Origin of the sequence: Microcoleus sp. M2_D5, assembly GCF_036701935.1 — a bacterium.
GTDB lineage: Bacteria > Cyanobacteriota > Cyanobacteriia > Cyanobacteriales > Microcoleaceae > Microcoleus.
Genome location: NZ_JAUBRP010000018.1, coordinates 1 through 57,275 on the forward strand (window position 1 = coordinate 1; position 57,275 = coordinate 57,275).

At 47.6% G+C, this 57,275-nt stretch carries 50 protein-coding genes; 34 read left to right on the top strand and 16 right to left on the bottom strand.

What is annotated here, in order from left to right; all coding sequences use genetic code 11:
* Both QUA50_RS10150 and QUA50_RS10155 read left to right on the top strand, forming a co-directional pair.
* Positions 1-251, top strand: a 251-nt coding sequence (locus QUA50_RS10150; RefSeq protein ID WP_333265651.1) for a hypothetical protein, incomplete at its 5' end; no start/stop codon positions are given.
* 180 nt (positions 252-431) lie between these two features.
* Positions 432-1,070, top strand: coding sequence for a restriction endonuclease subunit R (locus QUA50_RS10155; protein WP_333265650.1), 639 nt, complete (start codon positions 432-434; stop codon positions 1,068-1,070).
* Between the two features lie 80 nt (positions 1,071-1,150).
* On the opposite strand, the gene QUA50_RS10160 is transcribed toward QUA50_RS10155, so the two are convergent.
* From QUA50_RS10160 to QUA50_RS10170, 3 genes are all read right to left on the bottom strand, one after another.
* Positions 1,151-1,486, bottom strand: coding sequence for a ribulose bisphosphate carboxylase small subunit (locus tag QUA50_RS10160; protein WP_333054737.1), 336 nt, complete (start codon positions 1,484-1,486; stop codon positions 1,151-1,153).
* Positions 1,487-1,531: 45 nt separating this feature from the next.
* On the bottom strand, positions 1,532-1,942 hold the full coding sequence (gene rcbX, locus QUA50_RS10165) for a RuBisCO chaperone RbcX (RefSeq protein ID WP_333054738.1): 411 nt from the start codon (positions 1,940-1,942) through the stop codon (positions 1,532-1,534).
* Positions 1,943-2,078: 136 nt separating this feature from the next.
* Positions 2,079-3,509 (bottom strand): form I ribulose bisphosphate carboxylase large subunit, encoded by a 1,431-nt coding sequence (locus QUA50_RS10170; protein ID WP_333045238.1) that lies wholly within the window; start codon positions 3,507-3,509, stop codon positions 2,079-2,081.
* Positions 3,510-4,382: 873 nt separating this feature from the next.
* Here QUA50_RS10170 and QUA50_RS10175 point away from each other — a divergent pair.
* The 6 genes from QUA50_RS10175 (at position 4,383) to panB (ending at position 9,620) form a co-directional block, all read left to right on the top strand.
* A complete protein-coding gene (locus QUA50_RS10175; RefSeq protein ID WP_333265647.1) occupies positions 4,383-6,140 on the top strand; it encodes a serine/threonine-protein kinase in 1,758 nt (585 codons plus the stop codon).
* Positions 6,141-6,159: 19 nt separating this feature from the next.
* Positions 6,160-6,639, top strand: coding sequence for a hypothetical protein (locus QUA50_RS10180; RefSeq protein WP_333298803.1), 480 nt, complete (start codon positions 6,160-6,162; stop codon positions 6,637-6,639).
* A 95-nt stretch (positions 6,640-6,734) separates the two neighbouring features.
* A complete protein-coding gene (locus QUA50_RS10185; RefSeq protein WP_333298805.1) occupies positions 6,735-7,541 on the top strand; it encodes a hypothetical protein in 807 nt (268 codons plus the stop codon).
* A 54-nt stretch (positions 7,542-7,595) separates the two neighbouring features.
* The gene (locus tag QUA50_RS10190) at positions 7,596-8,060 is read left to right on the top strand and encodes a hypothetical protein (protein WP_333265641.1); all 465 of its coding nucleotides are present in this window, start codon (positions 7,596-7,598) and stop codon (positions 8,058-8,060) included.
* Positions 8,061-8,213: 153 nt separating this feature from the next.
* The gene (locus QUA50_RS10195; protein WP_333298807.1) at positions 8,214-8,390 is read left to right on the top strand and encodes a hypothetical protein; all 177 of its coding nucleotides are present in this window, start codon (positions 8,214-8,216) and stop codon (positions 8,388-8,390) included.
* A 453-nt stretch (positions 8,391-8,843) separates the two neighbouring features.
* Positions 8,844-9,620: a 3-methyl-2-oxobutanoate hydroxymethyltransferase gene (panB, locus tag QUA50_RS10200; RefSeq protein ID WP_333265639.1), complete on the top strand. Its 777-nt coding sequence runs from the start codon at positions 8,844-8,846 to the stop codon at positions 9,618-9,620.
* Between the two features lie 61 nt (positions 9,621-9,681).
* Here panB and tatA read toward each other — a convergent pair whose 3' ends face one another.
* On the bottom strand, positions 9,682-9,912 hold the full coding sequence (tatA, locus tag QUA50_RS10205; RefSeq protein WP_333271011.1) for a twin-arginine translocase TatA/TatE family subunit: 231 nt from the start codon (positions 9,910-9,912) through the stop codon (positions 9,682-9,684).
* Positions 9,913-10,002: 90 nt separating this feature from the next.
* On the opposite strand from tatA, the gene QUA50_RS10210 reads away from it, so the two are divergent.
* The 5 genes from QUA50_RS10210 (at position 10,003) to QUA50_RS10230 (ending at position 15,590) form a co-directional block, all read left to right on the top strand.
* Complete coding sequence (locus QUA50_RS10210) at positions 10,003-10,740, top strand: phycocyanobilin:ferredoxin oxidoreductase (protein ID WP_333208240.1); 738 nt, start codon at positions 10,003-10,005, stop codon at positions 10,738-10,740.
* A gap of 71 nt (positions 10,741-10,811) precedes the next feature.
* Entirely contained in the window at positions 10,812-12,455 is a 1,644-nt protein-coding gene (locus tag QUA50_RS10215; RefSeq protein WP_333265637.1) for an HlyD family efflux transporter periplasmic adaptor subunit, read from the top strand.
* Between the two features lie 164 nt (positions 12,456-12,619).
* Positions 12,620-13,780 (top strand): ABC transporter permease DevC, encoded by a 1,161-nt coding sequence (gene devC / locus QUA50_RS10220; protein ID WP_333265635.1) that lies wholly within the window; start codon positions 12,620-12,622, stop codon positions 13,778-13,780.
* A gap of 190 nt (positions 13,781-13,970) precedes the next feature.
* Positions 13,971-14,810, top strand: a complete 840-nt coding sequence (locus QUA50_RS10225) for a Uma2 family endonuclease (RefSeq protein WP_333265633.1) — start codon at positions 13,971-13,973, stop codon at positions 14,808-14,810.
* A gap of 57 nt (positions 14,811-14,867) precedes the next feature.
* On the top strand, positions 14,868-15,590 hold the full coding sequence (locus QUA50_RS10230; protein ID WP_333265631.1) for a DevA family ABC transporter ATP-binding protein: 723 nt from the start codon (positions 14,868-14,870) through the stop codon (positions 15,588-15,590).
* A gap of 17 nt (positions 15,591-15,607) precedes the next feature.
* On the opposite strand, the gene QUA50_RS10235 is transcribed toward QUA50_RS10230, so the two are convergent.
* Entirely contained in the window at positions 15,608-16,519 is a 912-nt protein-coding gene (locus QUA50_RS10235; RefSeq protein ID WP_333265629.1) for a hypothetical protein, read from the bottom strand.
* A 354-nt stretch (positions 16,520-16,873) separates the two neighbouring features.
* The gene (locus QUA50_RS10240) at positions 16,874-17,077 is read right to left on the bottom strand and encodes a hypothetical protein (RefSeq protein ID WP_333265628.1); all 204 of its coding nucleotides are present in this window, start codon (positions 17,075-17,077) and stop codon (positions 16,874-16,876) included.
* Here QUA50_RS10240 and QUA50_RS10245 point away from each other — a divergent pair.
* Positions 17,057-19,138 carry a DNA polymerase III subunit gamma/tau gene (locus QUA50_RS10245; protein ID WP_333265626.1) on the top strand — a complete coding sequence of 694 codons (2,082 nt, stop codon included), beginning with the start codon at positions 17,057-17,059 and terminating at the stop codon, positions 19,136-19,138. The two genes, QUA50_RS10240 and QUA50_RS10245, sit on opposite strands and share 21 nt — an antisense overlap.
* Positions 19,139-19,277: 139 nt before the next feature.
* On the opposite strand, the gene clpX is transcribed toward QUA50_RS10245, so the two are convergent.
* The 3 genes from clpX to tig form a co-directional block, all read right to left on the bottom strand.
* Positions 19,278-20,621: an ATP-dependent protease ATP-binding subunit ClpX gene (clpX, locus tag QUA50_RS10250; protein WP_333265624.1), complete on the bottom strand. Its 1,344-nt coding sequence runs from the start codon at positions 20,619-20,621 to the stop codon at positions 19,278-19,280.
* Between the two features lie 9 nt (positions 20,622-20,630).
* Positions 20,631-21,320, bottom strand: a complete 690-nt coding sequence (clpP, locus tag QUA50_RS10255; protein WP_333045253.1) for an ATP-dependent Clp endopeptidase proteolytic subunit ClpP — start codon at positions 21,318-21,320, stop codon at positions 20,631-20,633.
* A gap of 531 nt (positions 21,321-21,851) precedes the next feature.
* Positions 21,852-23,264: a trigger factor gene (gene tig, locus QUA50_RS10260; RefSeq protein ID WP_333265622.1), complete on the bottom strand. Its 1,413-nt coding sequence runs from the start codon at positions 23,262-23,264 to the stop codon at positions 21,852-21,854.
* Between the two features lie 225 nt (positions 23,265-23,489).
* Here tig and QUA50_RS10265 point away from each other — a divergent pair, with 225 nt between their 5' ends.
* From QUA50_RS10265 to QUA50_RS10280, 4 genes are all read left to right on the top strand, one after another.
* Complete coding sequence (locus QUA50_RS10265; protein WP_333298809.1) at positions 23,490-23,699, top strand: hypothetical protein; 210 nt, start codon at positions 23,490-23,492, stop codon at positions 23,697-23,699.
* 127 nt (positions 23,700-23,826) lie between these two features.
* Entirely contained in the window at positions 23,827-24,870 is a 1,044-nt protein-coding gene (locus tag QUA50_RS10270; RefSeq protein WP_333265620.1) for an aspartate-semialdehyde dehydrogenase, read from the top strand.
* Positions 24,871-24,976: 106 nt separating this feature from the next.
* A complete protein-coding gene (gene dapA, locus QUA50_RS10275; protein ID WP_333265618.1) occupies positions 24,977-25,900 on the top strand; it encodes a 4-hydroxy-tetrahydrodipicolinate synthase in 924 nt (307 codons plus the stop codon).
* Positions 25,901-26,181: 281 nt separating this feature from the next.
* On the top strand, positions 26,182-28,065 hold the full coding sequence (locus tag QUA50_RS10280; RefSeq protein WP_333265617.1) for a ribonuclease J: 1,884 nt from the start codon (positions 26,182-26,184) through the stop codon (positions 28,063-28,065).
* 227 nt (positions 28,066-28,292) lie between these two features.
* Here QUA50_RS10280 and QUA50_RS10285 read toward each other — a convergent pair whose 3' ends face one another.
* The 3 genes from QUA50_RS10285 to QUA50_RS10295 all read right to left on the bottom strand — a co-directional run bounded on the left by QUA50_RS10285 (position 28,293) and on the right by QUA50_RS10295 (position 30,984).
* A complete protein-coding gene (locus tag QUA50_RS10285) occupies positions 28,293-28,568 on the bottom strand; it encodes a MoaD/ThiS family protein (protein WP_006632924.1) in 276 nt (91 codons plus the stop codon).
* A gap of 246 nt (positions 28,569-28,814) precedes the next feature.
* Positions 28,815-30,113 (bottom strand): threonine synthase, encoded by a 1,299-nt coding sequence (gene thrC / locus QUA50_RS10290; protein WP_333265615.1) that lies wholly within the window; start codon positions 30,111-30,113, stop codon positions 28,815-28,817.
* Positions 30,114-30,723: 610 nt separating this feature from the next.
* Positions 30,724-30,984: a MoaD/ThiS family protein gene (locus QUA50_RS10295; RefSeq protein ID WP_333265613.1), complete on the bottom strand. Its 261-nt coding sequence runs from the start codon at positions 30,982-30,984 to the stop codon at positions 30,724-30,726.
* A gap of 493 nt (positions 30,985-31,477) precedes the next feature.
* Between QUA50_RS10295 and QUA50_RS10300 the strand changes: the two genes are divergently transcribed.
* On the top strand, positions 31,478-31,765 hold the full coding sequence (locus QUA50_RS10300) for a hypothetical protein (RefSeq protein WP_006632921.1): 288 nt from the start codon (positions 31,478-31,480) through the stop codon (positions 31,763-31,765).
* 538 nt (positions 31,766-32,303) lie between these two features.
* Here the strand turns inward: QUA50_RS10300 and QUA50_RS10305 are convergent.
* Together QUA50_RS10305 and QUA50_RS10310 are read right to left on the bottom strand one after the other, a co-directional pair.
* Complete coding sequence (locus QUA50_RS10305; protein ID WP_333265611.1) at positions 32,304-33,680, bottom strand: cytochrome P450; 1,377 nt, start codon at positions 33,678-33,680, stop codon at positions 32,304-32,306.
* A 138-nt stretch (positions 33,681-33,818) separates the two neighbouring features.
* On the bottom strand, positions 33,819-34,424 hold the full coding sequence (locus QUA50_RS10310) for a hypothetical protein (protein WP_333265609.1): 606 nt from the start codon (positions 34,422-34,424) through the stop codon (positions 33,819-33,821).
* 694 nt (positions 34,425-35,118) lie between these two features.
* Here QUA50_RS10310 and QUA50_RS10315 point away from each other — a divergent pair.
* From QUA50_RS10315 to QUA50_RS10345, 7 genes are all read left to right on the top strand, one after another.
* Positions 35,119-35,685: a COP23 domain-containing protein gene (locus QUA50_RS10315; protein ID WP_333265607.1), complete on the top strand. Its 567-nt coding sequence runs from the start codon at positions 35,119-35,121 to the stop codon at positions 35,683-35,685.
* 57 nt (positions 35,686-35,742) lie between these two features.
* Positions 35,743-35,949 carry a hypothetical protein gene (locus QUA50_RS10320; protein ID WP_333265606.1) on the top strand — a complete coding sequence of 69 codons (207 nt, stop codon included), beginning with the start codon at positions 35,743-35,745 and terminating at the stop codon, positions 35,947-35,949.
* 11 nt (positions 35,950-35,960) lie between these two features.
* Positions 35,961-36,260: a hypothetical protein gene (locus QUA50_RS10325; RefSeq protein ID WP_333265604.1), complete on the top strand. Its 300-nt coding sequence runs from the start codon at positions 35,961-35,963 to the stop codon at positions 36,258-36,260.
* The gene (locus tag QUA50_RS10330) at positions 36,257-37,480 is read left to right on the top strand and encodes a COP23 domain-containing protein (protein WP_333265602.1); all 1,224 of its coding nucleotides are present in this window, start codon (positions 36,257-36,259) and stop codon (positions 37,478-37,480) included. The genes QUA50_RS10325 and QUA50_RS10330 overlap by 4 nt, the downstream gene beginning before the upstream one ends.
* A gap of 217 nt (positions 37,481-37,697) precedes the next feature.
* Positions 37,698-39,938 (top strand): phosphoketolase, encoded by a 2,241-nt coding sequence (locus QUA50_RS10335; RefSeq protein WP_333265600.1) that lies wholly within the window; start codon positions 37,698-37,700, stop codon positions 39,936-39,938.
* A 79-nt stretch (positions 39,939-40,017) separates the two neighbouring features.
* Positions 40,018-40,617 (top strand): Uma2 family endonuclease, encoded by a 600-nt coding sequence (locus QUA50_RS10340; protein WP_333265599.1) that lies wholly within the window; start codon positions 40,018-40,020, stop codon positions 40,615-40,617.
* A 117-nt stretch (positions 40,618-40,734) separates the two neighbouring features.
* Positions 40,735-41,334: a Uma2 family endonuclease gene (locus QUA50_RS10345; RefSeq protein ID WP_333265597.1), complete on the top strand. Its 600-nt coding sequence runs from the start codon at positions 40,735-40,737 to the stop codon at positions 41,332-41,334.
* Between the two features lie 354 nt (positions 41,335-41,688).
* Here the strand turns inward: QUA50_RS10345 and QUA50_RS10350 are convergent, their stop codons facing one another.
* Positions 41,689-42,507 carry a methyltransferase domain-containing protein gene (locus QUA50_RS10350; RefSeq protein WP_333265595.1) on the bottom strand — a complete coding sequence of 273 codons (819 nt, stop codon included), beginning with the start codon at positions 42,505-42,507 and terminating at the stop codon, positions 41,689-41,691.
* Positions 42,508-42,678: 171 nt separating this feature from the next.
* Between QUA50_RS10350 and QUA50_RS10355 the strand changes: the two genes are divergently transcribed.
* The 7 genes from QUA50_RS10355 to QUA50_RS10385 all read left to right on the top strand — a co-directional run bounded on the left by QUA50_RS10355 (position 42,679) and on the right by QUA50_RS10385 (position 54,785).
* Complete coding sequence (locus QUA50_RS10355) at positions 42,679-42,900, top strand: hypothetical protein (RefSeq protein WP_333298811.1); 222 nt, start codon at positions 42,679-42,681, stop codon at positions 42,898-42,900.
* A gap of 66 nt (positions 42,901-42,966) precedes the next feature.
* The gene (locus tag QUA50_RS10360) at positions 42,967-43,638 is read left to right on the top strand and encodes a response regulator transcription factor (RefSeq protein ID WP_333265593.1); all 672 of its coding nucleotides are present in this window, start codon (positions 42,967-42,969) and stop codon (positions 43,636-43,638) included.
* Positions 43,639-43,716: 78 nt separating this feature from the next.
* Entirely contained in the window at positions 43,717-45,672 is a 1,956-nt protein-coding gene (locus QUA50_RS10365) for a CHASE2 domain-containing protein (protein ID WP_333265591.1), read from the top strand.
* Between the two features lie 304 nt (positions 45,673-45,976).
* Positions 45,977-46,771 (top strand): DUF928 domain-containing protein, encoded by a 795-nt coding sequence (locus QUA50_RS10370; protein ID WP_333298812.1) that lies wholly within the window; start codon positions 45,977-45,979, stop codon positions 46,769-46,771.
* Between the two features lie 6 nt (positions 46,772-46,777).
* Positions 46,778-49,354: a CHAT domain-containing protein gene (locus QUA50_RS10375; RefSeq protein ID WP_333265587.1), complete on the top strand. Its 2,577-nt coding sequence runs from the start codon at positions 46,778-46,780 to the stop codon at positions 49,352-49,354.
* A 570-nt stretch (positions 49,355-49,924) separates the two neighbouring features.
* A complete protein-coding gene (locus tag QUA50_RS10380; protein ID WP_333265585.1) occupies positions 49,925-51,646 on the top strand; it encodes a S8 family serine peptidase in 1,722 nt (573 codons plus the stop codon).
* 412 nt (positions 51,647-52,058) lie between these two features.
* Entirely contained in the window at positions 52,059-54,785 is a 2,727-nt protein-coding gene (locus QUA50_RS10385) for a CHAT domain-containing tetratricopeptide repeat protein (protein WP_333433652.1), read from the top strand.
* A gap of 160 nt (positions 54,786-54,945) precedes the next feature.
* Here QUA50_RS10385 and QUA50_RS10390 read toward each other — a convergent pair whose 3' ends face one another.
* Positions 54,946-56,904, bottom strand: a complete 1,959-nt coding sequence (locus QUA50_RS10390) for a cation:proton antiporter domain-containing protein (RefSeq protein WP_333265580.1) — start codon at positions 56,902-56,904, stop codon at positions 54,946-54,948.
* Here QUA50_RS10390 and QUA50_RS10395 point away from each other — a divergent pair.
* Positions 56,867-57,025, top strand: coding sequence for a hypothetical protein (locus tag QUA50_RS10395; RefSeq protein ID WP_333265653.1), 159 nt, complete (start codon positions 56,867-56,869; stop codon positions 57,023-57,025). The two genes, QUA50_RS10390 and QUA50_RS10395, sit on opposite strands and share 38 nt — an antisense overlap.
* The last annotated feature ends 250 nt before the right edge of the window (positions 57,026-57,275 follow it).

The window sequence follows — 57,275 nt, forward strand, 5'->3', positions numbered from 1 at the left end:
TGGATTTATCGCCAGAAACCGGTTTTATTCAAGAAACCCGGTTTCTCTGTACTTCACTTACCTGGAAAGTGCTGTATGTTGTGGAACAGGCATCTTGCCTGTTCCTAAGAATAAGCTGTGGAGCATTTAAATTGGAAATTCGGGACAGGCTAGAAGCCCGTCCCACAAGAGTTTTATGGATTTTTGACACACAGTTTAAATGTAGAACAGCTTATGGGCCGGCTATGCGGCCTACCCCACAAGAAATTTGATATGTCGTGGAACAGGCATCTTGCCTGTTCCTAAGAATATGGGCCGGCTCTCCGGCATACCCCACAAAAAACTTGATATGTCGTGGAACAGGCATCTTGCCTGTTCCTAAGAATGGTGCAAGCGGACTACCGCAATGTCTATGTTAAAATTATAGCTAAAACTTAAATATATATCAAAACATGACAACAACTATTAATGCCAAAAACCTAACATTATCAGAAGTACACCGTCTGTTCGGCTTTCAAAAGCAGTACAATAACTCATTTACATCTCTGCTATCCCTTGAAGATATCACAGAACACGAACAGCAGGAACTTATACAAATTAGGGATGACTTCGATGACTACATTTCAACGGATCGAGTTTCTGAAGGGTTGGTAAAAGCTCTGACTACCTTTCCCTTAATGCGATTGGCTGGCTTCTACCGTCGCCCGATTAAAATTAGTTTAGAACAAGACATCGCCGAAATTAGCATTGAAGATGAAGATACTATCATTAAAGGACGGTTTGATATCTTAGCTGTCAACAGGATAAAACCCATCAGAAGCGATACATATTTTTGGGTTTGGGTGATTGAAAGTAAAAATTCTGGAATCAACGCATTGATGGGTTTATCCCAATTACTAACCTATGCTTATCAAAATTTAAAATATCAAGACACAATCTGGGGCTTGACAACAAACGGAATGCACTATCAGTTCGTCAATATTCAGGGGGGCAATAACCCAACCTATCACCTAATGCCTTTGCTAAACCTGATGGAGTCCGACTCTTCAATTTTGTTGCTGCAAGTGTTAAAAGCTATTTGTAAGCTATAAAAAAAGAGGCAGAGAAAATTCCCCGCCTCCAATCTGCAATGACTGTTAACCTAAAAGTTAGATTAGCCAGCCAATACTTTTTAGTAGCCTCTGGTGTTCGGCTTGTGGACGATGAAGCTGAGCACTTGGCACTGCTTCACGTTGTCAAAACCCATGACGCGGATGTAGCAGCTAGGATTTTCTTGACGGCAAGCTTGAACTTCTGTCATGATTTCTTGGACGCTGCGAGCACCAAACAAAGGCAACTTCCACATAGTCCAGTAGCGCATTTCAGCGGCAGAGGTTTCGTTGAATTCTACGCCGGGAATGTAGCCTTGATCCAAGATGTATTGGAGTTGCTTGGCAATTTGGGCGTCTGTCAGCGGGGGCAAATAGGACAGAGTTTCGTAACGACGCTCTTTAGGTAAAGTCTTCATTTTTTGTATCTCTAAGGTGTGTGTTCGATCGCACTTGTCGATCGATTAACTCGACAAATTATCCAGATTCGGTTCAGAATCTATTGATGTTTCAGGATTACTGCTAGAAACAGACCAATTAAGTTGCGTAGTTCGCTCTAAATGCTGGCGTCTGTGTTCCATATTCGCCTGTTGAATGCCAGTACAAACCATTTCTGGCAAAAATTCCGTCACATCGTGAGCCAGATACTCTCGCACAGTCATGATCCGAAAGCCTAAATCTTGATTTTCCAAAAGCAACTCTTGAATATAAGCTTCTCCATCTTGGATTTTGCCCTTAGTGGAAAAGTCATTCAACCAGATTGCCAGAGGAGGATTGGTTTCGCTCAACTGAGCGACCACCATCCGCACCGATTGATAGGTTAGGTAACTTGCCAGCACCTTAGCGGTGTCTTTCGCAACTTGTTTGAGATCCATTTTGACCCCAGCTCCCTCAAATTTTAGATTTTGGATTTTAGATTTTCGATGCAAACTTACTTGTAAATCTTCTTCAAAGATAAAGACTTCCCAGCAAGTTTGCGACCTAAAACCTAAAATCTCAAACCAAAAATCCTTAAAGGGTATCCATTGCCTCGAACTCAAACTTGATTTCTTTCCAGAGTTCGCAAGCAACAGCGAGTTCAGGAGACCATTTGCAAGCTTCGCGAATTACGTCGCCGCCTTCGCGCATCAAGTTGCGACCTTCGTTACGAGCTTGGACGCAAGCTTCCAAAGCAACGCGGTTAGCAGTTGCACCAGGTGCGTTACCCCAAGGGTGGCCCAAGGTGCCGCCGCCGAACTGCAAGCAGGAGTCGTCGCCGAAGATTTCAACCAAGGCTGGCATGTGCCAGATGTGGATACCACCGGATGCAACTGGCATGACACCAGGCATGGAGGCCCAATCTTGGGTGAAGTAAATACCGCGGCTGCGGTCTTCTTCGATGTGGTCTTCGCGCATCAAGTCTACGAAGCCCATCGTGATGCCTTTTTCGCCTTCGAGTTTGCCCACAACTGTACCGGAGTGCAGGTGGTCTCCACCGGACATCCGCAAGCACTTGGCAAGCACGCGGAAGTGGATACCGTGGTTTTTCTGACGGTCGATAACTGCGTGCATGGCGCGGTGAATGTGCAGCAAAATACCGTTGCGGCGGCACCATTTAGCCAAGGTGGTGTTTGCAGTGAAACCACCGGTCAGGTAGTCGTGCATGATGATGGGGGTTTTGATTTCCTTAGCGAACTCAGCCCGCTCCATCATTTCTTCGCAGGTAGGGGCAGTTACGTTGAGGTAGTGACCCTTGACTTCGCCGGTTTCTGCTTGGGCTTTTTCAATAGCTTCTTGAACGAACAAGAAACGATCGCGCCAGCGCATGAACGGTTGCGAGTTGATGTTTTCGTCGTCTTTGGTGAAGTCCAAACCGCCGCGCAGAACTTCGTAAACGGCACGGCCGTAGTTCTTAGCAGACAGACCCAATTTGGGCTTAATTGTACAACCCAGCAAAGGACGGCCGTACTTGTTCAATTTGTCCCGCTCAACGGTAATACCGTGAGGAGGGCCTTGGAAGGTTTTCAGGTAAGCGATGGGAATCCGCAAGTCTTCCAAACGCAGAGCCCGCAGAGCTTTGAAACCGAACACGTTACCCACCAAAGAGGTCAGCAAGTTGGTGACGGAACCTTCTTCAAACAAATCCAAAGGATAAGCAATGAAGCAGATGTATTGGTTGTCTTCACCGGGAACTGGTTCGATGTCGTAGCAGCGACCTTTGTAGCGGTCGAGGTCGGTCAGGAGGTCAGTCCAAACAGTCGTCCATGTACCTGTAGAAGATTCAGCAGCCACAGCAGCGCCTGCTTCTTCTGGGGGAACTCCCGGCTGCGGTGTGACGCGGAAGGCAGCCAAAATATCTGTATCTTTCGGCGTGTAGTCCGGCGTGTAATACGTTAGTTTATAGTCTTGAACTCCGGCTTTATACCCAGCCTTTGATTGAGTTTGGGTTTGCGCGTAAGCCATATCTCGCTTCCTAGTATTCGCTTAATTTTTTTGCCCGATCGCAGGCTGTTAAAAATATATCAACAAAGTGTCACTCTCAAATTTTAATATTCTTTTAATCATCATAAGTATTATTTATTTTGCTTTACATTAAGCAAATATTTGTAACATATCTTATGAAATTCCAGGGGCGAAGGATGCAGGAGGAAAGGCTGGGGATCGAAGAGATTTTGGATTTTAGATTTTGGATTTGAGATTGAGGAAACAGGAAAGATTAGTCATAAATACTTAATTTTATGGTGGAGATCGATTAAATTTGAGATGGTAAATTTTAGGTTGGGGGGAGGAAAAGTTAGTTATAAATACTTAATTTTAGGGTAGGAGATCGAGCTCAACTGCAATCGAGTATGCAATTCTTTAATTGAAAATCCCGTGGGGGGCCAAGAAACCGGGTTGATGGGAAAAATTTGGGTGTATTAACGAGAAATATAGCAAGAAACCGGGTTTCTGAGGTTGTAAAGCCCGATCGCGCCAACTCTGGCACAATCCAAAATCCAAAATCGAAAATCGAAAATCCAAAATCCCGTGGGTGGGCGAGAAACCGGGTTTCTACGAAAAATTGGTGCTAAACGAGAAATATAGCAAGAAACCCGGTTTCTGAGGTTGCTGCTGCGATCGCGCCAACTCTCCCAAAATCTACAATCTAAAATCTAAAATCCCGTGAATCGGAGACCGCCAACTCAAAAATCGACAGCATAGCACATAATATGGACAGGACTTGTGCTCTCAAACCAAATCCGTCGTTACAGCCATTTAACCGCGCTGAAAACCGGGTTTCGGTGTTAGCTGCGCGTAAGTCTACTATGGATACTTAGCCCCATTTTTACTCTGGTTGTGCCTCACCCCCCTTCAAAAGCCGTCCACTGCATCAATCCAGATTGCCCAAGGCCCTACCCTCAGACTTGGGGCAACAATTTTTGTCATAGTTGCGGGGCTCCGCTGCAGCTAAAAAATCGCTACGTGCCTCTAGAGAGTCTCGGTTCCGGGGGTTTTGCAGCAATTTTCACAGTTTGGGACAAAGAAACTCAAACCGAGCGCGTCCTGAAAGTGTTGCTCGAAACTTCCGCCAAAGCCCTGAAACTGTTCGAGCAAGAAGCTTGGGTTTTGGCACTTTTGCGGCACCCCGGCGTCCCTAGAGTCGAGCCTGACGGTTATTTTCACGTCCAAACCCAAAATTTTGCAGGCGGCGAGGGAAATCCTGCGGCGAAGCGGCTGCCTTGTTTGGTAATGGAAAAGATTCACGGCAAAACTTTAGAAGAGGTTCTCGACGAGCACCCTCAAGGATGTCCGCAGGAATGGGTGTTTAGTTGGCTGAGTCAAGCTGTGGAAATTTTAGAGGAGTTGCACAGGTGTCAGATTATTCACCGGGACATTAAACCCTCAAATTTGATGCTGCGAGACCCGGAATCGCCCCAAGTATTGCTGAGCAAGGGTTTGGGCGGACTGCAATTGGTGGCGATCGACTTTGGGGGAGTTAAACAAATGGGCGGTGTCGAATCCGTGGGGAAAGATTCTCGGAGTTCGACGCGGTTGATTTCGCCCGGATACAGTCCGCCGGAACAAATTGCGGGAGGCGGTGTGGTGCCGGCGACGGATTTTTATGCGCTGGGGCGGACTTGCATTCATTTGCTGACGGGGAAGTATCCGGCCCAAATTGAAGATCCGATGACGGGGGAGTTGCGGTGGCGCCACATTGTATCTGTGAGTCCGGCTTTTGCGAATTTGTTAGACGATATGGTGCGATCGAACGTGCAGCAGCGTCCGGCGACTGCTGGCGATCTTCGGGCGCGCTTGCAGGAGATTTATGCTAGGAGTAAGGGCAAAATTGCCATCGCCCCAATGGGTCAAGCTATTGTAGAATTCTGCCGGCAAGTAGTGGTGGCGGGGGCGCAAAAAACGGGAAGTTTGACTGTTGCGCTGTTCGGCGCGATCGCCCAAATCGTGGTAGCTTCTCTGGATACGGGCTGGGAAATGGTGCTGGGTGCTGTTGGTGGAAGTGCCGGGGCGATCGGCGGTTTGGTTTTGGGTTATGCTTCGCCTATTGGCCCGGAAATCGCCAGTTTTCTGAATGAAGGTTTGCAGCAATTAATTCCTAATATGACTTTCGCTGTCGGGCCGGAAGTGCTGCTGTTTGGGTTTGCGGGATTGGGAACTGCGATCGGTTTGACGGATGCGGGGAGTTTTCGCCAGCAAAAACAGTATTGGCTGTCTGGATTGATGGGAGCTCAGGGTTATTTGTTGGCGGGTTTGTGCTGGATGGAAGCAACAGCTTCTAGTGGCGTGCAGGGGGTTATTTTGGGAGCTTTTGCGATCGCCTCTATGACTGTGGGAATGGGTTTGCGGAGTCACCAATTGGTGCACGCTTTGGTGGTGGCTGTTTTCTCTACGGGAATGTTTCTGTTTCTGAATGCGTGGAACATTTTTCCGGGGAGTTTCTTTGGGATTTTGTCACTGTCTAACGTTACCTTCGGCTGGCTGCAAGTTTGGGGTTCAATTGTGTTTTTTGGTTTGTTGGGAAGTGCGATCGGGCTTTGCTTGGGAGTCAGTCATTATTTAGTTGTTCCCGTGCTTAGGTGGTTGGGATGGCGGTAGAAATTAACATTAAATCACTATGCTAATCAAGTCGTTATCAATTAAGTCTGTCTCAAGATTTTCAATGGTTGGTGCTGTGGCGATCGCCCTTGTGCTCAGCAGCCCCAATCTAGCCAAAGCCGAATCGCGAGAACAAGCCGTCGATCGATTGACCGATTTCTTGTTCTACAGGGTTAATCCTCAGTTAAACAATCGCAAACTCCATGCGGGCGATCGCGAATACAGCAATCAATGGCGGAGATTGCGCGCAGCGATCGATCCGCGAGTCAAGTCGGTACAAGAAGTCTGTTTTAGGCCAGCCCCAGAAGAGACAGGATGGGAATTCACGACAATTAACGGCGAAACCTACGAGCAAACCTACGATTTACTTGCAGATACAATTTTTTACAGCCGCCATCCTCAACGCACCGGACAGCAAATTCCCAAAAGCGATCGGATCGGCATTAGTGAATGGTCAGCAATTCGACGCGAAATGTATATTTCCAATTGTGGACTCTGAAACTCGATCGCCTTACACCGCAGCATTTATCGAAGATAACTCCTAGAGTAGATGTCGTCTCTACACAACTCTGTAAAAAGAAAGGTTTTAAACCGATGAGTATGAAAAATTGGATATGCGATCGCACTCTTGTTACAACCAGAATTATTGCAGCCTTGATGGGACTAATCTCTATTGGATATACAAGTTTGGCGGATGCTGCCACACAGCAACAAGTTCCCAGCATAAATAGTGCAAACATCGATACAACAAGTAAAAAAAGTTACCTGAATAATCCACCAGAAAATTCAACAATCGAGGCTTTAAATAAAAAAGTTCGAGTCAGCCTTGAAACTTCTGTAAATGCCCCAAAAAAAATCCCTCTTCAACAAGGTATGCCATACAAAGAGGCGCGTCAAATCCTGATTAAACAAGGGTGGCAGCCAAGCTTACAAAGTCAACCCAACCTCAGAGATCGTTCGGTTAAAGAGCTATTTGATTTGGGATATAAAGAGATTAAGGATTGTTCGGGTACAGGAGAGGGGCCTTGTCGTTTTGAGTTTATCAATCAACAAGGAGAACTGCTAGTTATAGTCGCTACAACAAGAGGTTCTGAAAATACAAAACGTTTTGTGAGGAATTGGTGGATTGAGAAAAAGACAGATAGCAATCAACAAAACTCGTCATCAAACATAATTCAAGAAGGTCGTTATTGGTTGGGAGGTTCGGCTCAGGGTTTAGAGGTCAAGGGAAAACAATATCGATATTATGATGAGTCTAATATCGACCGACCGTGGCAACCTCTATCTGAGTTACAATATATCACAAAAGGCGTTGTGTTTGACGGTAAAATTTATTGGTGTTTATCTACTCTCGCACCTAAAACAGGAGGAATTTCTTGTTCTAAAGATGGATGGAAATAAAAGATTTATTACCAGCTATATCTGGGATATTGATAATTTTTATTGGGTTTAATTGTGCTAACTAAATCACTTTCAATTAAGTCAAAATCGAAGTTTTTAGGGGTGTGTGCGTTAGCTATATCCCTTGTACTCGGTGGTTCCAATCTAGACTGTGCTACAGCGCGCGATTATGAATCACGAACTCAAGCTGTGGATAGGCTGACGGATTGGTTTTTTTATAGAGTGAATCCTCAATTGGGAGGTCGAAAATTGCGATCGGACGATTCTTCTGCCTACATCCGCGAATGGAATGCTATTCGTAATACAGTCGATCGAGAAATGATTACTACACAAGGAGATTGCGTCGGTGATGCTTTCTGGGACTTCGATTATCGTTCTCACGGGCGATCGCTCGATCGGATTGCAGATACAATTTGGGATATCCGCGATCCATCGGGTGACAAAACTCGTGCAGATGTTTCTAAACAAGAATGGCAGAAGCTTCGCGACTCAATAATTAGAGAGCATTTTTGCTATTAATTTGCCATATAGGTCAATCCAATTTCAACAATAAATAACAACAGCGCTCTCAGTTACAAATATTGTTAAAATGTACAATAGGCAACCTCGATTGTAGATCATTTAGTCGAAAGACAACGAAAACATTCTCTAGCAAAACAAAAGGATAAAAAAATGGGCAGAGTCACCGCAACAATAACCGTCACCAATCACATCGATGAAATTATAGCAGAAAGAGGGTTCATCCCCGCAAAGCAAATACGCTCTATTACCCTCGATAACGTCTTAGTCGATACAGGCGCAACTCGACTCTGCAAACCCAGCAAGATATTATCAGTCAGTTGGGTTTGAGTCGAGTTGGTGAAATCCAAGGAAATACTGCAATAGGATCTAGAAAATTTCGTCTGTTCAAAAATGTTGGTCTTGCCGTAGCTGGACGATAAGGCAGGTATGATTGTGTAGAAATTCCCGCAGGAGAAGAACCTTTACTCGGCTTAATTACCCTAGAAGATTTGGGTTGAGAACAGGACTTGAAAAATCAGCGGTTGATTGTTTTGCCAGCAGAGGGAAGCCCAAGTTATATTCGGGTAGAAAATTCCTAGGGTTTTTGCCATAAATACACTGTCCATTGTCTTTCAGCATGAGGGGGGCGGGTTTACTATATACTTAGTTTTAAGCATAGATGGTTGGTAAAACCCGTCCCTACGTCGCGCAAATTGTACAGCGCAAATTATACAAGGACGAATCAACCGGATTTGATATCATTAGTAATACCCAGAAATAATATTATATTTTTGCACTAAAATGTCAGTCACTACTCATCAATTAATTCAGTGGAAACAACAACAGCGACCAATTGTCGCGCTGACAGCTTATGATTATGCGATCGCCCAACTCATCGATCGAGCAGGCGTAGATATCATCCTAGTCGGCGATTCTCTGGCAATGCCCATATTGGGCTACGAGACAACACTGCCACTAACCCTCGATGAAATGCTGCACCACGCTAAAGCAGTGCGTCGCGGTGTTAAACAAGCATTAATTGTTGTCGATTTGCCGTTTTTAACCTATCAAGAAAGTCCCCAGCAAGCCATGCAATCGGCGGGGAGAGTTTTGAAAGAAACCGGCGCTCAAGCTGTAAAATTAGAAGGTGGATATCCAGCAATGGCCGCCACAGTTTCGCAGCTAACATCCGCCGGAATTCCAGTGATGGGACACGTCGGTTTAACTCCGCAGTCGGTACACCAACTCGGCTACAAAAAACAAGGAAAAACTGTTGAAGCTGCCGATCGCATCATAGCAGAGTCGATCGCGCTTCAAGAAGCCGGTGCCTTTGCGATCGTCTTAGAACACATTCCCGCAGACTTAGCCGCTCAAATTACCCAAAAATTAACTATTCCCACCATTGGTATCGGCGCAGGGCCGCACTGCGACGGTCAAGTTTTAGTTACTTCCGATTTGCTGGGACTTTCTGAAAAACAGCCGCCTTTTGCGAAAGCTTACGCGAATTTGCGAGAAACAATTACCCAAGCTGTGAAAGATTATTCCCTTGAAGTTAGAGAAGGCAAATTTCCCGAATAGGTTCGTAGTGAGCGCTTGAACCCTTAAAAATGAGGACTAAAATCCTCACTACAAACCTAATTTACACTTTCGGCTGACCCTCTTCCTCTTTATCCTTCTCAACAGCTTCATCCTCAGATTGACCAACCCCTTCCTTAAAACTCCGCAGCGTTTTACCCAAAGCATTTCCTAACTCAGGAATCTTCTTGGGGCCGAAAATTAGAATAGCGACTACCGCAATAATGCCCATTTCGGGCAATCCCAGACCAAACATACACTCATCTCCTGTAAAACTTGCTCGATCGTAAGTCAATCTACTGATATTGTTAAAGTATCTACGTTTTTTCCTGCATCCTGCAAGAGTAGAATCAAGTTTTATTAAGCTATCCCCCGATAAATAGGAATGTTAGAAATATCCCAGCCTTCTCTGCGCGAACAACAGCACCATCTCATCCGCGATTTAGCAGACCGGATGGAAGCAGTATGGCACCGCTATCTCGACCTCGAACCCTACCACCTGCCCGCTGAGTTGGGATACGTAGAAGGGCGCTTGGAAGGAGAAAAACTGATCATTGAAAACCGCTGCTATCAAACGCCCCAGTTCCGCAAAATACACCTCGAACTCGCTAAAGTCGGGCCGGTACTTGACATACTGCACTGCGTGATGTTTCCCAGACCGAATTATGCTTTGCCGATGTTCGGTACGGATATAGTAGCAGGCAAAGGCCAAGTTAGCGCCGCGATCGCAGACCTTTCTCCCCTCAATCCCGATCGAACTTTGTCGGAAACCTACCGAACCCAACTGGAAAGTTTGCAGATAGACCAATTTTCTTGTCCCCGCCAAATTCCCGAATGGGGGGATATTTTCTCAGAATTTTGTCTGTTTGTGCGGCCAGAGTCTCTCGAAGAAGAAACTCGGTTTCTGGATATTGTTCAATCCTACGTTGAAATTCACTGCCAACAGGCAGTCGCTTGCGAACCAGTCTCTGCCGCAGAAGGATCGAAAATTCTAGACGCTCAAATTTACTACTGCACCCAGCAGCAGCAAAACGACAAAACCCGCCGCGTACTCGAAAAAGCTTTCGGTCAAGATTGGGCAGAACATTACATGACCGAGGTGCTTTTTGATATCCCTAAATAGCTGAAATTGGTTTACAATACTTCATAGTGGGTGGAAAAAACTTAATCAGGAAATCACCTACTTTATAAGTAATGGTAAAGGAATCACGGGTTAAGGATAAATCATTTTTAAAACCCCCAGGGCGAGGAGTCATCGGTTTAGCGATCGCCGCCACTGTCATTACCACAGGAGTCGGTTTTTGGCAAGTATCTCAAATTAGAAAAGCCGAAGAGTTAAAGGCGGCGGCTGCAACGGCGGCTGCAACTCCCGCCTCCACCCGCACCAGCATTACCGCTTTGGGTAGGTTGACCCCGCAGGGGGAAGTTATCAAATTGTCGGCCCCTTCGGCGTCGGAGGGAGCAAGAATTGAACAGTTGCAGGTGGAAGAGGGCGATCGAGTCAGTCAAGGACAAATCATAGCAGTTCTCGATACGCGCGATCGGCTCCAAGCAATCCTCCAACAAGCCGACAAAGAAGTCAAAGTCAAACAAGCAGAATTAGCCAAAATTCAAGCAGGCGCAAAAACCGGCGTTGTCGGCGCCGGGAAAGCAGAAGTTGCCAAGTTTGAAGCACAAGTGCAAAGGGAAACCGAAGGCGAAGCAGCCAATGTTGCCCGATTAGAAGCTCAACTGCGAAGAGAAACCGAAGCCGAACAAGCTAACGTCGCCAAATTCGAGGCCGCGCTGCAAAGAGAAACCGAAGCCGAACAAGCTAATTTTGCCAAATTAGAGGCACAACTAGAAAGAGAAACAGAGGTGCAGCAAGCCAAATTGGCTAGGTTAGAAGCTCAATTGCGGGGCGAAATTGCCTCTCAAAATGCTACAGTCGATCGGCTAAAAGCCGAATTAACCAACGCCGAAGCCGAGGAACAACGCAACAAAGAACTCTCCGAAACAGGCGCAATTTCTGCTTCTGCATACGACACCAAACGCTTAGCAGTAGAGACGGCTCGCCAGAGTGTCAAAGAAGCTCAAGCTGTATTAGAAAAAACTGTGCAAACCCTGCAAGAGCAAATAGTCGAAACAAAAGCAACCATCAAACAAACAGTAGAAACAGGCCAGCAGGAAATCAATCAATCGCGAGCCAATCTCAAACGCAAGTTAGAAACAGGTAGGCAGGAAATTAACCAAGCCAGAGCCACCTTAAATCAAAAGATAGAAACAGGACGAGAACAAATCAATCAAGCCGAAGCAATACTCAAACAAAAAGCAGAAACTGGCCAAGAAGAAATAAATCAAGCCAAAGCAAATCTCGACCAAATTGCCGAAGTCCGTCCCGAAGACGTGCAAGCAGCCGAAGCCGCCGTAGAAAGTGCGATCGCCGCCAAACAAAAAGCTCAAGTAGACTTAAACTTAAGTTACATCAAAGCACCCGTATCCGGCTACATTCTCAAAGTTCACAGCCGACAAGGAGAACGTGTCAACACTCAAGACGGCATCGTAGAACTAGGCGGCACCGATCAAATGTACGCCGTAGCAGAAGTTTATGAAACCGACATCGCCAAAGTGCGAAACGGCCAGCGCGCAGCAGTCACCAGCCCCGTTTTTGCAGGCACTTTAGAAGGGACAGTCGCTCGCATCGGCAAACAAATCGGTAAAAAAGATGTCCTCAATACGGACCCCGCCGCCGACACCGACGCAAGAGTTATCGAAGTTAGAATTCGCCTCGATCCGGAATCGAGCAAAAAAGTTGCAACCCTAACAAACTTACAGGTTGAAGTCAAAATAGATATCTAAATTTTACCTTGACAAAACTTACGCAGGGGGACTCAAGAAACCGGGTTTTTTACTGAGATTAAGGGGTTGAATCAAATATAATGGCAAAAAACCCGGTTTCTCTACAGCCGTGCTTAAGTCCTAAAATTATTCACTCCCAAATCCCAAATCTAAAATTGACTATTATGGCCAAAATACCGCTAGCTTGGGCACAGTTAACTCGCGAAAAAATGCGCTTAGTCATCGCGCTAGCCGGCATTGGATTTGCCGACTTGCTGATGTTTATCCAGTTTGGATTTAGAGATGCGCTGTTTGAAAGTTCCATCAGCTTTCACTCGCAATTAAAAGGGGATATTTTTATCACCAGCACCCAGTCAACGGCTTTAATAGCCATGAAAAGCTTTCCCCAACGGCGTTTGTATCAAGCTTTAAGTTTTAATGGCGTTACCGGAATCAGCCCGGTATATCTAGGCTTTGGTTTGTGGAAAAATCCCGCACCAGACAAAAACAATACCCGCCAACTGATGATAATCGGTTTTGACCCCAATCGTCCCATCTTTGAGCTGCCGGAAGTTAGGGATAATTTGGACAAAATCAAAATTTCAGATGTCGTTTTATTCGATCGAGCTTCCCGCCCGGAGTTTGGGCCAGTAGCAGACTATTTCAACCAGGGAAAGCCTGTGGAAACTGAAATAGACAACCGCCGCGTTACTGTAGAGGGGTTATTTACTCTAGGAGCATCTTTCGGTGCTGATGGCAATATTATTACCAGCGATTTGAACTTTCTGCGGATTTTTCACAGTAGAAGAACTAGAGGCTTAATTGATGTCGGAATTGTTCACTTGCAGCCGGGAACTGATGTCAAGGCGGTTATTGAAAAAATGAGGGCAACTTTACCACAAGACGTGACTATTGCTTCTAAAGAAGAGTTTGTAGCTTTTGAGAGAAAATATTGGGAGGAAAGCACGGCTATCGGATTTATTTTCACTCTCGGCGCGGCTATGGGGTTTATTGTCGGCATCGTGATTGTATATCAAATTCTCTATACTGATGTTACCGACCATTTGCCAGAGTACGCTACTTTGAAGGCGATGGGATATAAAGACAGTTACTTTTTGAGTGTGGTTTTTCAAGAGGCTTTAATTTTGGCAATCCTGGGCTATTTGCCCGGACTTGGGATTTCTGTGGTGCTGTACAATTTAGCGAGAACTGCTACGAGTTTGCCGATGTACATGACTTTGGGGAAAGTTGTAACTGTGTTTGTCATGACAACGATTATGTGTTTTGTATCGGGGGCGATCGCAGTTAGGAAGTTGCAGGCGGCTGACCCGGCAGATATTTTTTAATCGAGCAAAAAGGAAGTTTGGTCCCGGATGCAAGTAACGGATATAACGGATGGATGGAAGAAGAAAATAAATCTAAAATCTCAAACTCAAGTTTAATCGGAAGTTATAAACAATTGGATAGCTGTGCCGATCGAACGCTATGCTGTAGGAGAGTATTCGTCTCGATCCCGCTCTCCCTCGGTTCTACGCTATGACCAAAAGCTTCAACCCCACAGCGTTGCCTCCCGCCTTTCCCGACCACACGCAACTACCAGAATCTGACGGCACGTTTGTGAAAAACTTTCAAGAACATCCCCAGAGTATCCTGCTCACAGACTCCCTGGAAATTACACTGCAAACCCTTCATCCTGACGGACAATATGCCATCGGGCAAGATTGCGGTATCTACTGGCGCGAAACCGAACCTCCCGAACGCGGCGCCGAAGCCCCTGACTGGTTCTACGTCCCCAATGTCCCGCCCCAATTGGACGGACAATACCGCCGTTCCTACGTGCTGTGGCGCGAATATATTGCGCCAACAATTGCGATCGAATTTGCTAGCGGTGATGGTTCTGAAGAACTCGACAGCACTCCCTTATCTGCTTTACCATCTGGCGGAAACCAGAAACCGGGAAAATTTTGGGTATACGAGCGGATTATCAGGATTCCCTACTACGCAATCTACAAGATCCAAACCAGTGAATTAGAAGTCTACAACTGTGTGAATACTCGGTATCGGCGCTTGGAACCGAACGATCGCGGACATTATCCGATCGACCTGATGGGAGTAGAGTTGGGTGTATGGTCGGGTAGCTATCAAAATCAGACACAGCAGTGGTTGCGCTGGTGGGATAACCAGGGGAATTTGTTGTTGACAGGGAGCGAGCGAGCTAGGCTGGAGCGCCTGCGCGCCGAACAGGAAGGCCAACGGGCCGACGCTGAACGCCAACGGGCCGACGCTGAACGAGAACTGGCCGACGCTGAACGAGAACAAAAAGAGCGATTGGCGACTTATTTGCGATCGCAGGGAATCGATCCCGATCGCATATGAGCCTGGGCTGTTGCTATATATGGCATTAGTTCGATCTTGTTAAATCTAGCCATTACCATGAACAATGTACCAGTTGTCTCAATTAAAAATCTCAATCATTCCTTCGGGGAAGGACAACTTCGCAAACAGACCTTATTTGACATCAACCTCGAAATTTATCCGGGCGAAATCGTGCTAATGACGGGGCCTTCGGGGTCGGGTAAAACAACATTGTTAACCTTGATTGGAGCTTTGCGATCTATCCAAGAAGGTAGTCTGAAAATTCTCGACCAAGAATTGCGGGGAACGCCGAAAAATAAATTAGTACAAGTCCGTCGCGACATCGGTTATATTTTCCAAGCTCATAATTTGCTGAAATGCTTGAGTGCTAGGCAAAATGTGCAAATGTCCCTCGACCTACACAACCATCTTTCTAACAAAGAAACTAATGATAAAATAGAAGGGATTCTGGAAGCTGTGGGGTTGGGAGACAGAATAGATTATTACCCAAGCAGTCTTTCGGGCGGCCAAAAACAAAGAGTTGCGATCGCCCGCGCATTAGTCAGCCAGCCGAAATTAGTATTAGCAGACGAACCCACAGCAGCCCTAGACAGTAAATCAGGTCGAGATGTTGTAGAAATCATGCGAGGTTTGGCCAAAGAACAGCACAGCACCATCTTGCTTGTTACCCATGACAACCGCATTTTAGACATAGCCGATCGCATTATTCACATGGAAGACGGCTACCTCGCACAAGACACATCCACAACGGCAGCAGTCGGCGTTATTCCGGGAAAATAATATTAATCAATCTCAACTTATTTCCTAGAACCGGGACGCTTTCCTCCTACCTTGGCAGGACTTTTTGTTGCACCTTTGGCTGGAGTTTTAGAACTACTTTTGCCACTCTTTTGACCCTTAGCTCCTACTAATTGGCTCTCATTGGCATTTGTAGGTCTGCCTGCAGGTGTTCTCGTAGTCCTAAAGGTAACATTCACCCCTTCATTCGACTGTTCCAGCACCAACATCGGCGTCGGCTTGGCTTTTTGATCCCACTCAATATGAACGATGCGACCTTGAATTGTCGGCTGCCAACTGTCGTGGTCGTCTGAAGGACTCAGATAAGTTTCCAAACAGTCAATAATTTGATTAATTGTCGCTGATGTAGCCTGAGTCGGCAGTTTCATCAGCTTAATTTGAATCCGAAACAGCACTCGTTTTTCTATTTTTACCGCCGGATCGCCAGTTTCGTATTCGATATCAAACATCGAATCCACTTGCCTGCCGCTGCCGGCATTCCCGTTTTTATCTCCCACTGCAGCCTGAGTCGGACGCAGGGCAATACTAATTTTCTCTTTGACTTTTACCTTAATCTGATTCACAATGGCAAAGTGAAAGACTTCTTCCGCCATTCGCATTCTCAGGTAGTCTAAATTAAAGTCTCGCGAGTGGATAAGGTCGGGATTCTTTTCCATCTTTGACATGGTTTCCAGAGCCATTTTGTATTTTTTCTGGAGTTCTCTATTTCTAAACTCCTCAAACTTGAGCTTTTTGCTCAAATCGTCGAGTTTTAGCTTGGTAAACACCGCTAAACCGATCAGCAATAACAACAGTAATCCCGACGCTCCCATGAAGAGTTGGTCTGAGGACGGATCTCCGGGTTTAGCCTGTTTAGGTTTGGGAGAGGCTACTGCCAACCTTGGTTCTACAAGGATTATTTGGGTTGACATGGGCTTTTAAAGGGTAAAATTTGACGCTATATTTATACAGGACTCCAGAGTAGAGCTGGTAGTGTAACTGGATCGACCAACATTGACATCATTCCACCATCATCTTGGTACAACTGGATTTCTGCAACTGGAACACGCACCCTCTAATTAATACTTTATCTTTAACTGCAAGCAGGTTTCCAAAATATCGGAAAATCGTGCGCTGGTACTGGCCAATAGAAATGGTGAATTGTCTGTAATATATTATACCAATACAGCTAAAAAAAATGTTTGTTGCGCGGTCTCCGTTTCGAGAAAAATAAAAAGAAATACACATAAATTAATAGTAACTCTGGGAGCGAGCAGCGGAAAACATCACGGAGAACAGCCGATCGCCCGGACGATCGAGGCGCAGACGTTGGGAGGGTGCTCGTGGCTGCTGTTCGATGGCTGCCGCCGTGCCAGCCCACCAAGTGGCTTCCTGTGAAAGTCGAGCTGTGTGCGATCGAACAACGTCTCCTTAGCTAAGATTACAGCTAATACCACCAATATTCGATCGTGACCTACGAACCCCTGCATCACAAATATCGCCCTCAGACATTTGCCGAATTAGTCGGTCAAGAGGCGATCGCCCAAACCCTCACCAGCGCCATCCTACAAGAGCGCATAGCACCAGCATATCTATTCACCGGCCCCAGAGGCACCGGTAAAACCTCTAGTGCCAGAATTTTCGCCAAATCCCTCAACTGTATTTCTACGGTTGCCCCCACCCCCACACCCTGCGGCAAATGCAACGTTTGCCGAGAAATTGCCCGAGGTTCCACACTAGATGTCATCGAAATCGACGCCGCCAGCAACACCGGAGTAGATAACATTCGGGATTTGATCGAACGAGCTCAATTTTCGCCCGTACAGTGCCGCTATAAAGTATATGTAATCGACGAAGTTCATATGCTCAGTACCCAGGCATTTAATGCCTTATTAAAAACCTTAGAAGAACCGCCAGATCGCGTTGTATTCGTCCTCGCAACAACCGACCCGCAAAGAGTATTGCCAACTATTATTTCTCGCTGCCAAAAGTTCGACTTCCGCCGCATACCCCTGGAAGCAATGATTGCTCACTTGCACAAAATTGCCCAATTAGAAAATATCAATATTGCCAGCGATGCAGTACAAATGGTTGCTCAAATCGCCCAAGGAGGTCTGCGGGATGCCGAAAGTTTGCTAGACCAACTGAGCTTATTCCCCGGTCAAGTAACAGTTGAAAAAGTTTGGGATTTAGTCGGCGCAGTTCCCGAAAATGACTTAATGGATTTGCTGCAAGCTATTGATAAAGATAATGCTACAGCACTAATAGACATGACCCGCCATCTCATGGATCGCGGTCGGGAACCCCTAATCGTGCTGCAGAGCCTCGCCAGCTTTTACCGAGATTTGCTAATAGCTAAAGCTGCACCGAAACGGTCAGATTTAGTAGCTTTAACATCTGCAACTTGGGAAAAATTGGGGAATTTTGCCAGGAATTGGGATGCCGAATTGATTTTGGCAGGTCAGAAACATTTGCAAACCCACGAAGTGCAAATTAAAAACACCACTCAGCCGCGTTTGTGGCTGGAAGTAACGCTGTTGGGATTGTTGCCCTCAGCAATTAGAACTCAGCCACAACCAACAGCCGAACCAACTAAAAATGTTGCTCAACCACCACAAAATCACCCCCCCCAGCCAAGGGCGGGCACGGGGGCACCGCCCCTACAATCGGGAGGAAGTCAGACATCTAATATTGAACAACCTTCGGCTGCCAAACCTCAAAATCCTCCGCCGCAGTCGCCACCTGTGGCTAATCGAATAGAAAGCACACCTCCTGCTGCAATTCCCGCACCTGTACCAACTGCTGAAACGAATCAAACAAATTATTCACCGACTAATTCAGGCGATGAAATCGATTTAAATCGAGTGTGGGAACAGGTACTTGACCGCGTGCGGCCGCATGGAACTCAATCGCTGCTTCGCCAACACGGACAGCTAGTAATTTTTAGCAATGATACTGCTTATGTTAAGATTAGTTCGCAGCCGTTGCTCAATATGGTTAAAGACAAAGTAGCTAATATTGCAGAAGCTTTTTTGCAAATTTTTAACCGTCGAGTAACAGTAAAGGTGGGCTTGACAAATCCCGCTGAAACTAATAGTTTCCGCGCCAAGGATTTGCCTACTTCTAACGGACGTGGTGGCGAAAATCCCAGGAATTCTCATCCTGCGGATGGTGCGGGCCAACAGGTGCAGAACTCGGCGGGTTCTGAGATTGCAGATGATTTTTTGGGGAAGGGTAGAGAAGAACAAAAACACCCGCCTGCGACTGAAAATACCGCCGTTAATGTGCCGGCTATTTCCGAATCGCGATCGCCCACAAACGGTTCTACAGACTCTCAAACAGACTTTAACGCTCAGGCTGTAGCGGTGCGTGATGACGCGCGAGATGTCGCGAATATGGCTAGGCAATGGGCTGATATGTTTGACGGGCAAGAAGTGGATTTGTCGGATGACTTGGAGATTTGGGAGTCGGAAACTTTTAGATTGGAATCTGAACCGGATTTTTCCGAGTTATCTTCTGAGTTAGGTGAGGATGATTTTATAGATTGGTAAGTCGATCGCTAAAAAACAACGGAGAAACCCGGTTTTTGTAGTAGGGGCGCTGCTAAGAGCGGCCGCCCTTCCAGGTTTCTTAATACCCTAAAAGTTTTAGGTTGAATTAGAGTCACCTAGTGATTGTGAATATCTAATTTTAAGCTGACTCTGGCTTGGGTAAAGAAGACGGAAGTACCAACAACTCAGCCGTCGATCGCTTCTCGACCATTTCCTTAGTAATCGTACATCGGGCAACATCCTTGCGCGACGGCAACTCGTACATCACATCCAACATCAACTCTTCGACAATTCCCCGCAGCGCCCGCGCTCCAGTTTTGCGGCGGTATGCTTCCTGGGCGATCGCCCGAATCGCCTCCGGCTTAAAGTCCAACTGCACATTATCCATCTTCAGCAGCTTTTGATACTGCTTAACCAAAGCATTGCGAGGCTCAGTCAAAATCGCCATCAGCGTTTCCTCATCCAGCGGCTCTAACACCGCCGCCACCGGCACCCGCCCGATAAACTCAGGAATCATCCCAAACTTCACCAAATCATCCGGTTCCAGTTGCTTGAGTACGTCAGCAGCCCGCTTTTCTTTCGGCACAGCTTCTCCGGGCTGAATAAAACCCATTGACTTTTTACCCGTTCTCTGCTCTATCACTTTTTCCAGACCGACAAAAGCACCGCCGCAGATAAACATGATATTGCTAGTGTCAATTTGGATGCAGTCTTGGTAGGGATGCTTGCGGCCGCCTTGGGGAGGTACATTGGCGATCGTCCCCTCCAGCATTTTCAGCAGCGCCTGCTGCACCCCTTCACCCGACACATCCCGCGTAATCGAAGGATTTTCGCTCTTGCGGGCTATTTTGTCAATTTCATCAATATAAATAATTCCGCGCTGCGCCTCTTCCACATCCATATCTGCCACTTGCAGCAGCCGCAGCAAAATATTTTCCACATCTTCCCCGACATAGCCCGCTTCCGTCAGCGTCGTCGCGTCAGCCACCGCAAACGGCACGTCTAGCATATCCGCCAAAGTCTGAGCCAGCAGAGTTTTTCCGCAGCCCGTCGGCCCGATTAACAAAATATTCGATTTTTGCAGTTCTACTTCTTCCGGCGGGTGCTTGCCGCTATTTTTGGCATGGATAAAGCTCAAGCGCTTGTAGTGGTTGTAAACTGCCACCGAGAGCACCTTTTTCGCGTCATTTTGCCCGATCGCATTTTCGTCGAGATAATTTTTAATTTCCCTCGGCTTGGGAATTTGGCTCAGCGACATACTTTTGCCCGATGTAGCGCGGCGCTTTTGCGTCGTTTCCTGCTTCGGAGGCACCGCCGCTGGGGGTACTGCACTCGAATCAAACAACTCCTCATCTAAAATTTCATTGCACAAGTCAACGCATTCGTCGCAGATATACACCCCTGGGCCTGCGATCAACTTGCGTACTTGCTCTTGAGACTTGCCACAAAACGAACATTTTAGATGGGAGTCGTACTTAGACATAACAGCCTCTTAATTCAGTGCAGTGACATTCTCTCCCGCCGTCGGAAGGTTTTCCTTTTCGATAACTCGATCGACCAAACCGTAATTTTTGGCTTCCTCGGCTGACATAAAAAAGTCGCGCTCTGTATCCGCCTCTAATTTGTCGATCGGTTGACCTGTGTGGTGCGCTAGCAGTTGATTCAGCTTACGCTTATGATAAAGGATTTCTTTGGCTTGAATCTCAATATCAACTGCTTGACCTTGAGCGCCTCCAAGCGGCTGGTGAATCATAATCCGGGAACTCGGAAGAGACATCCGCTTACCGTGAGCTCCTGCTGTCAACAGAAATGCGCCCATACTCGCTGCCAAACCGTAACAAATCGTCACCACATCCGGGCGGATTTGCTGCATTGTGTCATAAATTGCCATGCCGGCCGTCACCGAGCCGCCGGGGGAATTTATGTACATTTGGACATCTTTTTCTGGGTCTTCGGCATCTAGATACAATAGCTGAGCCACTATTGAGTCAGCAACTTCGTCGGTTACGGGAGTTCCTAAAAACACAATTCGCTCCCGCAGCAAGCGCGAGTAAATGTCAAAAGCCCGCTCGCCCATCCCCGACTGTTCTAGTACCATCGGCACTACATTGCTGGGGCTGGAACTGACATCAAAATCGTTATAGCTTGTAATTAGGTAATTGGAAGATTGAGATACAACCATAAGACACCAGTCAAGGATTCTAGACAATTTGCTGCTGCTGATGAAAGCTTTAAATTAAGCCGCCAGCTTTTAACTATTATGCCTCTTCTGAACGGATATCGGGGGAATGGGGAATGGGGAATGGGGAATGGGGCATTGGGCATTGGGTATAGTCGAGCAAAAATCTTGTGACTATTTAACCCAAATTCAACACTAGCTCGACATTAAACGTAAAATTCGATCGCACTTCAGATACCCCCGATCCCCGCCCTAGGGACATTCCAAGACCCCATTAGTGTCAACAACCAGGCTAAAACCCTTGATAAATCTCGGTTTTACGCTAAGTCTAGATCCCCCTAAATCCCCCTTAAGAAGGGGAGTAGGGGTTGACTTAAAGAGGCTTCTTGTCCCCCCTTCTTAAGGGGGAGTAGGGGGCAAGCTAAGGGGGGATCTGGCTTTAACAATCAAATAGCCGTCTCTGACTGGGTTTGACGTTAAGTTGACACGAAGAAGGGCTGGCGTGCGGTGTCCCTACTACTTTGATTCTGCGCCCTATTCTTCGCCTACGACTTCCACTTCAACGCTCGTGGCTGCTTCTGCTGAATCTTCAGCGTCCGATTCTTCCGATTCTGCTGCCGGAGTCAGTGAGCCTTCAGGTACGAGTTCGATTGTTCCTTTTTCTTCCAACCATTTCAGGGTTTTTTGTTTGAGCAAGTCTTCTGCTACAAATTCCTGCAACCTTTGGGGGTCAAAATCTCCTTTGGGAAACTGCTTTCTGATTTTTGCTACTTCTGCTTTTACTTCTGCTGGTTCAACAGATAAGGATTCCAGCTTGGCTACTTCTGCCAGAGCTAAATTCTGCTTGAGGCGCTCGATTGCTTCCGGGCGCGAGCGTTCCCGCATCGGCCCCATATTTTCTTCGGTAAACAGTTGGTTGATATCTATGCCGTAATTTTTCAATTGGAGGGCTTGTTGATTCAACAAATAATCGATTTCGCGATCGAGCATTGTTTCGGGAATTTCCACTTCTATTAGCTGCGCGAGGGCTGCTGATATAGCTTTTTCCTTATTAGCTGATGTCTTGTTTTCTTGGTCTGCTTTAAACCGAGTTTCGAGCGATTCGCGCAGTTCTGCTAAAGTTTCAAACTCGCTGACTTCTTGGGCGAAGTCGTCGTCCAACTCCGGCAATTCTTTTTCCTTAAGTTCTTTGAGGGTAATCGTAAAGACTGCCGGTTTTCCTGCTAGTTCTTCACTGCTATACTCATCTGGGAACTGCACGGAAACTTCTCGAGTTTCTCCCGGATTCATCCCGATCATGCCTTGGATAAAGCCCGGTACAAACTGATTTTCCGACAATTCTACTTGGAAGTCTTCTGCTTGACCGCCGGGAATTTCTGCGGGAGTTTCGCCTTCAGGGGCTTCGGCAAATCTACCGGAGAAATCAACCAAAGCCGTGTCTCCCAACTGAGCCGGCCGGCCTTCTACGGGGATTAAAGCAGCTTTGTCCGATCGATATTTTGCCAGTACCTCATCTACCTGAGCCTCATCATACTTAGCTTCTTCTGCTTGAAGCTGCAAACCTGTGTACTGACCCATTTTCACTTCGGGTTGTACGTCAACCTTCGCCGAAAAAATCAGAGGCTGTTCTGGATCGAACTTCTCTAGTAATTCTTCAAACTCGGTGCGAAGTTCAAAACTGCCAATTGCGGCAATTTTTTCTTGTTCGAGGGCTTTTTGCAGGGAATCATTAATCAAATTTTCCAAAGCCGTCGCCTTCAAACGACCCTGGCCTAGGCGCTGCAGCAAAACTTGACGGGGAACTTTGCCTTTGCGGAACCCAGGAATATTCACCTCGCGAGCAAATTGTTTAATTACTTGCTCGTAAGCTTGTTTTGACTTTTCTGACGGTACTTCGATTTCCAGACCAATTTGGCTAGCTGGAAGTTTTTCCTGGGTTACTTTCATCGGCTTTTTTGATATTTAACAATAGTAATAAAACACATACAAATCTGACTTTGCCTGCATTTTAATTTTGTACGCTTTGACTCGTAACGGCACAACTACAACACCTTTACCGGATGAGACTGTCAGTCGTTGCCGGCTACTTTTTTGGCTCTTGCCAAATAGTTTTGGTTTGAGGATACTAGCTTTTGCTGCTAGGAATGTGGAGGTTAAGTCCACTAATTGCCGATGCACCATAGCACATATCGCCCTGTGATGTCAATATTGCCGGACTCACAGGCCAGTCAAAGTCAATGGATGCGCCTGCGAAAATGCAGATATATCGCAAAACTTAACCGGATGCGGATTGGGCGTGGGCGATTGGCAAAAGATGCTAAACTGACATTGGGTACGATCGCATGCCATCGATCGGGAAGTTCGATCGCCCTTTTAGGTTAACTGCACCGTGGCCATCCTCTCATGCTCCTGATATCGCATAACATTAATTAAGTTTGATATTGAGAATTGCAGTTATTTAAATTTTTGATTTCGATCGTTTAGACTCTAATTTGTGGAGGAAACTAATTTGTCTCAATCCTATCGAGTTGCCATTTTAGGAGCCACCGGCGCAGTCGGGGCCGAGTTGCTAGAACTCTTGCACAGCCGGAGTTTTCCGATTTCTCACTTGAAGCTGCTGGCTTCGGAACGTTCAGCAGGCACTTCCTTGCCTTTTGGGGGCGAGATGCTGCAGGTGGAAGCAGTGTCGGCGCGATCGTTTGATAATGTAGATTTGGTGCTCGCCTCAGCAGGTGGCTCAACTTCTAAATTATGGGCTCCGCAAGCTGTGGCAGCCGGGGCAGTGGTAATTGACAATTCTAGCGCTTTTCGCATGGATGCGACGGTACCGCTAGTGGTTCCCGAAGTCAATCCCCAAGCGGCAGCAGCTCACCGAGGTATAATTGCAAATCCCAACTGCACGACGATTTTGATGGCAGTTGCCGTTTGGCCGCTTCACAAAGTTAAGCCGGTACAGCGCATCGTTGTAGCAACTTACCAGTCTGCCAGCGGGGCGGGGGCAAGGGCAATGGAGGAAATGAAAGCTCAAGCAAGAGCAATATTGCAGGGGGAAACGCCCAAAACCGATATATTTCCCTACCCTCTAGCATTTAATTTGTTTCCGCACAACACCCCGATTAACGATTTGGGGTATTGTGAAGAAGAGATGAAAATGGTAAACGAAACTCGGAAGATATTTGGTACGGACGAGATTAAAATTACGGCAACTTGTGTGCGGGTTCCCGTACTCCGGGCTCATTCGGAAGCGATTAATCTAGAGTTTGCAGAGCCTTTGAGCGCGATCGAGGCCAGGGAAATCTTAAAGCAGGCAAGCGGGGTTAAGCTGGTAGAAGACTGGCAAGCTAATTATTTCCCGATGCCCGCAGAAGCCAGCGGTAAGGATGAGGTGTTAGTTGGCAGGATTCGCCAAGACATTTCTCACCCCTGCGGGTTGGAGATGTGGCTGTCGGGCGATCAAATTCGCAAAGGGGCGGCTTTAAATGCGGTGCAGATAGCTGAGTTGCTGGTAGAAAAAAATTTGTTGCGAACCCAAGTGGCGGCGGCTTCTAATTAGGGGAACCCTCGCAACTTGAAAATTGAAATAGGGGATTTTAGATAAACCTTTCATCTGAAATCAAAAATTTAAAATCAAACATCAACAGTCTAAAATCGGAGAAAGTGTGGTAAAGTTTGGACGGGTTCTGACTGCAATGATTACGCCGTTTAAGGAAGACGGCAGCGTTAACTATGCGGTAGCAGAACAATTGGCAGTTCATTTAGCCGATCGCGGTACAGATAGCTTGGTAGTGTGCGGCACAACGGGCGAGTCTCCCACTATGACCTGGGATGAAGAGTACGAATTATTTCAGGTAGTACAAAAGGCGGTAGCCGGTAAGGCGTTGGTAATCGCAGGAGCCGGATCTAATTCTACTTCTGAAGCAGTCGCAGCTACGAAAAAAGCAGCTAAACTCGGGTTAGATGGTTGTTTGCAGGTGGTTCCTTATTACAACAAACCCCCGCAAGAAGGTTTGTACAATCATTTTCGGGCGATCGCGCAATCTGCTCCTGAATTGCCTATAATGTTATATAACATCCCCGGTCGAACTGGTCAAAATATGCTGCCGGAGACGGTGGCTCGATTGGCCGAAATCCCCAACATTGTGGCCGTAAAAGAAGCAAGTGGCAACCTGGATCAAGCAAGTCAAATTCGGTGCTTGACATCCCCTGAATTTGCCATCTATTCTGGAGATGATTCCCTAACTTTGCCAATGTTGGCGGTAGGAGGATCTGGTGTAGTTAGCGTAGCCAGCCATCTGGTAGGAGAACAACTGCAACAGATGATCCAAGCTTTCGAGGCCGGTCAAGTTCAAGTCGCTACCCAGATTCACTTGCAACTTTTTGACCTGTTTAAAGCTCTTTTTCTCACCACAAATCCCATTCCCGTCAAGACAGCTCTCAAGCTTCAAGGCTGGGATGTAGGCTCCACCCGTCCGCCCCTGTGCGATCCGCCCGTTGAGGTAACTCAAAAGTTAAAGGACGTACTGAGTCAGCTAGCAGCAGTATCAGCTAGCAAGACGAGCGAGAACGAGTTTTCAGACAACTGAATATTGGTTGTTATCAGTCATTAGTTCTGAGTCATCAGTCATTAGTAATTAAGTGTTAGTAAGTAGCTAACAGTCAAGAATTAAAGACTGAAGATAGAAGAATGAAGGCCAAAGACAACTGACTGTACGGGAGAGTAAAACCCGCCAGGGATTTTTCCATAAATATTTGGAAAAATATCGCCCTACCAACGAACAGTAGACGAAAGACGAAAGACGAAAGACCACAGACCACAGACCACAGACCACAGACCAATAACAAAAATAACTAACAAAGGATACGCATGATCAAAAATACAACTGCATCTGCTCTAAAAGTTATTCCCCTCGGCGGGCTGCACGAAATCGGTAAAAACACTTGCGTGTTCGAGTACGGCGACGAAATCATTCTTTTAGATGCCGGTTTAGCGTTCCCGACAGATGGAATGCACGGGGTAAATATTGTCCTTCCCGACATGACTTACCTGCGGGAAAACAGCCACAAAATTAAAGGTATGATCGTGACTCACGGTCACGAAGACCACATCGGGGGAATTCCTTACCACCTCAAACAATTTGAAATTCCGGTCATTTACGGCCCGCGTTTGGCGATGGCTTTGCTAGCCGGAAAATTGGAAGAAGCCGGAGTGTCTCACCGCACTGAATTGAGAACGGTTAGACCCAGGGATACTGTCAGAATTGGCAAGAATTTCTTAGTCGAATACATCCGCAACACTCACTCGATGGCCGACAGTTTTACGGTGGCAATTCACACTCCCGTCGGAATTGTGATCCACACCGGAGACTTTAAAATTGACCACACTCCTGTAGACGGCGAGCATTTTGATTTGCAAAAGCTGGCGGAGTACGGCGAGAGAGGCGTGCTGTGCTTGATCAGCGATTCTACTAACTCGGAAGTTCCCGGTTTTACCGCTTCGGAAAGTTCTGTGGCGCCGAATTTAGACAGAATTATCGCTCAAGCACCGGGACGGGTGATGGTGACGACTTTTGCTTCGTCGGTACACCGATTGCAAATTGTTTTGGACTTGGCTAAGAAAAACAATCGGTATGTCGGAGTGGTTGGCCGGTCGATGCTGAACGTCATCGCTCACTGCCGCAATCTCGGCTACATCAAATGCGAAGATAGTATTTTCAAACCGCTCAAAGAAATCCGCAATTTGGCTGAAGACAAGGTACTGATTTTAACTACAGGTTCCCAAGGCGAACCGATGGCGGCGATGACTCGCATTGCTAACGGCGAACATCACGAACTGAAAATCAGAAAGGGCGATACAGTCATTTTCTCAGCTAATCCGATTCCGGGAAATACGATCGCAGTGGTAAACACGATCGATAAACTGATGATGCTAGGAGCACACGTGGTTTACGGCCGCGACAAAGGCATTCACGTTTCCGGCCACGGCTGTCAAGAAGACCAAAAGTTAATGATTAACATGACTCGTCCCAAGTTCTTCTTGCCGGTTCACGGGGAACACCGGATGCTGATCCAGCACTCCAAGACGGCTCAAAGCATGGGCATTCCCGCTGGCAATATGGTGGTTATTGATAACGGCGATGTCGTAGAATTGACCGAAAATTCGATACGAGTTGCTGGCCAAGTGCCGTCAGGAATTGAATTAGTAGATGCTTCTCGATCGGGCGTTGTCAAAGCCAGCGTCCTCAAGGAACGCCAGCAGTTGGCGGGAGATGGCGTTGTAACTGTAGCGGCGGCTTTGAATTGGGAAGGCAAATTAGTTGCCAAACCAGAAGTCCACTTGAAAGGTGTAGTGACATCAGCCGATCGCGCGGAAGTGATCAAATTAATCACTCAAACCATTGAAACAGTTTTGAGCGATCGTTGGTCAGAATTTGTCAAACCCGCCACCGCTGACTCGCAAGTTGACATTGACTGGGTAGGAGTGCAAACCCAAATAGAAAAAGCAATTGGGCGAGTGATGCGCCGGGAACTGCAAAGCAATCCGCTGCTGGTATTCCTGATGCAGATTCCTGAAGAAGCAGTGCGATCGGAAAAAGCTGCAGTGTCTCCCGGTTCCCTGGAAGCACCTAAGCTATTATCATCGCAATCATCGCCATCATCGCAATCATCGCCATCGCCATCATTGCCATCTCCTGCCAATCAGGTGACGGGCAGGCGCCGTCCCCGGACTGCAGCAAGGGCAGCTTCCTAGTAGGATAATTCTCGGACGCACTGCGAACAAAGAAAGGAGTTTTAGGTTTGGTAGTTGCGCTTGGGTACCCAAGCGCAACTACAAGCCTAGATTTGATTTCATAACTAGATTTCCTGACTAAGTAAGGGAATAGTGTTTAACCGCAGATAAACGCAAATGAACGCAGATAGTAATTAATTCTATCTGCGTTCATCTGTGTTTATCTGCCACCATCTGCGGTTGCAAAATCAGCCACCAGCAACTGCTGGAACAATGCTAACTTCATCGCCATCTTGGAGGGCTGTTTTTGAGCCATCCAAAAAGCGGATGTCTTCGCTGTTGACGTAGAAGTTGAGGAATCTGCGGGGTTCTCCCTTTTCGTCGCACAGGCTTTTTTTGATGCCGGGACAATTGGTTTCCAGCGATTCAATTAGTTCGGAAATGTTGTCGCCCGCGCATTCGATGGTGGCTTGATTGTTGGTAAATTTTTGCAGGGGGGTTGGAATTAAAACTTTGACGGTCATTTTTTTAGTCCTCAGTCAGTAGTCCTTAGTCAGTAGTCATATCATGTCCGATCGAGCGACCGCGATTTTTGTAGGGGAGGCTTCGCCAACAATACCTGCCAATAATTGACAATCTCAAAAACCCGCCCCGACCGGGATATTATGGTTAATCGATCGGACAAGATATCATTAGTCAACAGTCAGTAATCATCAGTCAATAGCTTAAGAACCAATGACTAATGACTACCGACTATTAACTAATAGCTATTAAACCGAAACTTGTTGCCATTCTAAGCGTTCGAGCGTGCGGGCGCGTTCTAGGGCGCGCTCGAACGCTTCTAGTTTCGGTTCGAGGGTGATGGGTTCGCCGATGTAGCCTTGAACTGCTTCTTGCGTTTTCAAACCGTTGCCGGTGATGTAAGCGACGGTGGTTTCATCGGGATTGATTTTACCTGCTTCTACGAGTTTCTTCAAGACTGCGATGGTCGTGCCGCCAGCGGTTTCTGTGAAGATACCTTCGGTTTCGGCTAGCAGTTTCATGCCTTCGATGATTTCGGTGTCGCTGACGGATTCAATGTTGCCGTTGGTTTTGCGGGCGATTTCCAAGGCGTACATACCGTCGGCTGGATTGCCGATCGCGATCGACTTAGCAATTGTATTCGGTTTCACCGGTTTGACGAAATCGCGGTCTTCGCGGAATGCTTGGGCGATTGGGGAACAGCCGTCAGCTTGGGCGCCGCTGAACCGGACTTTCTTGTCGTCCACTAAACCGACTTCGATGAATTCATTAAAGCCTTTATAAATCTTTGTGAACAAAGATCCGGAGGCGAGGGGGGCGACGACGTGATCTGGCAATTGCCAGCCTAGCTGTTCGGCCACTTCGTAGCCGAGGGTTTTTGAGCCTTCGGAATAGTAGGGACGCAAGTTGATATTGACAAATCCCCAGCCATGTGTATTTGCGACTTCGCAACAGAGGCGGTTAACTTGGTCGTAGTTACCGTGAACTGCCATGACTGTTGGATTGTAAATCAGAGTGCCGAGGACTTTGCCTGCTTCTAAGTCGGAGGGGATGAAGACTACGCAGTCGAGTCCGGCGTGGGCGGCGATCGCAGCCGTAGAGTTAGCTAGATTGCCGGTGCTGGCGCAGGATACTGTTGTGAAACCCAATTCTCTCGCTCTGCTGAGGGCGACTGAGACCACTCTGTCTTTAAAACTGAGAGTGGGCATATTGACGGCATCGTTTTTAATATAAAGATTTTTTAGACCGAGGCGGCGAGCCAAGCGGTGGGATTTTAATAGAGGAGTCATCCCCGTGCCGACATCGATGACGTTATCTGTAGCGACTGGTAAAAATGCGCGGTAGCGCCAGATCGAGTTGGGGCCGGCTTGGATGGTTTGGCGAGTGACGGTGCGGCGGATGGCGTCGTAGTCGTACTTGACTTCAAGCGGGCCAAAACAGCAATCGCAGACGTGCTTGGCTTGGAGTTCGTACTCTTCGCCGCATTCTTTACATTTGAGGGCTGTGAAGGTTGCTGCTGTGGATTGGGTTCTGGTCGCCTGGGTCATAGCTCAACTCTCTAGTTTTGCAATGTTTTCTTAGTCTTGTGCAAGATTAGCACGGTCAATTTACCCCGTCAACCATACCCGATTTTTTTAGTCGGGATTGATTTTTCAGTTAAACAGCGGTGTATTTAACTTGGATATTTGGGCGGGCGGGACGCCCACACCACAAGGATTTGAGTTGTTTTCAGGATCGGGATCTCAATCCAGATTTTCAGATCCGCACGCGAGCCCGATCGATCTCGATGATGATTTGCCGACAAAATTGTTACAAAACTTAATAAATCTTTTTTGGGCTAAGAATTTGGACAGTAGTGCGATCGAACACAACTACAAAACCTCGAATTTTTGATTAACTGATATCTTGCACCATTCTCGCTTAACAGGCTGGACGGCCTGTTCCACAACAAAATTCACTCTTTGTGGAACAGGCCGTCCAGCCTGTTCATAAATAGCTTATTGAGAATGGTGCAACATTTCGATGTTGCACCATCCTCGCTTAACAGGCTGGACGGCCTGTTCCACAACAAAATTCATCTCTTGTGGAACAGGCAAGATGCCTGTTCCTAAAAAGCTTATTGAGAATGGTGCAACATTTCAGATTAACCAACTCAGCCTACCCGCCGCTGACGGGAGGGATGAGGACAACTTCGTCGCCGTCTTGGAGGATGGTGTCGGGGGAAACGAATTCCATGTTGACGCCGAAGCGGGTGCGATCGCGCCATTGTTCTAATTGAGGATATTGGGCGATCGAGCTTTCGAGCACTTGAGACACTGGGGTTTCGGGAGGAAGTTCTAATGTAAGTTCCGAAACGCCGTAGGCTTCACCGAAGGCGGCGAACAGTTTAACGGTGACGGTAATCGAAGAGTTAGACACGGCTGTTGAGTGCGATCGACGGTTTGGCAATTATCAACTACACCATACAATTAATTAGGAATTAGGCGCGCCGAGGCTTAGAATTGAAAGCGGCAACCTCTAGTTAAGTTTTACCCCACCGGGTAAAGATGATAGTTGATTGCAGCAAAAACTCTTAACAGGATTGTATGCCGATCGCTCTCACCAACCAGGCGTTAGAAGCAGTTAGCATCCACTTAGATGCAGCTAGCTAAGGTCTAGTTGGCTGCTGTTGAGGCTAAGGCGAGAATAATTTTGAGGATGCGGTATAGATACTTTACGGTAATTGTGGGAGAGTACAAAAAGCTCGCACTACATTTAGCAGGCAACAACGCAGACAATCCCCTGCCAACCCGCTTCTCCTGACAAAAAATCAGGTTATCTAGTGCGGCTTGTGATGGTCAAACCTTTGCCCTGCTTAGCAAGCTAGGCGTTCAATCTAAGAATAATACTGAAGTTAACGCGATAGAAATATATGGCCAATAACGATTTTAAAGTGCTTCAAATTATTGAAGCTAAAGGCTGGTATGCCTTTGGGAGTACCAAGCAAAGCCAGCACGTTGAGAGATGGGTAAGACCTGTCGTGTGTTGGGTTTTAATAGAAGATAAAAAAAAGCGGCGGGTTGTGACAGCTACCGCTAGCTATCAAATCCAGATTGACGACAAAGAAGTCGAGTTTTTTGCCCACGAAAGCGAAATTCAAGATTTGGAGAGTCTCCCGAAGTCTGTCTCGGTATCGGAATTTCTGAAAACAGAAGATTGAGAGAAGGGCAGAAGGAGATAATTTAATAAGTTATTAATTATTCCTTAGTGATTCCTTAAACTTGCTGTCGGATTCTATTGGAATTAGAGGCATAAGCTCTAGATTGGGAGAGGGGGAGATGAGGACAGGGGGAGAATTTATACTTTTGCTTTGCCTTCTGCATCTTGTCTCCAATGCCTCAAGTAGCCCAAAAAATAAAGAGGCCGGAAGATTGGTGGCAATGCCAACACGCTTCCGACCTTGCTGAATAACAGGGTATGCATATGTTTTTAAAGTATGGCAGGCAGGCTTTTGAGATATCAAGAGGACTATTGCAATCACCCACTTTTGCTTTCAGGCTGTGTTTGCAAGGCTCCTATTATTTTAGACTGAGAATTTGAAAATTGAGAGAGGGGAGGCTTACAGGTTAAGGATTCTAGCTATTTATCTGTAGCGGGTGCTACAAAAAATGGTGGCATTGGCGGACGATCGCACTTTCTCGCTAAATTGTTTGCACTCAAAGCTGAAAGTTCGATCGTCCCCTGCAACGGCTGCGACTTCAAACCCCACTAACAACAGGTTCACGCTTCTGCTGCGGCATCCGCCGCCCCAGCAGGGCCATCCTCACGCCCCCGGCCGGCCCTAAAGTCACCCCTCGGCGTTTGGCCTGTACGGGCTTTTTCTGGGCCAATACTAGGTCGAAATCCCGCAAAATGGTTGCCAGCACCAGTTTCATCTCCAACTGCGCCAGCGCCAACCCGATACAGCGGCGGCTGCCGCCTCCAAAGGGCAAATACTCGTAAGGCGAGAATTGCCTCTCCAAAAACCGTTCCGGTTTAAATTGCAGCGGTTCTGGATATAAATCCTCCCGTCTGTGGGTCAAATAAATTGAGGCGAAAACAACCGTGCCCGGTTCGAGTTGATGTCCCATCAGTTCCACGGGCGATCGTACCACTCGCGGAAACGTCAGCATTCCCACCGGGTAAATTCGCAGCGTTTCCTGACAAACTGCACTCAGATAAGGCAAGCGGGAAATCTCCATCGGATCGGGATTTTCCCCCAAACTGTCCAATTCTTGCAGCAACTTCTGGCGCACCGAGGGCAAACTGTGAATCCAGTAAAATGCCCAAGCTAGGGCAGTTGCTGTGGTTTCGTGGCCTGCAAACAGCAGCGTCATCAACTCGTCGCGCAATTCTTCATCGGTCATTGGTTGCCCGTTTTCGTCGCGCGCGGCCATCATTAAGCTGAGAATGTCGGTGCGGTTGGCATCAGGTTGCAGTCTGCGTTCTGCAATTTCGCCGTCCATCAGTTCGTTAATTTTCCGCTGCTGCTGTTTCATCCGCCCCCAAGGACTCCAGGGCCCCCAATCTTGCTGCATCCAGCCTAGAAACAGCATACTCGATCGCAAAGGAGAGCCGATCGTATCGATAATCGCAGCCAGCAGCGGGGACAGTTGCTGCAACCGCGGCCCGTCATCCAGACCGAAGACAGCCTGCAAGATTACCCGCATGGTGACTTCCTGCATCGCGCTGCGGGCCACAAAAGGTCGATCGACCGACCATTTGCTGGCAACATCTCGAGCGATATCGCAAATTAGTTGGCCGTAATTCCGCATCCGTTCCCCGTGAAAAGGCGGCATCAATAATTGGCGATCGCGTTTGTGCTTTTCTCCAGAGATCACAATCATGGATTGTTCTCCCAGCAAGGGTTTAAGAATACCGTTGATCTCGCCTGGAGCGTCAAAAGCTTTGCTGTTGAGCATTTCCTGGATCCCTTGCGGGTTGTGGATCATCACGAACGGTTTGAGCTTGCCCCATCGAGTCGTGAAAATCTCCCCGTACTTTTTGGCAGATAGATCCAGGTATGTCAGCGGATCGCCAATCCATTGAATTAGCTGCACGAAGCGGGGGCTTTTGGGGCCGTCAGGTAGTGTCATAGGAATTACCGGGGTTTGGGTCACAGGACTTAGCAGTATCAAAAAACTTCAAAGGGTTTGAAGGTTTATTCAATCCCTGCCAACCCTTGTTTTTAAGGGGAGAATTGTGTAATTCCCATCTCCAATAATTTTAATAGCTTATTCTCGAACCGTACTCAAAATATCCTCTCCAAGCTCTGTAAAACGAACAGTTTTGATTTGCCAAGGAGCATAACTGGTTAAAGTTTGGCGCACGCCCCCGAACAAACCTAACATTTGACAACTGGACAGATTTTGCAATTTCTGCCGTGAACTTCCAGAGGCTCGCAAATCCACGGTAGCTATTCCGAGGTCGCGATCGATCTTGAGGCGATAGCCAGCCAAACTAAGACTATCGAAAATCTGCTGCTTTAACACTTCATTAACTGCCGATGACATTAACTGGTTCTCTGGGCCTGTAACTGTTTCCGGCTTCAGAGTTTGACACAAATTATCTACCTTATAAACCGTAACGGTGGCAGTATTTTCTGAGAAGGTAGCACTACCTAAAACTGAGGTAACAGAGTTAGAAGGCTGCGTTAATTGACTCGATCGAGCCTCAATTTGATTTCCCGTTAGCTGTAGGTGTTGGAACGGAGGGGCGCTTCGGGAGAGTTGGGTCTGGTTTTCGGTTGAGGTAACTGCATCTGAGCCAGAACAACCGCTACCGCCTATCAAAATTAACCAAACGCCTAAATATCCTAACTGTTTGCAGATACGGTTCATAGTTTTTAATACTCAACTAAACTTCAGTGTACGGAGGGTGAACTTTGGTAGTAGAAAGCAGTTAGTCCCTGATTACACTCACTTAGAAGTATTTCTAGGTATCCGTAATACGGAGATGAAAACAAGTTAAGAGTTCTGGTCAATACCTTCATTTTCATGTTCGATCGATCTGGCACAGGAAGTATTAGTCCTCATTTGTGCAACCCTGCCGTCTCGGTATCGCAGCAGATCGAGCTAGGGACTTCGATCGCAAAGTGATATCAAATACCGTGTCAGTAGGTGTGATGTACCGTTGCAATTCGAGCAATTCCAATATCTGAGGTAAAGAGCCTCTTTCCGGTTTGCGACAGCCAGAGCTGGATTAGTAGTAATGAGGACAGAATTCAGACTGGCGCGCGCATTTTAAGCTCGGTTTCGGAGCGCTTTTTTAACAGCGCCGATAATCGCGGTTAGAGGGAATGTCCAAGTCGCGAACAATATCAAAACTTACGGATCAAAAGCAAAGAAACCGGGTTGTTTAACCAGGCATAAGGGCTGCAACGAAGTGTTTTCGTAAAAAAAACTGGTTTCTGGTCAAGTCGCGAATCACATCATTCCTCAGTCAGCGAATCTGTAACGAACAGGCGTGTCAAGGGTGTTATCGCAGCATTCGGTGATTTTGTGCCGAATCTCATAAAACACAGGGAAAAAAATCATGAAACAGCAATTATGGACAAAAGTTTTGGTGGCAACAGCCATCGCCCTCAGCGGCCTGTCGGTTGCTTCTGCACCGAGTTACGGTCGGCGCGCACCGAGGGAAAGTGGATTTTGGTGTAACACCTCGACTGGTGCGCCGGTGACGGTGTACAAAAACGCTAAAGGTGCTGTAGAGCCTTGGATTGAGTGGACTTCCGATTATTTCTCCGGTTCAGGCTACGATCCGGCAACTCGGTGTCAATTGGTGAGTCAACGCCTCGAAACCTATCGCCGCCAACGAATGCTCAAGTACATTACTGCAGGCCAGATGAACGGCCAGAACGTCATCTGCACGGCGAATCAAGTCAATGGGCTGTGTCAAAATTTGATTTATACCCTCAGACCCGGCCAAGACCCGATCGGCTCTTTGTATAATTTGTTGGCTTGGCGCCAAGGATATGTCGGGATGCCGTCTTTTGATGAAACCCGTAAAATTCCTTACATTGATGTCAGGAAAAAGCTAGGGGAAAACACGGATGATGAGGCGCAACAGCCCTCTTTTTCCCCGCCGTTGGGACAGCCTTAAGCGAAATCTTCTGCTTCTGGGGCGATCGAACCTATACGGTGCTGTTTCTGGCACTTTGTGGCTTTCGACAGGGGCGATCGCGCAATTCTCACCGGCGACGCCCTGCTTTACCCACCGCTGGGAGTTCCGAGGCTGCTGGGCGATAGCGATCGGGCGACCGTTCTGTTTCGCAGCGGCATCGAGTATAAAATAGCACTATTAAGCAGCCAGCCGGGAGCCGTGTCCGAGCCCCTGCTGGCAGCCAGCTTGCAGGTGGTGAGATAGGGGCTTCGGCGGTGACGCGCGGCTTCGTTTCGGTGCTGCTGCCCAAATCTTTGCCTCAAGGTTATAGCTTCGGCTATACAAATGAGGTTAAAATCGGCATGACTGGCGGCCCGATTTTTAATGCCAAAGGTTTCTTGATTGGGATTAACGGTAGGGGCAAGTATCGAGATCCAAATTTTTGCGTTTATGCTTTGGAAGAGGGAAGTGAACCAACAGCGGAATTATCGGAAAAAATGGTTAAATCTAGTTGGGGAATTCCAATTAGTATATATTGGCAGTTCGCCTCGTTTCATCTAGGGAGTTATCGATGAATGTTTGGAGTTTGCGGTTTGACGCGCTGACAATCATCTTGACAGGTGCATTAACAGTGACGGCGCTTGTCAGCCAACAATATGCTGCCTGTGCCAAAACAGCAGAAGAAATTGCCCAGCTAGCGACCTTGACAACTGTGGAAGTCAACAATACGCTGGGTTTTTTTGCTAGCGGATCTGGAGTAATTATTGCCAAACAGGGTAATATTTACACTGTTTTGACAGCTAATCATGTGGTGGCAAGCCTCGCTCAAAAATACAGCATTCGCACTCATTTGGAAAAGGATTATGCTGCGATTAGAATACAGCGCCTACCGAAAAATGACACGGATATAGACTTAGCTTTGATACAGTTTCAGAGCCGAGAACAGTATCCAGTGGCACCAATAGGCGAGTCAGAACGTGCTGTTGTCGGTTCTGCTATTTACGTTTCTGGCTATCCGCTGCCAATTTCGGGATTTGAACGAAAACTTGAGTTTACTGCTGGCATCATCTCTTCTCGCTTGGGCAGCGCCTCATCAGGGTATCGTCTGCGCTACCAAGCTGTAACCAGGCGCGGGATGAGCGGGGGGCCTGTATTTGATGCTGATGGGAAGGTTGTAGGAATTCACGGCCAGGGGGATACTGTTGGCACAATTAGAAGTCAGTGGAACGGTCAGATTGAGGAGATAAAAACGGGGTTAAATGCGGCAATCCCGATCGATGCTTTTATGGCATTGCTTTCACAAAACAAGCGTAACGGCTTTGATATTCTCAGCAATCTTTCTCTCAGCAGCGCCTCGGATCGAAACCAGCCGAATCGGGGTTATGGAGGATTTGTGTGCGATACCTCCACGGGCGAGCCGGTGACTGTGTATCAAAATCCGCAAGGGTTCAGGGAGCCTTGGATTCGCTGGAATTCTAATTTCTTTTCTAGTTCTGGCTACGATCCTCTAACTCGCTGCCAACAAGTGACTCAGCGCCTTGAGAATTATAACCGAAATAAACAGCTAAATTATGTGACTGTGGGTATTGTAAATAACCAGAAAGCGATTTGCACGACTAGCCGCGTTAATGGGCCTTGCGAAGGTTTGATCTATACGCTGCGCCGCGATCAAGATCCGACTCCTGCACTTAGCAGTTTTTTTGTTTGGCTGCGGAATCAAAAAGCTGTGCCTTCTCTTTCTGAAAGCGGTACTGTGCTGTATATCGATGTCCGGGAACGGCTGGAACAATTTTAGATTCGCGATTTTAGATTTGAGAGGGATTAGTAATGGGCAAACACAGAACTCCGACTTTTTTAATAAGTCGGGGTTCTCAAACAACTAATTATTAGCTGAAAATTTGAGATATTTTACTTATTTATCACTGACATAATAGAACTCATGATTTTTTGGAACACGGAAGCTATAAAATTACTCTTACATTAATCCAATTCAAATTTTTCCGGTATCAAGCATGACAGCAACTACCCCGCAGGCAAAGTCAACAACGCCCGCTTTTTGCGAAGGCATTCAATATTTTTCTGAAACAGTCCCCGGTTTTGAGACTTATGGAAAAGCACCTGCGATCGCCGATGGGAGCAAGTCGATCGCCGATCCTGCCGATCCCGCAGCCGTCTTTCAAACCATGCTCGCAGCAGACGCCCTGCGGTACCTGACGCTGCAAGTTACCGCCAGCAAGGCATCGGGACATCCGGGGGGTTTTGCCAGCCAAGCTGAGGCCTATGCCGCTTTGGTTATGCTGGGACACAAGAACATTGTCACCGAAGTCGGCCATCACGCCCCCGGCTTTTACAGCGCCATGTTTCTCGATCGATCTTTAGAGGATATGGGAATTGTTAACGTGCAGCAAATGCGCGATAAATTCCGAGAAAAAGACGGTTTGTTAGGACATCTTTCCGGTTTCATTCCCGGCCTTTTAGCACCGGCTGGCCCCCTCGGACAAGGACAGCATTTCGCAATGGCTGGAGCGCTTTTGCACCGCGAAAAACTGTTTGCTTTCACATTGGGCGACGGCGGCATGGGCGAACCCTATCCGATGAGCAGCATGGCGCATTTCCACACTGCTTATCCCAGCGTTACTAACTTTTTGCCCGTGTTGGTTTGGAACGGATATTCTCAGGAACATCACAGCATGGTTTCGACTAAAACTAATGCTGAAATGATTGCTTATTGGCAAGGCAACGGTTTTGAAGAAGTTATCTTAGTTGATGCTAAGGAATTTGACGATCAAAATCAACCGGAAGATTATGTGGACAGCACTGCTTTTTCGCTCGAACAGCGCATGGCATTTACCAAAGCTGTTTTAGAAGGAGTTGACAAAGCGGCAAAATCTGCTCTCGGCGGCAAATTAACTGCGTTTATTATCAAACAGTTGAAAGGTGCAGGCGTCCACGCGCGCGGAGCAAAATCTCACAACCTTTATCCGAAAGATACGCTGGATGCTCCGCACATTATCAGTGCTTTAAAAGAGCGCGCTTTGACTGCTGCTGCTTGGGAGTTGGTGCGGACAAATGCTGAACGTGCGGGCGGCGGGCCGGCAGCGAAAACAGTTGTTACTGAGTTTACATTGCCGCTGCCAGATTTAGGAGAATTGCCTTTAGAAGAATTTGCAGTTGGGGGAGAAGCGAAGATTTCCACAACAGCAATGGGGCGTTTGGTAGGGAAAGTCGGCGAGCGCGATCGTACTTTTATTGTCACTAATGCTGACGGCAACGAAGCATCGGCAATTGCCAACATCAACCAAGCTCTCAAGATTATTCACCCCACGACAGATGACCTTTACAATCAATCGCCAAACGGTCAAGTTTACGAACCTTTGAGCGAAGATGCTTGCGCCGGTTTAGCCGTAGGTTTATCGCTATTTGGAGCGCGGAGTTTGTGGTGTTCCTACGAATCTTTTGCCATCAACGGTTTACCAATTTGGCAAACTGTCACCCAAGCAATGGCAGAATTGCGGCGTCCAACTCCGGCAACTGTCACCTTATTTACAGCCGGTGCATTGGAACAAGGCCGCAACGGTTGGACGCACCAGCGGCCGGAAATTGAGGCTTATTTTGCGGCGATGATGCGGAATGGAAATGTGTTTCCTTTGTTTCCACCGGATGCTAACAGCATTCAAGCTTGTTACGAGTGGGCTTTGACTGCTAAAAATAAGGGAGTTGTGATTACTGCGAGCAAGTCGCCGCTGCCAATTCGCACTACTCTTGAACAGACTCGCCAAGGTTTGCAAGACGGTGCAATAGTGCTGCACGAAGTCGATTCCCCCCAAGCTCCCCACAATCAAGGAGGGAGCAAGAAAGTTGTGTTTGCTGTTGTCGGCGACATGACTTTAATGCCAGTGTTTGAAGCGGCGGCATTTTTGGAAACAGAAGGGATTGGAGTGCGGATTGTTTCTGTTGTGAATCCCCGGCGTTTGTACCGCCCAACAGACGTTGCTTGGGATACTTGTTCGGAAGCTGACGGCGGCTTTTTGAGCGATGAGAAATTTGCCGAAATGTTTGGCGGAGATGCCTTGATTGGCGTGACAGGCGGTGCTTCTGGGATGTTGGAACCTGTGATGCTCCGCAGCAATTGCCAGCGGGATACTTTCGCTTGGAAGCGGGGGGAAACTACTGCTAGTGCCGGTCAGTTGATGGCGTTTAACGGGTTGACTGCTGAGGCGTTGACTAAAAGGGCGATCGAGCTAGTTCATTAAGTTAGAATGTGAGTGAATGCCCCTGCCTAGTTTGTGCTAGGTAGGGGCTAGTAATATTTAAAATAGGATGGTGATACCTGTGACTGCACAACTTTTAGAAGAAATAGGTACGCTTGCGGAACAGCGATTGATTCTCCCCGGTTATTATACTTGGGAGCAATTTGAGGATCTCGAATCTTTGATGGCAGACTCTCCCGGTTTGCGGATAACTTATCTTGATGGGTGGATCGAGTTTATGACAGTCGGCGAAGAACACGAACAAATTAAAAGTGTTTTGGCTATATTTATAGGACTTTACTTTTTTGAGAAAGGGATTAATTTCATTCCTGTAGGGAGTGCAACTCGCAGAGACCGGGCAAGAGATGTCTCATTTGAACCAGACGAGTCTTATTATATAGGTTCAAGAAAAGAGCATCCCGATTTAGCCGTGGAAGTAACGATTACTAGCGGTAGCACAAATAAACTCGCTAAATATCTGCGACTTCGCATTCCAGAAGTCTGGTTTTGGGAAAATAATCAGTTGGCTGTCTATCGGCTGCGCGAGGATAATTACGAGCAAGTTTCAAGAAGTGAGTTTTTGCCGGAGTTGGATTTAGAATTGCTGGTACGCTGCGTTTTAATGCCTTCAAGGATTGAGGCAAGGACGGAGTTTCTTAATGGGGTGCGGCAAGTGGGTTGAATGCTGAGGAGTTGGTAAAAAGTGCGATCGACCTGATTGGTTAAGTTATAATGCGAGAATCTCCCAGTTTTTAGCCGGGATAATTTCTACTTTTTCCTAACTTCCAACTATACAATCATGACAGCAAAAGTTTTAGAAGAAATAGTTACGCTTGCGGAACAGCGATTGGTTCTCCCTGGTTATTATACTTGGGAGCAATTTGAGGATCTCGAATCTTTAATGGCAGATTCTTCTGGTTTGCGGATAACTTATCTTGATGGGTGGATCGAGTTTATGACACTGGGCGAAGAACATGAGACAATCAGTTGTCTTCTTAACTTTTTGCTACAACTCTACTTTTGTGAAATGGGAATTGAATATATTCCTGTAGGGAGTGCAACTCGCAGAAACCGGGCAAGAGATGTCTCATTTGAACCAGACGAGTCTTATTATATAGGTTCAAGAAAAGAGCATCCCGATTTAGCCGTGGAAGTAACGATTACTAGCGGTAGCACAAATAAACTCGCTAAATATCTGCGACTTCGCATTCCAGAAGTCTGGTTTTGGGAAAATAATCAGTTGGCTGTCTATCGGCTGCGCGAGGATGATTACGAGCAAGTTTCAAGAAGTGAGTTTTTGCCGGAGTTGGATTTAGAATTGCTGGTACGCTGCGTTTTAATGCCTTCAAGGATTGAGGCAAGGACGGAGTTTCTTAATGGGGTGCGGCAAGTGGGTTGAATGCTGAGGAGTTGGTAAAAAGTGCGATCGACTGCGAGGGTTTCGCTAACGGCTTGAAAGTTACTAAATTATTCCTATCTCTCTTCCTTCATCTGCGTGAATCTGCGTCAATCCATTGTCATCTGCGGTAAAGAAATTCTCTTTGTTTAACCGCAGATGAGGGCAGATTAACACAGATTAACGCAGATGGATTAGATAAATTATAGTGTCACCGTCCGTAATTGTTGATTATTGACTCGATTTTACGCCCGACGCTGAAGCGCGGATTTGATTTGTTAGCTGGGAATGTAGCAATAGTGCTAGAGGTTGTGCTGCGACGGGACATTAATATTGTGTGAAATATCTGTCTTAATTTTATTGATTTTTTTCCCCGCACGCCATCAACCAAAAACTCATCATAGATCGATCGCCCGCAGCGACAAACTCATCCCGCGAAACCAGATAGCTGGCTATTTCCGACTCGGAAATCAACCCTTGTTTGACCATTTGCAAAATGGGGCCGGAGTCAAGCAAAGGTTGAAACGCCTCAATTCCGATGATATCGCTGTGGGTGACAACGGCTTCTAAATCAACGCTAACAAACCCAGCTTCTTTGAGAATGCGGCACAGATTTCGCCCGACGCATAAATTGCCGCCCCGCGATGCCATTACCTGCTTGAATTTCTCCCGGACAATCTCGACTGACAACGGTGGATTTGTCAGCCAAAACAGATCCGCATCGCTATCGATAATCACCAGTTTTCCCCCAGGCTTCAAGATGCGGAATATTTCTCTAGCTGCTGCGACGGGATCTGGGAGGTGAACGAACAGCAAACGGGCGATCGCAAAATCGAAACTGTTAGCCGCCAAACCAGTATCCGCAACCGACGCTTGAATGCGATTTACTCGATCGCCCCCTTTGTCCTGCAAATATACTACTGCTTTTTCGTGCAGTGCGGGGTCAATTTCTACCGCTGTTACCGAACTGTTTGGCAGCAATTCTAACAGTTTTTCGGTAAAAAATCCCGGCCCGCTACCCGCTTCCAAAATATTCATCCCGTCGGCTAAACCGAACCATTTTAAAGTGCGCGCTTCCTTTTCCCAACTGAGGAGAACTTGAGCTTTTAACCGTTGAATTTCTGCCTCCAACTCCAGATTGTAGGTGTTGGCTTGATACGAACCTTCTGCTGGCATGAAATTATCCTTCTTCTTGCTCGGATACCAGGATTATAATAGAAATACAATCAAATCTCCGATCGAGTTATCTGTGCGTAATATTGTTTCCGGTGGCATCGGAATGATTTAACCACAGAGGACGCTCCAGAACGCAGAGTTCGAGAATAAGCTGTTCTCCATTTAAATTGTGTGTCAAAAATCACTCTATTTATTGTGGGATGGGCTTCTAGCCCGTCCCGAATATACAATTTAAATGCGCGACAGCTTAGAGAGATGAATAATTCCGATGAAGTGCGGATTTTGCAACACAATCAACAGAATTGCGCTTTAGCGCACTTCTCGTTGCTGACCTCCACAACCACAGTTGGCGGACAGATGCAGGACGGAAGCCCGGTAATTCCTCTATTGTAAGAAGATGACGGATTACCTAAACTAAAGACGCTGATTTTCCCGCATCCCTTACTATTTTTATGAACTATGCCCCATACTCTAGCTCAACCTGAAAAACGAACCTTTTTGATCGTGGATGACCATGCGATGGTGCTAGGCGGCACGCTTAACATTCTGAAGCAAGAATATCCAGAGGCAGAGATTCTGACGGCTCCGACGGCTCAGGCTGCCCTGGAGCAAATAGCGCAAACTACCCCGGATTTGGTGATTGTGGATCTGGTGATGCCAGAGACAAGTGGCGAAACGGCGCAAGCGAATTCAGGGCTTCAACTCCTCAAAACGTTGATGGAGAAGTATCCGCGTCTGAATATTGTGGTGCAGAGTGCTCATGTTCGGACTTTAGTTTGGCTGAAACCGTCGATCGACAATCATGAGGGCGGCTTCACAGTTGTCGATAAGAGTCAGCCGATGAAAGACTTGCTGGCAATGGTTGATTGGGCGCTGCACGAGCGGATTTATACACCCAGAGAGATCCGCAACGGGCTGCAACTCAAACCCGCTTGGATGCAGGTGTTGCAATTTGCTTTTCACGAGAGCTTGCAGGATACTGCGATCGCCAAACGGATGAATGTTTCTGAACGCACTGTGCAGTGTTACTGGAGTAAGATTCGAGATGTGCTAGATGTGTATAAGGATGATGATAAGAATCTGCGGATTCAAACGGAAGTGCGAGCTAGAGAACAAGGATTGATTGATTAGGCCTCGACCGAATACCAAATACCAAGTCCAGAACAGGCAAGATGCCTGTTCCACAAGAATTATTGGAGATGTCTATTATTGAAGCGCGATCGATGGCAAGCAGTGAAAGAGGGTGTCACGACTTGGGGACGAGGAGGGCTTCCAGGGTTGATGGTGATTGTCGCTGTGATGATGGCTAGATTGAGCGGTGCGCTTCAGTTTTGGGAGTTGGTTGCGTTCGATCGATTTCTGCGCTTGCGTCCTCCTGAGCCAATGGATGAACGGATTGTAATTGTCGGCATCACTGAGGAGGATATTCAACGCGCTAGAACTTATCCGATTCCCGATCGCGATATTGCCGATTTACTCAAACGCTTGCAGGCCTATCAACCGATCGCGATCGGGCTGGATATTGTCCGCGATATTCCGGTGGAACCGGGTAATGCTGAACTGACAGCGGTGTTTCGCAGCAGCAAGAATGCGATCGGAGTGGAGATTGCTTTGCCCGATCGCAGTGGCTTTACCGTCGCACCTCCGCCCGCGCTACCACCAGAACAAATTGGCTTTGCAGATTTCGTACTCGATGCGGATGGCTACCAGCGCCGCAGTTTATTGGGCACTGGTAGCCATCAGCAGGAATACCGTTTTTCCTTCGCGATCCGGCTGGCAGAACTCTATTTAGCAGCCCGAGGAATTGAGTTTGGTAATGGAATTCGCGATCGGGAGGCTAAGCGCTTTGGCAGCATAGAATTTACCAGAGTGCAGTCAAACTCTGGCGGATATGTGGGGGCGGATGCAGGCGGCAACCAAATTTTGCTGAATGTTCGCAGCGGGACAATGCCGTTTCGCGTGCTTTCTCTCTCGCAAATCAAATCGGGACAGGTCAACCCGGATTGGATTCGAGGCAAAATTGTGTTGATTGGGATGATGTCTTTTAGCGCGAAGGATCTGGCAAGTTCACGTGCGATCGCAGGCATCAATCCCGGACGGATTTACGGTGTGGAAATGCAAGCCCACGAAACCAGCCAGATCGTGAGTGCGGTGCTCGATCGGCGACCGTTGATTCGGGTTTGGGGGGAGGGCTGGGAAACGCTCTGGATTGCGGTCTGGGGACTCTTGGGGATGAGTTTGGGGCGATTTCTGCGATCGCCCTGGAAATTTTCGATCGGGCTCTTAATCGCCAGTATTAGCCCGATCGCGCTCTGTTACTGGCTCATTCTTTTGGGATGGTGGGTGCCGATCGTACCTGTATTGCTCGTACTCGTGTTGAATGGGGCTGGGTTGACGGCAGCGTTATTTTATCGCCACGAACAGGAACTCCGACTGCGGTTGGAGGAACGTCAATTTGCGATCGAACAAACTTTTAATGCGATTCATAGCGGGCCTTTACAAACATTAGTGGTGATTTTGAGAACAGTTGGGGAGCAAGATCCGCCGCCGCCGTTTCTACCGGAGTTGCAACGCTTGAATCAAGAATTGCGGGCAGTTTACGGCTCAGTGCAGCGAGAAGCGATCGCCGATGAACCGCATTTGCGAATGGGAAGTGCGATCGAATTAGCCCTGCAGGCTCCACTGCATGAATTGCTCTACAAAGTCTATTGCAACACGCTCGAACAAGAACTGCCTTACCTCAAAACGCTCAAGTTCAAAATAGTGCAGTTCGATCCCTTGAACACCTCGCATCTGCGGTTGGAACACAAGCGAGCACTCTGCCGCTTTCTGGAAGAAGCGCTCTGCAATGTGGGGAAACACGCGATCGAAGCTACTCGCTTGACTGTAATTTGCACTCAGGAGGGCGATCGGCAAGTGATTCGGGTGGCGGATAATGGTAGGGGGAAACCGTCTGACGCAGAAGCGCTTAGCTTGGCCCAAATCGATCGAGACAGGGAAATAACCGAAGATCCAAACCCTAAACTTCAACCTTCAGGATTAGGAACCCAGCTTGCAAAGAACTTAGCCAAACAGTTAGGCGGAGCATTTCGGCGCTACCCGAATCAACCGAAGGGGACAGTGTGCGAGTTAACCTGGTCAGCAAAACGGCGCTGGTTCTGGTAATTGGTTCCTCAGAGTTAGCATCCGAATTATTCATATCATGTCCGATCGATTAACCATAATATCCCGGTCGGGGCGGGTTTTTGAGATGGGAGATTGTGGGCAGGTATTGTGGCGAACCCTCCCCTACAAAAATCGCGGTCGCTCGACCGGACATGATATCATCTCTCTCTTCTCGAACTCTGCGTTCTCTGCGTTCTCTGCGGTTAAATCATTCCGATCCAACCGGAATTGACATCACACTTGCTATATCTTTGCACCTTCCCGCAAACGAAGCTTGCGGGCAGTCCTCTATTGTGTTTGTGTATTGTTGATTACTGTAGAAATAGTTACAGAGGGGATTGCGATGATGACTCACGGATTGAAGCGTCGAACCGTTTACTCTGCAGGCATTGCGAGTTTAATGCTGAGTGTTTCGCTCTCTCTGGCTCCTGTAGCGCTGGCAAAATACACTCCTCCTGAAAACCCTTCTAAACCGAAAGAAACCGGCACGAATACCACTCGCGGCGGCAGTTGCGAAGGTGATTCACCAGCGGTATTGACTGCCTTAGTGCCGTTTAGCCATGTGGGACAGACGATTTCCGGGCATCCGACTTTTACCTGGTTTGTACCCGATCGCACTTCTCGTCCGCTGCAATTGAGGCTGTTTGCTCGATCGGGACAACTGCTTTACAGAACCGAGATCCAGAGTCAGCCGGGAATAATGTCCGTTGCTTTGCCTTCAAATGGGCCCCAACTGTCGATCGGGCAATCCTATCAGTGGCAAGTGGTGTTGGTGTGCGATCGCAATGTTCCTTCGAGGAATGTGGTGGCGGCGGCAGAAATCCAAGTGGTTGCGCCGGATGCGTCGTTGCAGGCTCAAGTTGCGGCCGCGCAAACTCCCCAACAGCGGATCGACCTGTATGCCCAGGCAGGGCTGTGGTATGACGCGATCGCAGAAGCGCGCAAAGCCTCTGAGACTTCTCAAAACCAAGCGCCCGTGCTGGAACTGCTAGATGCTCTTGCGGGTTCGGAAGCCGAACCTTTGAAAGATTGGAGCGATCGATTGAAGCAAATAAGGGCGATCGAGCAACAGCGCCAACTTCCTCAAGCAAAACCCTAAAATTATATGAAATCTTTATCCTTAAAACTGCTTAAATCCAGCGATCGAAAAGTGCGATCGGGCTTCCTTTTTCCCCTAGCTTTTTGCGTTTTGTCTGTTGCTTTTTACATTCCTCGGCACTCTCAACTGCCGGTTGTTGCTCAGGCGATCGAGGTTAGTGAAGCAGAGGCCGATCGACTGATGGAGCAGGGGATTCAACATTATCAGACTGACCAATTTCCAGCAGCGCTGAATTCCTGGCAACAGGCACTGCAAATTTATCGCGCCCTCAAAAACCGTCCACGGGAGGGTTGGGCACTAGGCTTTTTGGGAGGTACTTACAGCGAGCTGGACAACGATGCCAAAGCCATTGAGCATTCACAGCAGTGGTTAGCTATCGCCCGCGAAATTAAAGACCGCCAACAGGAGGGTTTGGCACTGGGGATTTTGGGAGCCGCTTACCACTCTCTGGGAAACTATGCCAAAGCCATTGAGTATTCACAGCAGTGGTTAGCTATCGCCCGCGAAATTAAAAACCGCCAACAGGAGGGTGGGGCACTGGGCGATTTGGGAGCCACTTACCACTCTCTGGGCAACTATGCTAAAGCCATTGATTATATACAGCAGAGTTTAGCCATCGCACGCTCCATTAAAGACCGCGATGGGGAACGTTCAGCACTGGGCAATTTGGGAAGGGCTTACGGCTCTTTGGGCAACTCGGCCAAAGTCATTGAGTATGCACAGCAGAGTTTAGCCATCGCCCGCGAAATTAAATACCGCCGAGGAGAAAGTTCAGCACTCCACGAGCTAGGAAACGCTTACCTCAAGCTGGGCAACAATACCAAAGCCATTGAGTATGTACAGCAACAATTAGCCATCGCCCGCTCCATTAAAGACCGCGATGGGGAGGCTGCGGCACTGGACAATTTAGGAAGAGCTTACAGTTTTCTGGGCAACTCGGCCAAAGCCATTGATTATGCACAGCAGAGTTTAGCCATCTGCCGCGAAATTAAAGACCGCTTTGGGGAGGGTGCGGTACTGAACAATTTGGGAAATGCTTACCGCTATTTGGGCAACTCGGCCAAAGCCATTGATTATGGGCAGCAGAGTTTAGCGATCGCCCGCGAAATTAAAGACCGCCAAGGAGAAGGTAGAGCGCTCAACAACCTCGGAGTGTCATTCTTGGGAACTGGCAACCTAACAGAAGCTGAAAAAATGCTGATCGATGCGATTCAAGTTTGGGAATCGATGCGTCAAATGCTCGGCTCCAACGACGCGAATAAAGTCTCCATCTTTGAAGAGCAAGCTCGCACCTATCGGACTTTACAACAAGTCCGGGTGGCTCTGAATAACCCGATCGCCGCCTTAGAAATTGCCGAACGGGGACGTGCCCGCGCCTTTGTCGATCTCCTGACACAGCGCTTATCTTCAGGTTCTAGGAATCCGGCGATCGCCACTTCTGCGAACCTGGAGCAAATCGGCCAAATCGCCCAAGCACAGAACGCCACTTTGGTGCAGTATTCCATCATCTACGACGACTTTCAGATTGAGGGCAAACAAGTAGGGCGTGAATCCGCGCTCTACATCTGGGTGATTAAACCCACGGGCGAAATTACCTTCCACCAAGTTGACCTCAAACCCCTCTGGCAGAAACACAACGCCTCTCTAGCCAGCTTGATCGTTGGCCATCAAGAATTCCTGGCCGTCCGCAGTCGCAGCAGTCTTGGCTCCACCCAACCCCAACCCGACTTACCGACACTGCATCAACTGCTAATCGATCCCATTGCTAGCCTTCTCCCAAAAGATCCCAATGCCCGCGTCATTTTTATTCCCCAAGGTTCCCTATTCCAAGTACCTTTTCCCGCCCTGCAAGACTCTGGGGGCACTTATTTAATCCAGAAACACACGATTCTCACCGCCCCTTCGATTCAAGTATTGGATTTGACTCGACAGCAACGGCAGAAGTTAGTACAGAAGCAATCCAACAGCGGCCCGGCTCTAGTATTGGGCAATCCTACGATGCCTAGTGTGTCTCTTTCTCTGGGAGCTCCCAAACAGCAATTGTCTCCTCTACCAGGGGCCGAAGCTGAAGCTAGAGCGATCGCCCCTCTGCTCAATACCCAAGCGATTACAGGCGCTCAAGGGACAAAAGCCCAGATCGTCCAAAAAATGCCCCAAGCATCGATTATTCATCTCGCAACGCATGGATTGCTCGATGATCTGCGCGGATTGGGAAGTGCGATCGCCCTTGCTCCTTCTGGTAGCGATGACGGCTTATTAACCGCAGAAGAGATTTTCGACATGAAACTGCAAGCAAGCTTAGTCGTTTTGAGTGCCTGCAACACTGGAGAAGGCAGAATTACCGGGGATGGAGTAATTGGCTTGTCGCGCGCTTTGATTTCGGCCGGAGTGCCGAGTGTAATTGTTTCTTTATGGGCGGTTCCCGATGCGCCGACATCGGAATTGATGCAGTCGTTTTATCAAAATTTGCAAAATAATCCCGACAAAGCACAGGCATTGCGGCAGGCAATGTTAACTACGATGAAAACTCATCCCCTGCCGCGAAATTGGGCGGCATTTACTTTAATTGGGGAGGCAGAGTAAGTTTTTATTAATAGCGGATTGGATATCGATATTTTTATCGCGATCGGGGACTGCTGTTTAACTCTTAAATCCAGCCCCCCTTAAGAAGGGGGGGGCGGAAGCGCTCTTTAAGTCCCCCTTCTTAAGGGGGATTTAGGGGGATCTAGACTTTGCCTAAAAGCGACATTTATGTCTGTAGGACTTACGCATGGGACTCCAGAAACCGAGTTTTTTACGAAATATTTGGTTGTGACCCGCAGATTCGGTAAAAAACCCGGTTTCTTTGGTCGGAGTGCATAAATCCTGTCTGCAAGAGAACTAATGAGTTATAGTCTTCAGTCCTCTTTGAGAGGACTTGCGCTATGAGACAGGGAATTCATTTCCTGGCGGACTGTGTTCGCGATCGCGCCTCTATCTCAAAACGGATGGCAGTGAACCATCTACTCTACATATTTACATACTTTGCACTTTCCCGCAATCTATTTTGCACCCGGTACTGCATCAAGTCTGTGGGTAGAACGAATGATTTTTCCATTGGGGCTGCTTAAGATTTAACTAAATAATGAATCGACATATCGGGGTTTTAAAATTATGTTAGACATCACCACAGCCAATCCTAACGATCGCCTTTATTTCAATCAACAGCCAAACTCGCTCGTCCCATCAACATTTCCGGCTAACAGCGACTTGCTCAACCCAGGGTTCGATCCATTGAATATTCCTGGTTATAGTGCTGAATCTAGCTTGACTAATCCCGCAGCATCCAGCATCGACCAACAGACACAGATAGCAGATTTTATTGTAGCTAATGCAGACGCTGGCTTCAGTTTCCCTGCGAGCGATCGAGTTAGTGGCGATGTCGCCGATGCTCAACTCAAACCGCAGTCAGAATCGGCGAATGTAAACGCAGATCCGCTAACAGGAACCATATCTGCTTCCCAGTTGAATTTCGCCGATCCAGGTAACTCTATTTCGACAGCTCGTAATGTTGTTGGCGTTCAGAATGGTAGCATCAACTTAACTGATTTTGTGGGCATAGGCGATCGGGATGATTTCTACCGATTCGATCTCAACACTAAAAGCAATTTTAACCTGCGTCTCGATGGTATGACAAGGGATGCTGACGTAAGGTTAATTCAAGATAGAAACGGCAACGGTATATTTGATTTGGGGGAAACTATTGACTACTCTCTTGAGAGCAACACCATCCCCGATGTCATTAATGTATCCAATCTGGCTCCAGGAACATACTATGTCCAAGTTTATAGCTTCTTAAACAACTCTACTAATTACAACCTGAATCTTTCTGCAACCTCTATTCCTGAACTAAATATTCCCACACCTAGCGGCCCTTTTAATAGTAATTACGGCTACGGTTTGGTGAATGCAAATGCAGCAGTTTCCAGCACTTTGAACAGCTCAAGTCCTTTCCCTGCTCTTCCAAATTTGGGCGGGACTAATTGGGCGCTTGATGTGATAAATGCACCGGAAGTTTGGAATCAGAATATTACAGGAAACGGGATAGTTGTAGCTGTCGTAGATACTGGTGTTGACTACACCCATCCTGACTTGGATGACAATATTTGGCGGAACCCTGGTGAAATTGCTGGAAACGGCATCGATGACGATCGCAACGGATATATTGATGATATTCGGGGTTGGGATGTTGTGGCTGGCGACAACAACCCAATGGATATGAGTTTCAACGGTCACGGGACTCACATAGCAGGTGCGATCGCGGCGGAACGAAATGATTTTGGCATCACAGGAGTTGCGCCCAATGCTAAGATTATGCCTGTCAGAGTGTTGCCTTTCTTTGGTAGCGGCTCGGTGCATAATATTGCTGCTGGAATTCGCTATGCTGCTGATAATGGAGCAAATGTAATTAACCTCAGCTTGGGAAACGAGTTTGTCCCTTCCAGCGTAGTAAATAACGCAATTCAGTATGCAAATAACAAAGGCTCTGTTGTGGTTATGGCAGCCGGAAACTCAGGTGTTGACCAACCAGATTATCCCGCTCGTAATGCCGATAGCTTGGGAATTGCAGTGGGCAGCATTGATGTAAGAGGCCGCATGGCTGATAGCTCTAACCGGGCGGGTTCCAGACCTTTAGATTACTTAGTTGCTCCGGGAGTAGAGATAGTTTCTACCACTCCTGATGAGGATTATGAACTCAGAAGTGGCACGTCTTTTGCAACGCCACACGTAGCTGGTGTAGCGGCTTTAGTTTTGAATGCTAATCCGACTTTAACTCCGGCTCAAGTTGAGTACATTTTGACGACAACAGCTAATCGAAATGGGTTGACAGGATAGCATTCCAAATCCCCACTTAAGTCCTGCGGACATTAATAGAGCATATTTAGCAGACGGCTCTGGATATGAACGCTCCAAACACGCCAGGTTTTGAGGTTGGATTTGACTATGCCAGTGGATAATGGTTTGATTCAAACCGATCGCCCGATCGCTAAAATAGTCGTCTAATTCAGATTAGAGTTCCCATCCCTGCGGCGAGATTGGGGAGGCAGAGTAAGCTTCTATGAAGGTCGATCGCCTGTGGCAGATTGAGGCGATCGCACGACGAGGGCAGAAAGAGCGATCGGGCTAATTCTCTAAATTCCAACTCTAGAATCCTATGCTGTATTCCCCATTTAAGCGACTCAAATTAACCCACTCTAGGCTCACTCATGTTTTCCTAGCTTCCATTTCCCTGTTCCTGCTTGCCACTATGTCCCTATTAAATACTCCTGACTCTCTCTCCCCAGCGATCGCTCAAACTACCGATGCTCGTCAAGCAGAGGCCGATCGGCTAATACAACAGGGCAACCAACAATATGATACTCGCCAAGTCCAAGCAGCGCTGAATTCCTGGCAACAGGCACTGCAAATTTATCGCGCCCTCAAAAACCGCCAAGGTGAGGGTACGGCACTGGGCAGTTTGGGAGTCGCTTACATCAATCTGGGCAACAATGCCAAAGCCATCGAGTATATGGAGCAGAGTTTAGCCATCTCCCGCGAAATTCAAGACCGTCTTGGGGAAGGGAATGCACTGGCCAATTTAGGACTCGCTTACCACTCTCTGAACAACTATGCCAAAGCCATTGAGTATTCACAGCAGTGGTTAGCGAGCGCCCGCGAAATTAAAAGCCGCCAAAGGGAGGGTAATGCACTGCGTATTTTGGGAACCTCTTACCACTATCTGAACAACTATGCCAAAGCCATTGAGTATTTGCAGCAGTGGTTAGCCATCGCCCGTGAAGTTAAAGACCGCCGAGCAGAAGGTTCAGCACTGGGCAATTTGGGAATCGCTTATTTGGATCTGGGCAACTATGCCAAAGCCATTGAGTATTTGCAGCAGTGGTTAGCCATCGCCCGTGAAGTTAAAGACCGCCGAGCAGAAGGTTCAGCACTGACGAATTTGGGAGTCGCTTACCGCTATCTGGGCAACTATGCCAAAGCCATTGAGTATTCACAGCAGAGTTTACCCATCGCTGATGAAGTTAAAGACCGTCGAGGAGAAGGTGCAGCATTAGGCAATGTGGGACTGGCTTACGGCTTTCTGGGCAACTGGGCCAAAGCCATTAAGTATGGACAGCAGACTTTAGCGATCGCCCGCGAAATTAAAGACCTCCACCAAGAGGGCTCAGCACTCGGCAGTTTGGGAATCACTTACATCTATCTGCGCGACTATGCTACAGCCCTTGAGTATTTACAGCAGTGGTTAGCCACCGCCCGCGAAATTAAAGACCGCCGAGGGGAAGGTGGGGCACTGAGCAATTTGGGAATCGTTTACGTGAACCTGGGAAACTCGGCCACAGCCATTGAGTATTCACAGCAGAGTTTAGCGATCGCCCGCGAAATGAAAGACCGCCAAAGTGAAGCTAGGACACTGGGCAATTTGGGAGCCGCTTACGGCTTTCTGGGCAACTGGGCCAAAGCCATTGAGTATGCACAGCAGACTTTAGCGATCGCCCGCGAAATGAAAGACCGCCAAAGTGAAGGTGGGGCGCTCAACAACCTCGGATTGGCGTTCTTTAAGGTTGGCAACCTAGCAGAATCTGAAAAAATGCTCGTTAATGGAATTCAAGTTTGGGAATCAATGCGACAAATGCTCGGTTCCAACGACGCGAATAAAGTCTCCATCTTTGAAGAACAAGCTCGCACCTATAAACTTCTACAACAAGTTCGAGTGGCTCAAAATAACTCGATCGCAGCGTTAGAAATTGCCGAACGGGGACGTGCTCGTGCCTTTGTCGATTTACTCACACAACGCTTATCCTCTGGTGATGCCAATTCGGTCATCACCACTGCTCCCAACCAGGAGCAAATTCGCCAAATCGCCCAAGCACAGAATGCCACTTTGGTGCAGTATTCCATCATCGACAAGGAGTTTGAGATTCAGGGCAAACAAGTAGGGCGAGAATCGGCGCTCTACATTTGGGTAATTCAACCCACGGGCGAAATCACGTTCCGCGAAGTTGACCTCAAACCCCTTTGGCAAAAACACAACGCCTCCCTAACCAGCTTAATCGTTGGCAATCAAGAATTCCTGGCTGTTCGCAGTCGCAGCAGCGCTGGTTTTGCTCAACCCCAACCCGACTTACCGACACTGCATCAACTGCTGATCGATCCCATTGCCAGTCTTCTACCCAAAGACCCCAATGCCCGCATCATTTTCATTCCTCAACGATCGCTTTTCCAGGTGCCTTTTCCCGCCCTGCAAGATGCCAACGGCACTTACTTAATCGAAAAACACACTATTCTCACCGCCCCTTCGATTCAAGTATTAGATTTAACCCGACAGCAACGACAGAAGTTAGCACAGAAGCAATCCAACAGCGGCCCGGCTCTAGTATTGGGCAATCCCACCATGCCTAGTGTGTCTGCCTATCTGGGAGCTCCCAAACAGCAATTGTCTCCTCTACCTGGGGCTGAAGCGGAAGCTAGAGCGATCGCCCCTCTACTCAATACCCAAGCTATCTTAGGCGCACAAGGCACAAAAGCTGCGATCGTCCAAAAAATGCCTCAAGCATCAATTATCCACCTCGCAACGCATGGATTGCTCGATAACCTGAACGGATTGGCAAGTGCGATCGCCCTTGCTCCTTCTGGTAGCGATGACGGCTTATTAACCGCAGAAGAGATTTTTGACATGAAACTGCAAGCAAACTTAGTCGTTTTGAGTGCCTGCAACACTGGAGAAGGCAGGATTACCGGGGATGGAGTGATTGGTTTGTCGCGCGCTTTGATTTCGGCCGGAGTGCCGAGTGTGATAGTTTCTTTATGGGCGGTTCCCGATGCGCCGACATCGGAATTGATGCAGTCGTTTTATCAAAATTTGCAAAATAATCCCGACAAAGCACAGGCACTTCGGCAGGCAATGTTAACTACGATGAAAACTCATCCCCTGCCGCGAAATTGGGCGGCATTTACTCTGATTGGGGAGGCAGAGTAAGGACGATCGCGACAAGCAGATTACAGAGTACGATCGCAATAAGCTGTTCGACATCTAAATTGCATTTTTTGTGCGGGCTTTCTGGCCCAACCCCTACTCCCCACAAGAACTTGACCAAATTTTCACTGTGCAGTTTAAATGCACAACAGCTTACTAACCCTTACCGCGAAACTGGCGGCTGCAAAACTTCAGCCTCCTTTGCTATTTCCATTTCCTCCAAAACCTCCTCTAAAACCGCAGCAGGAATCGGCACTTCTTCAACTACCTGATGCTTTTCCAAAGTCAAGCGAGACTGCGACGAACCAGCCAATTTTTTCAGCAATTTCGGTGTCGGATCGTACAGCAAATAAATAATTCGATCGCCTGCTTGCCAAATCTGAGTCGCCGACACTACTTGCAAGTACCCTTGCCTTTCCAGCAGCAGCGGCGCCAACTCCCCAGCTTTAACCAAAGCTTGCAAGTGAGCAATCTGAAACTGCAATCCCTCTGTTTTTAACTCAGTTTCCCCCAATTTCACTTCGCCGTCGCTCAAATATTCGTTCCAATCCTTCAGCGACAAATCGGAGACAAAAGCTTGATTGATTTTAGTCGGATTTGCAGGCGTATTTGCTTGCGGATCTTTGGGAAATATTGCCAAAACCCTCGGCGGTGCAAACTCCTCGGATGCTCGCTGAGCTAACACTAAGTTTACCTCGCCGTTGTTAGTCATTGCCAAAAAAGTTCCCATCGATTCCAGTCCGGCTTCTTCTAAAACGCTGTGGTCGAGAGCACTGCTCAAAAACACCCGCAAACCCTCTCGTTCTGCTTGTTCGCAAGCTTCGGGATTTGTGTCGATAATTGCCACAGATTCTCCGCGTTCTTGAAACAAGCGAGCAATTAATCTGCTCAAAGGATTTGACCCCACAATTGCAGCACCGGTTGCCGATTTTGAGGTGATGCCCAAAAGTTGAGCGATCCGTCCGGCCGTTAGTCCCTGGACGAAAACTGTCATAATAATTGTTAGGAAAACTAAGGCTTTAATCGAGTCGCCGCCGTTGATTCCCCGCTGGGTGAGCAAAATTGCAAATAAAGATGCGATCGACGCTGAGACAATTCCCCTCGGCGCTACCCAACAAACAAATAATTTCTGCCGCCAATTCAGTCCGCTGTTCCAAGTACACAACCAAACATTGATCGGCCGCACTACCCACATTAAAGCTAAAACTGTAAACAAACTTCCCCAACCGAGGGCGACCACACTAGCGAGGGATAAATCGGCCGCCAGCAGCACGAACAGCATGGAAATAGCCAGGACTGTGAGTTGACCTTTAAACCTCCTCAGCAGCCTTTCTTCCGGCACAGCAGCGGCTTTGAGGACGATGCCGGATACCACAGTTGCCATCAGTCCCGATTCGCTGCGGATTTCTTCTGCTAAGCCGAAAAATCCCCACAAACTGGCTAAAACTACTAAGTTTTTGAGGTCTTCTGAGAGAAATTGCGATCGCTTGAGAATGAATCCCAGCAGCCAGCCTCCCGCCACCCCGATGACTGTGCCAACTAACAGTCGCACGATTAAATCTCGGAACAAAACCAGCAAATCAGCATTGCCGTTCAAAATAATATTCAGCACCAATACTGCCAGAATTGCCCCGACAGGATCGATTAAAACGCCTTCTGCTTCTAGCAAGGCGGCAACTTTTTTGTCAACGGATACTTGTTTGAGCAAAGGGCCGATTACTGTCGGGCCTGTGACGACTACTAGAGAAGCATACAAAAATGCGATCGGCCAGGGAAATTCCCCCAACCAGTGTGCGGCCATTCCGCCGCCTATTAGGGTAATTAAAGTGCCTACGGTAACTAAATTGCGGATGCTGCCGGAAAGTTTGCCCAAATCTCGCAATTCCAAATTCAAGCCGCCTTCAAACAGAATTAAAGCTACGCAAAGGGATACCATAACTTCCAAACCGCTTCCCAGCAGATTCGGGTGCAGCACTCCCAAGCAGTCTGGGCCGGCTAAAATGCCAAACAACAGCAAAAAGACGATCGCCGGAACTTTCAGATAGGCGGCGAGAACTTGAGCGCTGATGCCACAGATGACGGTCATGACCATCAACTGGGTGATGTTAAAGGGGATTTCCATAGATATAATTGTTACAGGCTGCCCGCTGGGTTTTAAATGTTCGATCGCGGGTAATTGGAGTGCAGGCGCTATTTTCGGCCCAGCTTACAAACTCGGCACGGCCCTGGATTTTTCCCAATAAGATTAAAAAACCTTGATAGTCGCTATAACTTTATCAGATAATTCTCTTGGCGTCAAAGATGCGAGTAAGCTGTAGCTAAGCCGGAGATTGTCTGTTATGTTCGAGAGTCCAACGGGATACGGGTACAGAGGGAGAGGATTTGACGAATTTTGATGGGGAGTCAATCGATTTTAGATTTTAGATTTTAGATTTTAGATTTTAGATTTTAGATTTTAGATTTTAGATTTTAGATTTTAGATTTTAGATTTTA

Bases quoted from the DNA above. Each gene is read 5' to 3' on its own strand.
- QUA50_RS10155 (WP_333265650.1), top strand. From the start codon at position 432: ATGACAACAACTATTAATGCCAAAAACCTAACATTATCAGAAGTACAC.
- QUA50_RS10160 (WP_333054737.1), bottom strand. From the start codon at position 1,486: ATGAAGACTTTACCTAAAGAGCGTCGTTACGAAACTCTGTCCTATTTG.
- rcbX (WP_333054738.1), bottom strand. From the start codon at position 1,942: ATGGATCTCAAACAAGTTGCGAAAGACACCGCTAAGGTGCTGGCAAGT.
- QUA50_RS10170 (WP_333045238.1), bottom strand. From the start codon at position 3,509: ATGGCTTACGCGCAAACCCAAACTCAATCAAAGGCTGGGTATAAAGCC.
- QUA50_RS10180 (WP_333298803.1), top strand. From the start codon at position 6,160: ATGCTAATCAAGTCGTTATCAATTAAGTCTGTCTCAAGATTTTCAATG.
- QUA50_RS10185 (WP_333298805.1), top strand. From the start codon at position 6,735: ATGAGTATGAAAAATTGGATATGCGATCGCACTCTTGTTACAACCAGA.
- QUA50_RS10195 (WP_333298807.1), top strand. From the start codon at position 8,214: ATGGGCAGAGTCACCGCAACAATAACCGTCACCAATCACATCGATGAA.
- panB (WP_333265639.1), top strand. From the start codon at position 8,844: ATGTCAGTCACTACTCATCAATTAATTCAGTGGAAACAACAACAGCGA.
- QUA50_RS10210 (WP_333208240.1), top strand. From the start codon at position 10,003: ATGTTAGAAATATCCCAGCCTTCTCTGCGCGAACAACAGCACCATCTC.
- QUA50_RS10215 (WP_333265637.1), top strand. From the start codon at position 10,812: ATGGTAAAGGAATCACGGGTTAAGGATAAATCATTTTTAAAACCCCCA.
- devC (WP_333265635.1), top strand. From the start codon at position 12,620: ATGGCCAAAATACCGCTAGCTTGGGCACAGTTAACTCGCGAAAAAATG.
- QUA50_RS10225 (WP_333265633.1), top strand. From the start codon at position 13,971: ATGACCAAAAGCTTCAACCCCACAGCGTTGCCTCCCGCCTTTCCCGAC.
- QUA50_RS10230 (WP_333265631.1), top strand. From the start codon at position 14,868: ATGAACAATGTACCAGTTGTCTCAATTAAAAATCTCAATCATTCCTTC.
- QUA50_RS10235 (WP_333265629.1), bottom strand. From the start codon at position 16,519: ATGTCAACCCAAATAATCCTTGTAGAACCAAGGTTGGCAGTAGCCTCT.
- QUA50_RS10240 (WP_333265628.1), bottom strand. From the start codon at position 17,077: ATGCAGGGGTTCGTAGGTCACGATCGAATATTGGTGGTATTAGCTGTA.
- clpX (WP_333265624.1), bottom strand. From the start codon at position 20,621: ATGTCTAAGTACGACTCCCATCTAAAATGTTCGTTTTGTGGCAAGTCT.
- clpP (WP_333045253.1), bottom strand. From the start codon at position 21,320: ATGGTTGTATCTCAATCTTCCAATTACCTAATTACAAGCTATAACGAT.
- tig (WP_333265622.1), bottom strand. From the start codon at position 23,264: ATGAAAGTAACCCAGGAAAAACTTCCAGCTAGCCAAATTGGTCTGGAA.
- QUA50_RS10265 (WP_333298809.1), top strand. From the start codon at position 23,490: ATGCACCATAGCACATATCGCCCTGTGATGTCAATATTGCCGGACTCA.
- QUA50_RS10280 (WP_333265617.1), top strand. From the start codon at position 26,182: ATGATCAAAAATACAACTGCATCTGCTCTAAAAGTTATTCCCCTCGGC.
- QUA50_RS10285 (WP_006632924.1), bottom strand. From the start codon at position 28,568: ATGACCGTCAAAGTTTTAATTCCAACCCCCCTGCAAAAATTTACCAAC.
- thrC (WP_333265615.1), bottom strand. From the start codon at position 30,113: ATGACCCAGGCGACCAGAACCCAATCCACAGCAGCAACCTTCACAGCC.
- QUA50_RS10300 (WP_006632921.1), top strand. From the start codon at position 31,478: ATGGCCAATAACGATTTTAAAGTGCTTCAAATTATTGAAGCTAAAGGC.
- QUA50_RS10305 (WP_333265611.1), bottom strand. From the start codon at position 33,680: ATGACACTACCTGACGGCCCCAAAAGCCCCCGCTTCGTGCAGCTAATT.
- QUA50_RS10310 (WP_333265609.1), bottom strand. From the start codon at position 34,424: ATGAACCGTATCTGCAAACAGTTAGGATATTTAGGCGTTTGGTTAATT.
- QUA50_RS10315 (WP_333265607.1), top strand. From the start codon at position 35,119: ATGAAACAGCAATTATGGACAAAAGTTTTGGTGGCAACAGCCATCGCC.
- QUA50_RS10330 (WP_333265602.1), top strand. From the start codon at position 36,257: ATGAATGTTTGGAGTTTGCGGTTTGACGCGCTGACAATCATCTTGACA.
- QUA50_RS10335 (WP_333265600.1), top strand. From the start codon at position 37,698: ATGACAGCAACTACCCCGCAGGCAAAGTCAACAACGCCCGCTTTTTGC.
- QUA50_RS10345 (WP_333265597.1), top strand. From the start codon at position 40,735: ATGACAGCAAAAGTTTTAGAAGAAATAGTTACGCTTGCGGAACAGCGA.
- QUA50_RS10350 (WP_333265595.1), bottom strand. From the start codon at position 42,507: ATGCCAGCAGAAGGTTCGTATCAAGCCAACACCTACAATCTGGAGTTG.
- QUA50_RS10360 (WP_333265593.1), top strand. From the start codon at position 42,967: ATGCCCCATACTCTAGCTCAACCTGAAAAACGAACCTTTTTGATCGTG.
- QUA50_RS10375 (WP_333265587.1), top strand. From the start codon at position 46,778: ATGAAATCTTTATCCTTAAAACTGCTTAAATCCAGCGATCGAAAAGTG.
- QUA50_RS10380 (WP_333265585.1), top strand. From the start codon at position 49,925: ATGTTAGACATCACCACAGCCAATCCTAACGATCGCCTTTATTTCAAT.
- QUA50_RS10385 (WP_333433652.1), top strand. From the start codon at position 52,059: ATGTCCCTATTAAATACTCCTGACTCTCTCTCCCCAGCGATCGCTCAA.
- QUA50_RS10395 (WP_333265653.1), top strand. From the start codon at position 56,867: ATGACCATCAACTGGGTGATGTTAAAGGGGATTTCCATAGATATAATT.
- QUA50_RS10390 (WP_333265580.1), bottom strand. From the start codon at position 56,904: ATGGAAATCCCCTTTAACATCACCCAGTTGATGGTCATGACCGTCATC.